Origin of the sequence: Aminobacter sp. LjRoot7 (genome assembly GCF_964252895.1) — a bacterium.
Taxonomy (GTDB): Bacteria; Pseudomonadota; Alphaproteobacteria; order Rhizobiales; family Rhizobiaceae; genus Aminobacter; species Aminobacter aminovorans_B.
Window position 1 is genome coordinate 55,914 of record NZ_CAXUPX020000001.1, and the last position, 55,344, is coordinate 111,257.

At 63.6% G+C, this 55,344-nt stretch carries 53 protein-coding genes (1 of these 53 cut by a window edge); 27 read left to right on the forward strand and 26 right to left on the reverse strand.

Annotated elements, in window-relative coordinates:
* The 3 genes in view from ACSQ3E_RS00285 to ACSQ3E_RS00295 are tightly spaced (at most 52 nt apart) and all read left to right on the forward strand, a layout consistent with a single transcriptional unit that may run on beyond the window.
* Window positions 1-255, forward strand: the final stretch of a protein-coding gene (locus ACSQ3E_RS00285; protein WP_436121157.1) for a beta-ketoacyl-ACP synthase. Its footprint begins 1,017 nt before the window's first position; the window shows 255 of its 1,272 coding nt (coding positions 1,018-1,272); its start codon lies beyond the left edge, outside the window; its stop codon occupies window positions 253-255.
* 42 nt (window positions 256-297) lie between these two features.
* Complete coding sequence (locus ACSQ3E_RS00290) at window positions 298-1,326, forward strand: zinc-binding dehydrogenase (protein ID WP_436121158.1); 1,029 nt, start codon at window positions 298-300, stop codon at window positions 1,324-1,326.
* A gap of 52 nt (window positions 1,327-1,378) precedes the next feature.
* The gene (locus ACSQ3E_RS00295) at window positions 1,379-2,338 is read left to right on the forward strand and encodes a lipid A biosynthesis lauroyl acyltransferase (RefSeq protein WP_436121946.1); all 960 of its coding nucleotides are present in this window, start codon (window positions 1,379-1,381) and stop codon (window positions 2,336-2,338) included.
* 4 nt (window positions 2,339-2,342) lie between these two features.
* Here the strand turns inward: ACSQ3E_RS00295 and ACSQ3E_RS00300 are convergent, their stop codons facing one another.
* From ACSQ3E_RS00300 to ACSQ3E_RS00320, 5 genes are all read right to left on the reverse strand, one after another.
* A complete protein-coding gene (locus ACSQ3E_RS00300; protein WP_436121159.1) occupies window positions 2,343-3,260 on the reverse strand; it encodes a dimethyl sulfoxide reductase anchor subunit family protein in 918 nt (305 codons plus the stop codon).
* Between the two features lie 3 nt (window positions 3,261-3,263).
* Complete coding sequence (locus ACSQ3E_RS00305) at window positions 3,264-4,031, reverse strand: 4Fe-4S dicluster domain-containing protein (protein WP_192315800.1); 768 nt, start codon at window positions 4,029-4,031, stop codon at window positions 3,264-3,266.
* On the reverse strand, window positions 4,028-6,877 hold the full coding sequence (locus ACSQ3E_RS00310; protein ID WP_436121160.1) for a molybdopterin oxidoreductase family protein: 2,850 nt from the start codon (window positions 6,875-6,877) through the stop codon (window positions 4,028-4,030). The genes ACSQ3E_RS00305 and ACSQ3E_RS00310 overlap by 4 nt, the downstream gene beginning before the upstream one ends.
* 199 nt (window positions 6,878-7,076) lie before the next feature.
* Window positions 7,077-7,907, reverse strand: coding sequence for a hypothetical protein (locus ACSQ3E_RS00315; RefSeq protein ID WP_436121161.1), 831 nt, complete (start codon window positions 7,905-7,907; stop codon window positions 7,077-7,079).
* Between the two features lie 215 nt (window positions 7,908-8,122).
* On the reverse strand, window positions 8,123-8,548 hold the full coding sequence (locus ACSQ3E_RS00320; RefSeq protein WP_310317800.1) for a L,D-transpeptidase: 426 nt from the start codon (window positions 8,546-8,548) through the stop codon (window positions 8,123-8,125).
* Between the two features lie 335 nt (window positions 8,549-8,883).
* Here ACSQ3E_RS00320 and ACSQ3E_RS00325 point away from each other — a divergent pair, with 335 nt between their 5' ends.
* The 8 genes from ACSQ3E_RS00325 (at window position 8,884) to ACSQ3E_RS00360 (ending at window position 18,203) form a co-directional block, all read left to right on the forward strand.
* Window positions 8,884-10,458 (forward strand): flavin monoamine oxidase family protein, encoded by a 1,575-nt coding sequence (locus ACSQ3E_RS00325; RefSeq protein WP_436121162.1) that lies wholly within the window; start codon window positions 8,884-8,886, stop codon window positions 10,456-10,458.
* Between the two features lie 49 nt (window positions 10,459-10,507).
* Entirely contained in the window at window positions 10,508-10,921 is a 414-nt protein-coding gene (locus tag ACSQ3E_RS00330) for a c-type cytochrome (protein WP_436121163.1), read from the forward strand.
* Window positions 10,922-11,046: 125 nt separating this feature from the next.
* On the forward strand, window positions 11,047-11,547 hold the full coding sequence (locus tag ACSQ3E_RS00335) for a RidA family protein (RefSeq protein ID WP_436121164.1): 501 nt from the start codon (window positions 11,047-11,049) through the stop codon (window positions 11,545-11,547).
* Between the two features lie 126 nt (window positions 11,548-11,673).
* Window positions 11,674-12,954, forward strand: coding sequence for an acetylornithine deacetylase/succinyl-diaminopimelate desuccinylase family protein (locus tag ACSQ3E_RS00340; RefSeq protein WP_436121947.1), 1,281 nt, complete (start codon window positions 11,674-11,676; stop codon window positions 12,952-12,954).
* Window positions 12,955-13,090: 136 nt separating this feature from the next.
* Window positions 13,091-14,572 carry an ABC transporter substrate-binding protein gene (locus ACSQ3E_RS00345; RefSeq protein ID WP_436121165.1) on the forward strand — a complete coding sequence of 494 codons (1,482 nt, stop codon included), beginning with the start codon at window positions 13,091-13,093 and terminating at the stop codon, window positions 14,570-14,572.
* A gap of 198 nt (window positions 14,573-14,770) precedes the next feature.
* Complete coding sequence (locus tag ACSQ3E_RS00350; RefSeq protein ID WP_436121166.1) at window positions 14,771-15,718, forward strand: ABC transporter permease; 948 nt, start codon at window positions 14,771-14,773, stop codon at window positions 15,716-15,718.
* Window positions 15,715-16,581, forward strand: a complete 867-nt coding sequence (locus ACSQ3E_RS00355; RefSeq protein ID WP_436121167.1) for an ABC transporter permease — start codon at window positions 15,715-15,717, stop codon at window positions 16,579-16,581. Before ACSQ3E_RS00350 ends, ACSQ3E_RS00355 begins: the two co-directional genes overlap by 4 nt.
* Window positions 16,578-18,203, forward strand: a complete 1,626-nt coding sequence (locus ACSQ3E_RS00360; protein WP_436121168.1) for an ABC transporter ATP-binding protein — start codon at window positions 16,578-16,580, stop codon at window positions 18,201-18,203. Before ACSQ3E_RS00355 ends, ACSQ3E_RS00360 begins: the two co-directional genes overlap by 4 nt.
* Window positions 18,204-18,223: 20 nt before the next feature.
* On the opposite strand, the gene ACSQ3E_RS00365 is transcribed toward ACSQ3E_RS00360, so the two are convergent.
* Window positions 18,224-18,655: a TerB family tellurite resistance protein gene (locus ACSQ3E_RS00365; RefSeq protein WP_436121169.1), complete on the reverse strand. Its 432-nt coding sequence runs from the start codon at window positions 18,653-18,655 to the stop codon at window positions 18,224-18,226.
* 162 nt (window positions 18,656-18,817) lie between these two features.
* Here ACSQ3E_RS00365 and ACSQ3E_RS00370 point away from each other — a divergent pair, with 162 nt between their 5' ends.
* From ACSQ3E_RS00370 to ACSQ3E_RS00380, 3 genes are all read left to right on the forward strand, one after another.
* On the forward strand, window positions 18,818-19,603 hold the full coding sequence (locus ACSQ3E_RS00370; protein ID WP_436121170.1) for a TSUP family transporter: 786 nt from the start codon (window positions 18,818-18,820) through the stop codon (window positions 19,601-19,603).
* Between the two features lie 61 nt (window positions 19,604-19,664).
* Entirely contained in the window at window positions 19,665-20,489 is an 825-nt protein-coding gene (locus tag ACSQ3E_RS00375) for a helix-turn-helix domain-containing protein (protein ID WP_436121171.1), read from the forward strand.
* 77 nt (window positions 20,490-20,566) lie between these two features.
* Window positions 20,567-20,986, forward strand: a complete 420-nt coding sequence (locus ACSQ3E_RS00380) for a VOC family protein (protein WP_436121172.1) — start codon at window positions 20,567-20,569, stop codon at window positions 20,984-20,986.
* Between the two features lie 6 nt (window positions 20,987-20,992).
* Here ACSQ3E_RS00380 and ACSQ3E_RS00385 read toward each other — a convergent pair whose 3' ends face one another.
* Window positions 20,993-22,462 carry a cobyric acid synthase gene (locus ACSQ3E_RS00385; protein WP_436121173.1) on the reverse strand — a complete coding sequence of 490 codons (1,470 nt, stop codon included), beginning with the start codon at window positions 22,460-22,462 and terminating at the stop codon, window positions 20,993-20,995.
* Between the two features lie 2 nt (window positions 22,463-22,464).
* The gene (locus ACSQ3E_RS00390; protein WP_436121174.1) at window positions 22,465-23,082 is read right to left on the reverse strand and encodes a dimethylsulfonioproprionate lyase family protein; all 618 of its coding nucleotides are present in this window, start codon (window positions 23,080-23,082) and stop codon (window positions 22,465-22,467) included.
* A 118-nt stretch (window positions 23,083-23,200) separates the two neighbouring features.
* Here ACSQ3E_RS00390 and ACSQ3E_RS00395 point away from each other — a divergent pair, with 118 nt between their 5' ends.
* Both ACSQ3E_RS00395 and mmsB read left to right on the forward strand, forming a co-directional pair.
* Entirely contained in the window at window positions 23,201-24,376 is a 1,176-nt protein-coding gene (locus tag ACSQ3E_RS00395) for an isobutyryl-CoA dehydrogenase (RefSeq protein ID WP_436121175.1), read from the forward strand.
* A 112-nt stretch (window positions 24,377-24,488) separates the two neighbouring features.
* A complete protein-coding gene (mmsB, locus tag ACSQ3E_RS00400; protein ID WP_436121176.1) occupies window positions 24,489-25,373 on the forward strand; it encodes a 3-hydroxyisobutyrate dehydrogenase in 885 nt (294 codons plus the stop codon).
* A gap of 235 nt (window positions 25,374-25,608) precedes the next feature.
* On the opposite strand, the gene ACSQ3E_RS00405 is transcribed toward mmsB, so the two are convergent.
* From ACSQ3E_RS00405 to ACSQ3E_RS00415, 3 genes are all read right to left on the reverse strand, one after another.
* A complete protein-coding gene (locus ACSQ3E_RS00405; RefSeq protein ID WP_310317760.1) occupies window positions 25,609-25,980 on the reverse strand; it encodes a hypothetical protein in 372 nt (123 codons plus the stop codon).
* Between the two features lie 97 nt (window positions 25,981-26,077).
* Window positions 26,078-26,488, reverse strand: a complete 411-nt coding sequence (locus ACSQ3E_RS00410) for a carboxymuconolactone decarboxylase family protein (RefSeq protein ID WP_436121177.1) — start codon at window positions 26,486-26,488, stop codon at window positions 26,078-26,080.
* A gap of 52 nt (window positions 26,489-26,540) precedes the next feature.
* Window positions 26,541-27,920: an aspartate aminotransferase family protein gene (locus tag ACSQ3E_RS00415; RefSeq protein WP_436121178.1), complete on the reverse strand. Its 1,380-nt coding sequence runs from the start codon at window positions 27,918-27,920 to the stop codon at window positions 26,541-26,543.
* Between the two features lie 320 nt (window positions 27,921-28,240).
* Between ACSQ3E_RS00415 and ACSQ3E_RS00420 the strand changes: the two genes are divergently transcribed.
* Window positions 28,241-28,618 carry a COG4315 family predicted lipoprotein gene (locus ACSQ3E_RS00420; protein WP_436121179.1) on the forward strand — a complete coding sequence of 126 codons (378 nt, stop codon included), beginning with the start codon at window positions 28,241-28,243 and terminating at the stop codon, window positions 28,616-28,618.
* A gap of 54 nt (window positions 28,619-28,672) precedes the next feature.
* On the opposite strand, the gene ACSQ3E_RS00425 is transcribed toward ACSQ3E_RS00420, so the two are convergent.
* The gene (locus ACSQ3E_RS00425) at window positions 28,673-29,851 is read right to left on the reverse strand and encodes an MFS transporter (protein ID WP_436121948.1); all 1,179 of its coding nucleotides are present in this window, start codon (window positions 29,849-29,851) and stop codon (window positions 28,673-28,675) included.
* Window positions 29,852-30,084: 233 nt separating this feature from the next.
* Here ACSQ3E_RS00425 and ACSQ3E_RS00430 point away from each other — a divergent pair, with 233 nt between their 5' ends.
* The 5 genes from ACSQ3E_RS00430 to ACSQ3E_RS00450 all read left to right on the forward strand — a co-directional run bounded on the left by ACSQ3E_RS00430 (window position 30,085) and on the right by ACSQ3E_RS00450 (window position 37,525).
* A complete protein-coding gene (locus ACSQ3E_RS00430) occupies window positions 30,085-31,662 on the forward strand; it encodes a trimethylamine methyltransferase family protein (RefSeq protein ID WP_310317749.1) in 1,578 nt (525 codons plus the stop codon).
* Between the two features lie 12 nt (window positions 31,663-31,674).
* Window positions 31,675-32,058 (forward strand): RidA family protein, encoded by a 384-nt coding sequence (locus ACSQ3E_RS00435; RefSeq protein ID WP_310317746.1) that lies wholly within the window; start codon window positions 31,675-31,677, stop codon window positions 32,056-32,058.
* Between the two features lie 46 nt (window positions 32,059-32,104).
* Entirely contained in the window at window positions 32,105-34,678 is a 2,574-nt protein-coding gene (locus ACSQ3E_RS00440) for a GcvT family protein (protein ID WP_436121180.1), read from the forward strand.
* A gap of 240 nt (window positions 34,679-34,918) precedes the next feature.
* Window positions 34,919-36,271 (forward strand): M24 family metallopeptidase, encoded by a 1,353-nt coding sequence (locus ACSQ3E_RS00445; protein ID WP_436121181.1) that lies wholly within the window; start codon window positions 34,919-34,921, stop codon window positions 36,269-36,271.
* A 225-nt stretch (window positions 36,272-36,496) separates the two neighbouring features.
* Entirely contained in the window at window positions 36,497-37,525 is a 1,029-nt protein-coding gene (locus ACSQ3E_RS00450; protein ID WP_436121182.1) for a purine-nucleoside phosphorylase, read from the forward strand.
* A 62-nt stretch (window positions 37,526-37,587) separates the two neighbouring features.
* On the opposite strand, the gene ACSQ3E_RS00455 is transcribed toward ACSQ3E_RS00450, so the two are convergent.
* Together ACSQ3E_RS00455 and ACSQ3E_RS00460 are read right to left on the reverse strand one after the other, a co-directional pair.
* Window positions 37,588-38,388, reverse strand: coding sequence for a phosphate/phosphite/phosphonate ABC transporter substrate-binding protein (locus ACSQ3E_RS00455; protein WP_436121183.1), 801 nt, complete (start codon window positions 38,386-38,388; stop codon window positions 37,588-37,590).
* A gap of 47 nt (window positions 38,389-38,435) precedes the next feature.
* A complete protein-coding gene (locus ACSQ3E_RS00460; RefSeq protein WP_436121184.1) occupies window positions 38,436-39,446 on the reverse strand; it encodes a fatty acid desaturase in 1,011 nt (336 codons plus the stop codon).
* A 219-nt stretch (window positions 39,447-39,665) separates the two neighbouring features.
* Between ACSQ3E_RS00460 and ACSQ3E_RS00465 the strand changes: the two genes are divergently transcribed.
* The 3 genes from ACSQ3E_RS00465 (at window position 39,666) to bmt (ending at window position 42,284) form a co-directional block, all read left to right on the forward strand.
* On the forward strand, window positions 39,666-40,523 hold the full coding sequence (locus ACSQ3E_RS00465; protein WP_192315756.1) for a helix-turn-helix domain-containing protein: 858 nt from the start codon (window positions 39,666-39,668) through the stop codon (window positions 40,521-40,523).
* Window positions 40,524-40,588: 65 nt separating this feature from the next.
* On the forward strand, window positions 40,589-41,209 hold the full coding sequence (locus ACSQ3E_RS00470) for a DUF1989 domain-containing protein (RefSeq protein WP_436121185.1): 621 nt from the start codon (window positions 40,589-40,591) through the stop codon (window positions 41,207-41,209).
* Window positions 41,210-41,267: 58 nt separating this feature from the next.
* Window positions 41,268-42,284, forward strand: coding sequence for a betaine--homocysteine S-methyltransferase (gene bmt / locus ACSQ3E_RS00475; protein WP_436121186.1), 1,017 nt, complete (start codon window positions 41,268-41,270; stop codon window positions 42,282-42,284).
* 13 nt (window positions 42,285-42,297) lie between these two features.
* On the opposite strand, the gene ACSQ3E_RS00480 is transcribed toward bmt, so the two are convergent.
* The 11 genes from ACSQ3E_RS00480 to ACSQ3E_RS00530 form a co-directional block, all read right to left on the reverse strand.
* A complete protein-coding gene (locus ACSQ3E_RS00480) occupies window positions 42,298-42,702 on the reverse strand; it encodes a hypothetical protein (protein WP_436121187.1) in 405 nt (134 codons plus the stop codon).
* Window positions 42,703-42,890: 188 nt separating this feature from the next.
* Window positions 42,891-43,433 carry a PadR family transcriptional regulator gene (locus tag ACSQ3E_RS00485; protein WP_436121188.1) on the reverse strand — a complete coding sequence of 181 codons (543 nt, stop codon included), beginning with the start codon at window positions 43,431-43,433 and terminating at the stop codon, window positions 42,891-42,893.
* A 291-nt stretch (window positions 43,434-43,724) separates the two neighbouring features.
* Window positions 43,725-44,171 (reverse strand): hypothetical protein, encoded by a 447-nt coding sequence (locus ACSQ3E_RS00490; protein WP_436121189.1) that lies wholly within the window; start codon window positions 44,169-44,171, stop codon window positions 43,725-43,727.
* 118 nt (window positions 44,172-44,289) lie between these two features.
* Window positions 44,290-46,323, reverse strand: coding sequence for a vWA domain-containing protein (locus ACSQ3E_RS00495; protein ID WP_436121190.1), 2,034 nt, complete (start codon window positions 46,321-46,323; stop codon window positions 44,290-44,292).
* A gap of 2 nt (window positions 46,324-46,325) precedes the next feature.
* On the reverse strand, window positions 46,326-46,886 hold the full coding sequence (locus tag ACSQ3E_RS00500; RefSeq protein ID WP_436121191.1) for an RNA polymerase sigma factor: 561 nt from the start codon (window positions 46,884-46,886) through the stop codon (window positions 46,326-46,328).
* A gap of 57 nt (window positions 46,887-46,943) precedes the next feature.
* Window positions 46,944-48,122: an NAD(P)/FAD-dependent oxidoreductase gene (locus ACSQ3E_RS00505; RefSeq protein ID WP_436121192.1), complete on the reverse strand. Its 1,179-nt coding sequence runs from the start codon at window positions 48,120-48,122 to the stop codon at window positions 46,944-46,946.
* A 113-nt stretch (window positions 48,123-48,235) separates the two neighbouring features.
* Window positions 48,236-48,967 (reverse strand): dienelactone hydrolase family protein, encoded by a 732-nt coding sequence (locus ACSQ3E_RS00510; protein WP_436121193.1) that lies wholly within the window; start codon window positions 48,965-48,967, stop codon window positions 48,236-48,238.
* Between the two features lie 60 nt (window positions 48,968-49,027).
* The gene (locus tag ACSQ3E_RS00515; protein ID WP_436121194.1) at window positions 49,028-50,338 is read right to left on the reverse strand and encodes a CynX/NimT family MFS transporter; all 1,311 of its coding nucleotides are present in this window, start codon (window positions 50,336-50,338) and stop codon (window positions 49,028-49,030) included.
* Window positions 50,335-51,012, reverse strand: a complete 678-nt coding sequence (locus tag ACSQ3E_RS00520; protein ID WP_436121195.1) for a FadR/GntR family transcriptional regulator — start codon at window positions 51,010-51,012, stop codon at window positions 50,335-50,337. The genes ACSQ3E_RS00515 and ACSQ3E_RS00520 overlap by 4 nt, the downstream gene beginning before the upstream one ends.
* 104 nt (window positions 51,013-51,116) lie before the next feature.
* Complete coding sequence (locus ACSQ3E_RS00525) at window positions 51,117-51,800, reverse strand: hypothetical protein (protein ID WP_436121196.1); 684 nt, start codon at window positions 51,798-51,800, stop codon at window positions 51,117-51,119.
* Between the two features lie 96 nt (window positions 51,801-51,896).
* The gene (locus ACSQ3E_RS00530; protein ID WP_310317698.1) at window positions 51,897-53,471 is read right to left on the reverse strand and encodes a trimethylamine methyltransferase family protein; all 1,575 of its coding nucleotides are present in this window, start codon (window positions 53,469-53,471) and stop codon (window positions 51,897-51,899) included.
* Between the two features lie 255 nt (window positions 53,472-53,726).
* On the opposite strand from ACSQ3E_RS00530, the gene ACSQ3E_RS00535 reads away from it, so the two are divergent.
* Window positions 53,727-54,425, forward strand: coding sequence for a corrinoid protein (locus ACSQ3E_RS00535; RefSeq protein WP_115731653.1), 699 nt, complete (start codon window positions 53,727-53,729; stop codon window positions 54,423-54,425).
* A gap of 71 nt (window positions 54,426-54,496) precedes the next feature.
* On the opposite strand, the gene ACSQ3E_RS00540 is transcribed toward ACSQ3E_RS00535, so the two are convergent.
* Entirely contained in the window at window positions 54,497-54,631 is a 135-nt protein-coding gene (locus ACSQ3E_RS00540; protein ID WP_067960946.1) for an entericidin A/B family lipoprotein, read from the reverse strand.
* A 65-nt stretch (window positions 54,632-54,696) separates the two neighbouring features.
* Between ACSQ3E_RS00540 and ACSQ3E_RS00545 the strand changes: the two genes are divergently transcribed.
* Window positions 54,697-55,344, forward strand: coding sequence for a DUF1638 domain-containing protein (locus ACSQ3E_RS00545; RefSeq protein ID WP_436121197.1), 648 nt, complete (start codon window positions 54,697-54,699; stop codon window positions 55,342-55,344).

Sequence of the window (55,344 nt, forward strand, 5' to 3'; positions counted from 1 at the left end):
CCAGTGTCGTCGAACAAGTCGATGATCGGCCACACGCTGTCGGCTGCGGGTGCCATTGAGGCCGCCTTCTCGCTGATGACCATGCGTGAAGGCGTCATTCCGCCGACCATCAACTACGACAATCCCGATCCTTCGATCGAGCTCGACGTGGTGCCGAATGTGAAGCGGAAGGCCGAGATTCGCACCGTGCTTTCCAACTCCTTCGGCTTCGGCGGCCAGAACACCTGCCTTGTCATGGCGCGGGAACCGGTCTAAGCGACCGCCTACACGTCCCAGAGACAAGGATTTAGCGACATCATGCGCGCATTGCAGCTCGTTGAGGACCGCCGGCTCGAGCAGGTGGACATTGCACCGCCTCCCCCTCCCGGCCTTGGCGAAGTCACCTTGCGCATCAAGGCCGTGGCGCTCAACCACATCGACGTCTGGGGCTGGCGCGGCATGGCGTTCGCCAAGCGCAAGATGCCGCTGGTCATCGGCGCGGAGGCCTCCGGCGAGATCGACGAAGTCGGCCCCGGCGTCACCGGACTTGCGCCCGGCCAGCTCGTGTCGATCTACGGCGCCCGCACCTGCGGCCTGTGCCGCCCATGCCGCGAAGGCCGCGACAATCTCTGCGAGCACGTCTCGGGCGTGCATGGCTTCCATCTCGACGGTTTCGCCCAGGAGAAGATCAACCTGCCGGCGCGTCTTCTTGTGCCGGCCCCTCCCGGCGTCGACGCCATCGGTGCTGCGGTCGCGCCCGTCACCTTCGGCACTGTCGAGCACATGCTGTTCGACAACGCCAAGCTTGAGCCGGGCGAGACGATCCTGATCCATGCTGGCGGCTCTGGCATCGGCTCGGCCGCGATCCAGCTCGCCAAGAAGATGGGCTGCACCGTCATCACCACGGTCGGCTCCAACGACAAGATCGAGAAGGCCAAGGCGCTCGGCGCCGACCACGTCATCAACTATCGCGAAGACCGCTTCGAAGGCGTCGTGCGCAAGCTCACGAAGAAGAAGGGCGTCGACGTGGTGTTCGAGCATGTCGGCAAGGACACATGGGCCGGCTCGATGTTCAGCCTGAAGCGCGGCGGCCGCCTCGTCACCTGCGGCTCGACCTCGGGCGTGTCGACCGAAATCAACCTGATGATGCTGTTCCAGCAGCAGCTCAAGCTGCTCGGCTCCTTTGGCTGCCGGATGGAAAACATGGCCGACGCCATGCAGAAGATGGCCGCCGGACTGGTCAAGCCGATCATCGACACCGAAGTCGACTTCACTTCCATCGACACCGCTTTGAAGCGGATGGAAGGTCGCGACGTGTTCGGCAAGATCATCCTGCGCATCCACTGAGGACGCCAGCGAATTGCCCCGCAGGAAGGCCAGCAAGATCCCCAGCCCCACGATGATGCGCATCATGGGGCGGCTGCGCATGCTCAACTACTGGCTGGTGGCGCAGGTCGCCCTGGTGGCGCTCAAGCTGCTGCGCCTGCTGCCGGTCGACAAGGGACTCAACTTCGCCGATCGCGCCGCCCGCACAGTTGGTCCGTGGTTTGGCCGTCACCGCGTGGCACTGTCAAACCTGCGCGCCGCCTATCCCGAGAAAAGCAAGGCCGAGATCGAAGCCATTGCCCTTGATATGTGGGGCAACATGGGCCGGCTTGGCGCGGAATACATCTTCCTCGAGCAGATTTTCGACTACGATCCGGAGGCCAAGACACCCGGTCGTATCGAAGTGACCGGCAATGACCATTTCCTCAAGATCGCCAGCGAGGACAAGCCGCACATCGTCTTCACCGGCCATCTCGGCAATTTCGAGCTGCTGCCGATCGCCGCCGCCACCTTCGGCATGAAGATCACGTCGCTGTTCCGCCCGCCGAACAACCCCTATCTGGCGGAATACATCTTCTCGACACGTGCTTCGAACATGGGCGACCTGCTGGCCTCGCAGCGCGGCGCGTCCTTCGCGCTCGCCGGCATTCTCGACCGCGGCGGCAATGTCGGCGTGCTCGTCGACCAGAAGTTCAAGCGCGGCCTCAGGACGACCTTCTTCGGCCGCGAATGCGAGACCAATCCGGTGCTCGCCATGCTCGCTCGTCACTATGACTGCGACGTCTATCCGGCGCATTGCATCCGCCTGCCCGGCGGGCGCTACAGGCTGACGATCGAGGACAAGCTGGCACTGCCGCGCCGCGACGACGGCGCCGTCGATGTCCAGGCCACCACACAGATGCTCAACGACACCGTCGAGCGCTGGATCCGTGAGGATCCGGGCCAGTGGATGTGGTTCCACAAGCGCTGGGGCTTGACCGAGGGCAAGCGCCGCAAGGTCAACAAGGCCGGCAAGCTCTCGGCCGGTAGCTGAAGCCCTATCCGCCGTAATAGTTCATGACCGCATGGCGGGCTTCCGCGAAAAACAGCCAGCGCTCGACGACAAGGCCGAGCGCGTAGCAGAACACGGCCAGCACTGCAGCCGGCACGGCGGCCGCTCCGCCGGCAAGGATCGCCACCAGCAGCAGCAGAACAGGCGCCAGCCCACCAGACAGGATCGCCAGCCTGGACAGCTTGAGCGCATGCTTGCGCGCGACCTTGAAGCCCATTTCACGGGTCAGGTAGTTCTCGTTGACATGCGGCCGCTCGAACAGCCTGACATGGCCGATATGGCCAAGCCCGGTTGCGCTCTCGGGCGTCGACAACGGCGCGAGTGTCCGCAGCCTTGTCCACCACTGCTGCTTGGAGATCCACGCTGCCACGACAAACAGGATGGCGATTGCGGCGCAAACCGTGCCGCCGCTGCCGGATGAATAGCCGGCGACGGATGCGAGCAGGAAGCCCCCGGCTGCCGCGAACAACAGGTAGCAAAGCGGCGTAAGCCCTGTATTCCAGGCCTGGATCGAGCGCAGCGAACCGTAGATCATCGCGGTGCAATAGACGGTGACGCCACACATGACCGTGCCTGCCAGGCCCGCAACCAGGAGGTAACGCCCCTCGACAATCGAAAACCATGCCGTAACAGTCAGCGGCACGAAGGTGGCGATCGCCATCACGCCTTCGCGCGACAGCCAGCTTGAGCGCCATTGCGACAGCGCCCGCCAAGCCCGTTGCGGATTGCCGAGATGCAGCGTAGACGACAGCAGACCGCCCGCGATCATTGCCAGCGCGCCGATGTGAGCAAGCTTGACCGACAGGGTCGAGGCGTCGAGCAGGCCAAGGCCGAGCACAGCCGCCAGGCCGTAGCCGAGCCCGGAAAGCGTTGTGAACACGATGATGGAGAATGCGGGATGCATGGTTCAGATCCGGTCCAGCATGCCGTCGAGCCAGGCAAAGAAACCTTTGGCGCCGTCGGTGTTTTCAGCCAGCACGGCAGAACCGGCACTCGCGGCCAGCGGCTTGCGCGGCCGTGGCGGCAGATACTTGTTGGTCGGGCGCGTGCCCTGCTCCGGCATCAGGTCGTAGCCGCCGCGCTCGGCCACCATGCGCGAGACCTCTGATGAGGCATCGCCAAGATCGCCGAAATGCCGGGCATTGGCCGGGCATGTCCGGACACAGGACGGCACCCGGTCGACCTCCTTGAGTGTCTCGTTGTAGATGCGGTCGACGCACAAGGTGCATTTCTTCATCACCCCGGCGGCCAGATCCATCTCGCGCGCGCCATAGGCGCAGGACCAGGCGCACAGGCCACAGCCAATGCATTTGCTTTCGTCGACAAGCACGATGCCGTCTTCGGCGCGCTTGTAGGAGGCGCCTGTCGGACAGACGGTGACGCAGGGCGCGTCCTCGCAATGCAGGCATGACTTGGGGAAATGCACGATGCGTGCCTCTCCCGCCTCGCCGATCACCTGCCCGCCCTCCGGCACGACCTCGAAGGTGTGGATGCGATTGAGGAAGGTACCGGACACATCAGCCCCATACGGGTCCTGGTCGGACAGCGCCGCGCCATAGCCGCCGGTATTCCACTCCTTGCAGCTAATGACGCAGGCATGGCAGCCGACGCAGACGTCGAGGTCGATGACCAGGCCAAGCTTCTTCGGTGTCGGCAGTGACGGCAGGCTGGTCATTTCGCCCACTCCTGGCCGTAGCGCAGCTCTTCGACCTGCGGACGCCCCCCGCCGGGTTGCGCGACGGCGGCAAGATGCGGCTCGCTGACCTCGGCCGGTTCGGCTTTCTCGATGCGGACGCGCAGGTCGTACCACGCCGCCTGGCCGGTAACCGGATCCGAGTTCGACCAGCGCATCCCATCGCCCTTCGGCGGTAGAAGTTCATGGATCAAGTGATTCATCAGGAAGCCTTTTTTGGCTTCGGGCGCATCCTTGTCGAGCGCCCAGGCACCCTCGCGCTTGCCGATCGCATTCCATGTCCAGATCGTGCTCGAATTGACCGCCTCCATCCGCGCGACCTCGACCTTGATGCGGCCGTGATGCGAAATCACCCAAACCCAGTCGCCATCGACGAGCCCGATCTCGTCGCAGATCGGACCGGGCACATAGAGCGGGTTCCGTGTATGGATCTGCCTGAGCCAAGCATTCATCGAGCCCCAGGAATGGTACATCGCCGCCGGTCGCTGGGTGATGGCGTGATAGGGATACTCCTCGCGACTGACCGCCGCCTCCTCGAACGGCCGGTACCACATCGGCAGCGGATCGAAGGTGGCGAGGATGCGCTCGCGATGCGTCTCAGGCGCCACCGGCTCGCGCAGGCCCTCGGCCGACAACCGGAATTTCTGCAGTGATTCCTGGTAGAGCTGGAAGGTCACCGGCTTCGGCTCGTCAAAGAAGCCCATGCGCACGGCAAAATCCTGATAGGCCTTGTTGGCGTGCTTGAAGAATTGCGCTTCGAGCGGAATATGCGCCGAAAAGAATGAGCCGTTTTCGATGTAGCGATCGAGCTGGTCGCGGTTGATGGCCCCTCGCCCGGTGCGGTCGCCATTGCTGCCACGAAAGCCGGCGAGCGGCCCGATGCCCGGCCGCCTTTCGTGGCGCACGATGTAGTCGGCATAATCCGCGTAGAGCGCCTTGCCGCGGCTATCGACGAAACCGGGCAGCTTGAGCCGCGCGCCAAGGTCGATCAGCACACTCTGGAAGCCGCGCACGTCCCGATCCGGCTCGACCACCGGCCAACGGATGGCGTCCTGGACCGCATCCGGCTCGGAGATCGGCCGGTCGAGCAGCGAAATGCAGTCGTGCCGCTCGAGATAGGTCGTGTCGGGCAGCACCAGATCGGCATAAGCGACCATTTCGGAGGAATAGGCGTCCGAATAGATGATCTTCGGGATGCGGTACTCGCCCGTCGCGGGATTCTTGTCCTCGAGCATCTTGATGACGCCTGCGGTGTTCATCGACGAGTTCCACGCCATGTTGGCCATGTAGAGGAACATCAGGTCGATCGGGTACGGATCGCCGGCATGGGCGTTGGCGATCACCATGTGCATCAGCCCGTGGGCCGAGATTGGGGCATCCCATGAAAACGCCTTGTCGATGCGCATCGGCTTGCCGTCGGCATCGATCAGCAGATCTTCCGGCCCACGGGGAAAACCGAGATGCGGGCCCGACAGCGGCTTGTTGGAGCCGAAATGCTCGGCCTTGCCGTGTGGCGTCGGATGCGCCTCGATCGGCTTGGGATAAGGCGGCTCGAAACGGAAGGCTCCGGGGCAGTCGACTGCGCCGATCAGCACCTGCAACATGTGCAAGGCGCGCGCCGTCTGGAATCCGTTCGAATGCGCCGAAAGCCCACGCATGGCATGGAACGACACCGGCCGCCCGACGAACGCCTCATGGCGCTCGCCATTCATGTCGGTCCAGGGCTGGTCGATCGTGATCGCCTCGTCGAAGGCGACGCGCGCGATCTCGGCAGCGAGGCCCCGGATGACGTCGGCGGCGACGCCGGTTTCCCCGGCGACCGCCTCCGGCGCATACTGCGGGTCGAGGTATTTTTCGGCGAGGAGCTGGAACGACGGCACGGCAAAGCGGCCGTCGGGCAGCTCGACACGCCCGGAAAGTGCGGCCCGCGCGCCTTTGCTGCCCAATGCCACGACCTGTTCGGTGACGGTTTCGAAGACCTGCGGCTTGCCCTCTGCATCGCGGACGAAAAGCCCGTGCTCGGCGGTTCCGGGCGCATCGACGACCAGCCAGGTCGCGTTGGAATAGCGCACGATGTAGTCGACATCGATTTTCCGCGCTTTCAGCAGTTCATGTATGACGGCGAGGATCAGCAGACCGTCGGTGCCGGGGCGGATGCCGATCCAGTTGTCGGCGACTGCGGAATAGCCGGTCCGCACCGGATTGACCGAGACGAAGCGCGCGCCGCGCTTCTTGAGCTTTGAAATGCCGATCTTGAGCGGGTTGGAATCGTGGTCCTCCGCCACGCCGAACATCACGAACAGCTTGGTGCGGTCCCAGTCGGGCGCGCCGAATTCCCAGAATGCGCCGCCGATGGTCATGATGCCGGCGGCCGCCATGTTGACCGAGCAGAAGCCGCCATGGGCTGCGTAGTTGGGTGTACCGAACTGCTGGGCCCAGAAGCCGGTCAGCGACTGCGACTGGTCGCGGCCGGTGAAGAAGGCCAGCTTCTTCGGATCGGCCTGGCGCACGCCGTCCAGCCAGCCGGTCGCAAGCTCCAGCGCCTCGTCCCAGGAAATCTCCTTGAACTCACCCGAGCCGCGCGGCCCGGTCCTGAGCAGCGGCGCGCGCAGCCGCGCCGGCGCGTAGTGCTGCATGATGCCCGCCGAACCCTTGGCGCACAGAACGCCGCGATTGACCGGATGGTCGCGGTTGCCCTCGATGTAGCGGACCTTGCCGTCCTTGAGATGGACGTCGATGCCACAGCGGCAGGCGCACATGTAGCAGGTGGTCTTGCGGACCTCGTCGGAGACGGGTTCCGAAAGCGCGACATGCGGTTCTGACGTCATCCGGTGGCCTCCCTGAGCATGAGTCCTAGCGAGGCAGCGCCTGAAAGGAAATGCCCGAAAACGGCTCTCTACGGCAAAATTTGTCTATACCGCGACAAGAACTTAGACCAGACGGCTAAAGTCACGGCAGAAATGAAAAGGCCGAGGAGCCCCCACTCCCCGGCCTTTTCGCAGGCACGTCGCCCCGAAACGCGAAAGTCTAGAAGAACAGATAGGTCGACCGCGCGGTATCCATTGTCGCGCCGTTGCGATCCTCGTCCAGCAATGTGTCGGCACCGAAGGTCGCGCGAATGCCCAGCACCAGCTTGTGGATGTTGACGCTCTCGCTGCTGACGCCGGACAGGTGATCGAACTGGTAGCGCCCGAAGACGGTCCATGGCGTGCCGTCGAAACGGTAGTTGCCCTGCAGTGCCGCCGACACCGTGTCGGCTCCATCGCTGATGTCCACCGAGCGGTAGCCAAGCTCGGCATCGAAGCGAAGGTTCGGCTGGGCGAAATAACGCGCCACGCCGCGCACGCCCCAGATGTCCAGATGCTCCGAGAAGCCCGATTGACGCAATTGGCCATAATAGGCCTGGGCATAGAGGGTCAGGTTGTCGAAATAGACCTGGCCTTCCGGGCCCACGGTGAAGCTGTAGATGTCTTCCGGGCCGCTGTCGCCGCCATAGCCGTTGATGGTGGCGAAGGCACCGAGCGCGAAGCTGCTTGGGTCACGCCAGTAGCCGTGCAGTGCCGCTCCATAGCTGTTGATGTCGCCTTCGTCGAACCAGACGCCGTCGGCGAAGACATCGCCCTGGATGTTCCAGCGCGCATCGATGGGATAGTTCAGCCGCGCCGCACCGCCCGCCACCCAGCCGTTTTCGTTGCCGCCTTCGGTATCGATCCACAACCCGCCGAGATAGGCCTCAACATGCCCCGACACCCACGGACCGGCAGCGACAGGTTCCTCGACGATGGGTTGAACTGTGTCAGCGGCAAACACTGATGTCGACGACAGCGCCAGAACGATGCCTGCAAGAACCCGCTTCATGAAATCCCTCGAATGAAATTCCAGCCTGAGTTGCAGGCACATTAGCAGGCGCTTGAAGGATTGAGTATGATTATGCCGCTCTGCATCAGGCATTTCGCGGCAGGCCTGCGGCATATCGGCAACAGAACTGCCGTTACGGCAGCTTACATAAGGGCAAAGAAGGAGGATGCGGGGTAAACATTGCCCACCAACCGGATTTGCCTGAGCTTCGTCAGCTAATTGGTGACGACAATTCGCGTGTTGCTCGCCCCGACTTCTCTGACCAGCGAATAGAATCTCGCGGCATTCGCCGTCTGCAGCCGGACGCAGCCATGCGATGCCGGGCGGCCCAGCTGCCTGACCGCACCTGTGCCATGGATGGCGTAACCGCCATTGTAGAACACCGAATATGGCATCGGCGAATTGTCGTACTTCTGCGAATACCACATCCGGTGTAGGCGCTTCGGCCGCCAGCTGCCGCGCGGCGTGACATATCCCCTGCGCGCCGTCGAAACCGGCCACTGGTGGATCACCCGCCCGTCGTAACTGACGGTCATCGTCTGGGTCGCGATGCTGACCCTCGCGACAAGTACATCTGCAAGTGCCTGAGTTGGAACGCCAGCAAAGCCCAGTGCGGCGGCCATGAAGAGAGCTTTGTACATTCTTCGCACACTCCCCAAACCGGCAGTATTTTCCCTGCCCACCGAAGATGGGAACATGAAAAGCTGTACGGTTCGTAAAACTGAACGCGGAAGATGAATACAACCGCAACCACCACCTGAGGTAGCAGTCGCGAATTTTCGCCGGCTTTCAGGTGGCCCAAGTCAGCGCCCCTCGCCGCCCCGTCTGGCCCAGTTGACTCGACCCTGCATGGGCATAGGCTGCCCGTCGCAGCTGGAGTCACGTTCCAAGATGCTCCAGCCGGATAACGTGCGGCCCACGGCGGACCGTCGCCCGGAGGATCTCAAAAATGCAACCATCCCAATATTTTAGCGGCATGAGCAGGCGAAACCTGCTGTCGTTGATCGGCCTCACGGCAGGCACTGCGGCGATGTATCAGGCGATGACCAGCCTCGGTCTCGCGGTTGAGTCAGGCTACAAGGGACCGGTGAAACTGGAGGGCGATCCGAAGGGCGCCAGCGTGCTTATCCTGGGTGCCGGCCTCGCCGGCATGACGGCCGCACTCGAGCTCCGGCAGGCCGGATACAAGGTCAAGATCCTCGAATACAACAACAGGTCGGGCGGGCGCAACTGGACGTTGCGCGGCGGCGACACCTACACCGAGCTCGGCGGCGCGACGCAGAAATGCGAATTCGACGAGGGCCTCTACATCAATCCGGGCCCATGGCGCATTCCGTATCACCACAACGGGCTTCTGGCCTATTGCCGGCGCCTCGGCGTCACGCTGGAGCCATTCCAGCAGCTCAACCACAACGCCTTCCTGCATTCGTCTAAGGCGTTCGGCGGCAGGCCGCAGCGCGTGCGAGACATCAAGATCGACTTCCAGGGCCATGTCTCCGAACTGCTCGCCAAGGTTGCCCACACCGGCAAGCTCGAAGGCAGTGTCACCAAGGAAGACCAGGAGATGCTGGTCGAGGCCCTGCGCTCGTGGGGCGCGCTCGACAAGGACTACGCCTATACCAAGAGCGTGGCGAACTCCGAATTCCGCGGCTTCGCCAAGGACCCGGGCGGCGGCCTTGGTGCTGCACCCGTGCCGAGCGATCCGATCGCGCTGACCGACATATTGAGCTCGGGCCTGTGGGGCAGCCTCGCCAATTTCGCCCTCTACGAGTTCCAGACGACGATGTTCCAGCCGGTCGGCGGCATCGACATGATCGGCAAGGCCTTCACCAAGGAGGTCGGCGACCTGATCACCTACAATGCCAAGGTCTCGAAGATCCATCAGGACGACAAGGGCGTCACCGTTACCTATGAGGACGTCCAGAAACCGGGCACGATGGCCGAAGAGAAGGCCGATTGGTGCATCTGCACCATTCCGCTGACCATTCTCAGCCAGATCGAGATCAATGTCGGCGCCCCGATGCAGGCGGCGATCGAGGCCGTGCCTTATGCCTCGTCGGTCAAGGTCGGCCTGCAGTTCAAGCGCCGCTTCTGGGAACAGGACGAACTGATTTTCGGCGGCGTCAGCTACACCGACCTGCCGATCACCCAGATTTCCTATCCGAGCACCAGCTTCAACACCAACGGCAAGGGCGTTCTGCTCGGCGCCTACACCTGGAACGGGCCGCACTCCTACGAGTTCACCTCGATGGCGCCGGAGGACCGCGTCAAACGCGCCGTCGAATACGGCACGATGATCCACCCGCAATACAAGGATGAGTTCGAGAACGGCATCTCGATGGCCTGGCACCGCTCGCCCTTCACGCTCGGCTGTGCCGGCGACTGGACCGAGGAAGCGCGCAAGGAGCACTACGACAACCTTTGCCAGATCGACGGCCGCATCGTGCTCGCCGGCGAACACGCCTCCTACATCCCGGCGTGGATGGAGGGTGCGATCCTGTCGTCGCTCGATGCGATCACCAGGCTGCACCAGCGCGTCGTGGCGGGATGACGGCAGCACCGCTCATCCTTCATCCTCATTTTTCGCAAGGCATGTCGACATGACCCAGCAATCGAAACTCTTAATCGGCCAAATCGCCGCCGCCGTTATGTTCACTGTATTTTCCGCTAGCGCCACCCTCGCCGACTCGGCCGGCGCCACCTTCAGTGACGGCGACAATTTCTCCGAAAAGACCGGCCAGGAGCTCTACGCAAACGTCTGCCAGGCCTGCCACATGGATCAGGGCCAGGGCGCGGTCGGTGCCGGCAAATACCCGGCGCTGGCCAAGAACGTGAACCTCGAAGCCGGCGGCTACCCTGTTTACGTCATCCTGCATGGCCTCAAGGGCATGCCGCCGGTTGGCAGCATGATGAGCGACGACCAGGTTGCCGCTGTGGTCAACTATGTCAGGACCAATTTCGGCAACGACTACAAGGATGCCGTGACGGCTGAAGACGTAGCTGGCTCTCGCTGACACCTCAGCGCCGGATTGGCACACGAGACTGCTAGATCCAACAGGTTTGGAGCGTTCGCTCCAGCGACCGAAGCAGCCGGTGATCCTGCTGGCTGCTTCATTTCATGCGGCAAAAGGAGAAAGGCATGACAACAATGCGGATCTGCGCCGCCACCCTCGTGGCTGGACTGTTCCTCTCGGGCAACGCGATGGCTGAGGATGTGGTGCGCCACAAGAACCCGAATTCGGACTTTCCGATCGCCCAGGCCGTCGAAGTCCCCGCCGGCAAGACGACGGTCTATGTCAGCGGCGCGGTGCCCTCGGTCGTCGACGAGAAAGCCGAGAAGGGCAGCTTTGCCGCCTATGGCGACACCAGAACGCAGACGGAATCGGTGCTGAAATCGATCGAAAAGACCCTCGAAGGCCTTGGCCTCAAGATGGGCGACGTGGTCAAGATGCAGGTCTTCCTCGTCGGTGATCCGGCACAGGGCGGCAAGATGGATTTTGCCGGCTTCATGGACGGCTACACCAAATTTTTCGGCACCAAGGAGCAGCCGAACCTGCCGGCCCGCTCGGTCATGCAGGTCGCCGGCCTCGTCGCGCCCGGCTGGCTGGTCGAGATCGAGGTCACCGCCGTCCGCCCGTGAGTGGAACGGTTTGCGCGGGTTGCCACGAAACAGGCAGCCTGCGCGCTCGACAGCAGCTGACGGATGCGCAAGACTGGCAACGATCCGGGCAAGGTGAAGCCAGACAAAGTGAACAATGTCGACCGCATGTATGACAAGCTTTTCAAGATCATAGACGACCGTCGTGAAGAACTGGCGGAACTGACTGCGGAGCTGATCCGTTTTCCCACCATCAACCCGCCCGGCGACGCCTATCGCCCTTGCGCGGAATACCTCGGCAATCGCCTGGCCAGGCGCGGCTTCGGCGTAGAATACATCAGAGCCGAAGGCACGCCAGGCGACACCGACCGCTATCCGCGCATCAATGTCGTTGCCCGTTTCGACGGCCGGGTGGCCGGACCCACCGTCCATTTCAATTCCCATATCGACGTCGTCGAGGCGGGTGAAGGCTGGTCGGTTGATCCATTTGCCGGCACGATCCGCGACGGCCGCGTCTATGGCCGTGGCGCCTGCGACATGAAGGGCGGGCTGGCAGCCTCGATCATCGCCGCCGAAGCCTTCATGGACGTCAATCCGGACTTCCCCGGCGCCATCGAGATATCCGGCACCGTCGACGAGGAGTCGGGCGGTTTCGGCGGCGTCGCCTATCTCGCCGGCAAGGGATATTTCTCCAGGCCCAGGGTCGACCACGTCATCATCCCCGAGCCCCTCAACAAGGACCGTATCTGCCTCGGTCATCGCGGCGTCTGGTGGGCGGAAATCGAGACCAAGGGCGAGATCGCACATGGCTCCATGCCGTTCCTCGGCGACTGCGCCGTCCGCCACATGGGGGCTGTGCTCGAAGCCTTCGAGCGGGAGCTGTTTCCCGCGCTCGACCGCAAGACGACGCGCATGCCGGTGGTGCCGGAAGGTGCGCGGCGCTCGACGATGAACATCAACTCGATCCATGGCGGACAGACCGACGATTTCCGCCCAGGCCTGCCCTCGCCCAACGTGCCCGATTCCTGTCGCCTGACCATCGACCGTCGCTTCCTGCTGGAAGAAAACATCGTCGACGTCAAAGGCGAAGTCACCAGCATCCTCGACCGCCTCAAGCGCGAACGCAGGAAGTTCGACTACGAGATCCGCGACATCATGGAGGTCCAGCCACTGATGACCGAGCGCGATGCGCCGGTAGCGTCGGCCATTGCCAGAGGCATACGCGAGATCTTCGACAGGGAGCCGGAATATGTCATCTCGCCCGGTACCTATGACCAGAAGCACGTCGCCCGCATCGGCCATTTGTACGATTGCATCGCCTATGGCCCGGGTATTCTCGACCTCGCCCATCGGCCGGACGAATGGGTCGGCATCGACGACATGGTCCAGTCGGCGAAGGTGATGGCAATAGGCCTCGACATCTTGCTGCGCGGCCAGTTCAACGGCTGATCGGCGAAGCAACGCCTGTTGCGGCGTGAGAAAATCATTTCCGCAGCACTGCTGCAATTGCAACAAACTTGATTTACTCGGCCGGGAAATCACGCTTCTATCCGGCCCGTTGAAGTCGAAGCGGGGAGATCTGAGCATGAAGCAATGGAAAACCATACTGGCGGCCGCGGCGCTGGCGCTGGCCTCCAGCACCGCAGCGATGGCCGCCCGCACCGACCTCGTGCTTGGCATGCCCTTGGAGCCGCCGCATCTCGATCCGACCGCAGGTGCAGCGGCTGCCATCGACGAAGTCTTCTACGCCAACGTCTTCGAAGGCCTGACCCGCATCGGTTCGCGCGGCGAGGTGCTGCCCGATCTGGCCGAGAGCTGGACGATTTCCGACGACGGCAAGACATACACCTTCAAGCTGCGCTCCGGCGTGAAATTTCATGACGGCAGCGACTTCGACGCCTCCGACGTCAAGTTTTCGCTCGACCGCGCCCGTGGCGAAAACTCGGTCAACGCCCAAAAAGGCCTGTTTGCGCCGATCGACACCGTCGAGGTCGTCGATCCGGCCACCGTCAAGGTGACGCTCAAGAACCCGCTCGGCTCGTTCCTCTACAATCTCGGCTGGGGCGACGCGGTGATCGTTGCGCCGGAGACCGCCGAGACCAACAAGGAAAAGCCTGTCGGCACCGGCCCGTTCAAGTTCCAGAACTGGGCCAAGGGTTCATCGATCACGCTGGTCAAGGCCGATGGCTACTGGGGCGATCCGGTGGCGCTCGACAAGGCCGAGTTCCGCATCATCCCCGACGCGGCCGCCGCCATCCCTGCCCTGCTTTCGGGCGACGTGCAGGCGCTGCCCAACTTCGCGCTCGGCGACGCGCTCGCCCAGGTCAAGGCCGACCCGCGCTTCAAGGTGGTCATCGGCACCACCGAGGGCGAAACGGTGCTGTCGACCAACAACAAGCGGCCGCCCTTCGACAATCTCAAGGTGCGCCAGGCAATCGCGCATGCCATCGACCGCAAGGCGCTGATCGATGGCGCGACCGGCGGCCTGGGCACGCCAATCGGCTCGCATTTCGCCCCGCACAACCCGGCCTATGTCGACCTGACCGGCACCTATCCGCACGACATCGCCAAGGCCAAGGAACTGCTCAAGGAAGCAGGCCTCGCAGAAGGCTTCAAGGCGACGCTCAAGCTGCCGCCGGTCGGTTATGCCCGCCAGGGCGGCGAGATCGTGGCTTCCCAGCTGCGCGAGATCGGCATCGACCTGCAGATCATCCCGGTCGAATGGGCCGACTGGCTCAAGCAGGTGTTCACCGACAAGGATTACGACCTGTCGATCGTCTCGCACACCGAGCCCAACGACATCGATATCTATGCCCGCAAGGACTATTACTTCAATTACGACAACCCGGCCTTCAACAAGGTCATCGACGAGCTCAACCTGACCTCCGACGAGGCCAAGCGCACCGAGCTCTACAAGCAGGCGCAGAAGATTCTCGCCGACGATGCCGTCAACGGCTTCCTGTTCGAACTGCCCAAGGTCGGCATCTGGGACGCCAAGGTCGAAGGCCTGTGGGAAAACTCGCCTATCCAGGCCAACGACCTCACCAAGGTGAAGTGGGTCGACTGACGATCAAGGTGGCGCGCCTTCGGGTTGCGCCACCTTCTGCCCCGCGAAAGCGCGGCATGTAGCCTTCCGATGTGAGGACACTCGCGGCGAGCTTCGTCGCCGTTATTTCTGGGAGCATCGCAAGAGTTCTGTGAACTGCGCTTCTCCGCAACCTTTGCGAGCTTTCGAAGCGGCATTTTCTCGGGCAGTTTGCGTTTGATGACGATCTATCTGCTCAAACGCCTGTTGATCGGAATTGCGACCCTCGTCGTCGCCTCGCTCGTCGTGTTCCTGATGCTCGAGGTTGTACCCGGAGATCCGGCCCGGCTGATGCTGGGCATGAACGCCAGTGACGCGCAGGTCGACCTGCTGCGCGAGCAGATGGGACTGAACCAGCCGCTGATCGTGCGTTATTTCGACTGGATCAGGGGCCTGCTCCAGCTGGATTTCGGCAAGTCCTACACCTATTCGGTGCCGGTGATCGACCTGATCAGGGAGCGGCTTGTCGTCTCCTTCCCGCTTGCGGTGATCTCCTTGACGCTCTCGACGCTCATTGCCATCCCCGTCGGCCTGTTCGCCGCCGCGCGCCGTGGCAAGGCCGGCGACACCGCTGCCATGGCCGTGGCACAGGTCGGCGTCGCCATGCCCAATTTCTGGTTCGCGCTGCTGCTTGTCTATGTCTTCGCCGTCTGGTTGCGGCTGGTGCCCGCCGGCGGCTTTCCCGGCTGGGGCAACGGCATCTGGCCGGCGCTCAAGGCGCTGATCCTGCCTGCGCTCGCCCTCGCCTTACCGCAGGCGGCGATCCTTGCCCGCGTCACCCGCGCCGCCTTGATCGAGGTGCTCAACGAGGACTACATCCGCACCGCACGCGCCAAGGGCATGCCGATGCGCGCGGTGCTGTGGCGGCACGCGCTGCGCAACGCCATGATCCCGGTGCTGACCATCATGGGCCTGCAATTCGCCTTCCTGCTCGCCGGCACCATCATCATCGAAAACGTCTTCTATCTGCCCGGCCTCGGCCGGCTGGTTTTCCAGGCGATCACCCAACGCGACCTGATCGTCGTCGAAAGCGTGGTGATGTTGCTGGTCGCCGCCGTGGTGCTGGTCAACCTGATCGTCGATCTCTCCTATGCGCTGGTCGACCCGCGCCTGAGGGCACGGCGATGAACGAAGCGACACCTCAAGGCGAAGGTTTCGGCGAATTCGTCGGCCGCGCGTTCGGCAACCGCTCCTTCGTCATCGGCCTCGTCATCACCCTGGTCGTCGCTGCCATGGCGGCCGTCTCGTTCTTCTGGACCCCCTTCGACGTCACCAGGCTCGTCGTCGCCGACCGCATGCAGCCGCCCTCCGCCGAGCACTGGTTCGGCACCGACCATTTCGGCCGCGACGTGCTGTCGATGATCATGATCGGCGCGCGCAACTCGATCGCCGTGGCACTTGTCGCGGTCGTCATCGGCATGGGCATCGGCGTGCCGCTCGGCTGCTGGGCGGCAGCGCGTGGCGGCTGGGTCGACGAGGCGCTGATGCGCTTCAACGATCTCGTCTTCGCCTTTCCCGCGCTGCTGTCGGCGATCATGATCACGGCCGTCTTCGGACCGAGCGCGATCAACGCCATCATCGCCATCGGCATCTTCAACATCCCGGTCTTCGCCCGCGTCGCGCGCGCCGGCGCGCTGTCGATCTGGCCGCGCGAATACATCCTTGCCGCCCGTGCCGCCGGCAAGAACAAGAGCCGCATCACCGTCGAACACATCCTGCCCAACATCGCCAATATGCTGCTTGTCCAAGGCACCATCCAGTTCGCGCTCGGCATCCTCGCCGAAGCCGCCCTGTCCTATGTCGGTCTCGGCACGCAGCCGCCAATGCCAAGCTGGGGCCGCATGCTTTTCGACGCGCAGACGCTGATGATGGTGTCGCCCTGGTTGGCGCTGTTCCCCGGCTGCGCGATCCTGATCACCGTGCTTGGGCTCAACCTGCTCGGCGACGGCATATCGGATATCTTCGATCCGCGATCGAGGCGCCGCCCATGAGCCTGCTCGAGATCGAAAAGCTGTCGCTCAGGATCGGCCGGACGCAGGTGCTGAAGGACGTCGACCTCGCCATCGAACCCGGCGAGGTGATGGGGCTCGTCGGCGAATCCGGGTCAGGAAAATCCATGACGGCACTTGCCGTCATGCGCCTCACGCCTGTGGCAACGCAGATGAAGGGGCGTGTCACCTTTGACAGCATCGACATTCTCTCTGCCACCGAGGCCCAGATGTGCGCGCTGCGCGGCGACGACATTGGCATGGTGTTCCAGGAGCCGATGACAGCGCTCAATCCGGTCAAGACGATTGGCGAGCAGGTCGCCGAAGGCATCAGGTGGCACACAAGGGCGAGCCGCGCCGAGGCTGAGGCGCAGGCGCGCAAGATCCTCGACCGGGTCGGCCTGCCGGAGCAGAAGTTCCCGCTGTCGCGCTATCCACACGAATTGTCCGGCGGCCAGCGCCAGCGCGTCGCCATCGCCATCGCCTGCGCGCTGAAGCCCAAACTGCTGATCGCCGACGAGCCGACGACCGCACTAGACGTCGTGCTGCAGGCGCAGATCCTCGACCTGCTCAAGGAACTGGTCCGCGAAAACCGGATGAGCCTGCTGTTCATCTCGCACGACCTGGCTGTCGTCACCGAAATGGCCGACCGGATCACCATCCTGCGCCAAGGCCTGGTGACGGAGTGTGGCGACACCGCACGCACGCTGTCGGAGGCAACCCATCCCTACACGCGCCAGCTGGCGCTGGCATCGATGCATGTCCCGGCGCGCGTCAGGCCTCACATCGAAGAATCCGCACCCGACACCCTGCTCGACGTCGCCAACCTGACCAGGGACTATCCCGGCAGGCGACGGTCGCTGTTTTCGAAGCCGGAACCTGTCCGCGCCGTCGACAACGTCTCGCTCAAGATGAAGCCGGGTGCCTCGGTGGCGCTTGTCGGCCGCTCCGGCTGCGGCAAGTCGACTCTTGCGCGGATGATTCTTGCGCTCGACACCCCCACCGATGGAACCATCAAGTTTCGCGGCATGGACATTACCCGCGCCGACGAGACCGCCATGCGCCGCGCCCGCCGCAACATGCAGGTGGTGTTCCAGGACCCTTACGGCTCGTTCGACCCGCGTCACACGGTGGAGCGGCTGGTCGGCGAGCCGCTGCATCTTCTCGAACGCAAGCCAGACCGCAAGGAGCGCCGCGACATGGTCGGTCGCGCCCTGCATGAAGTCGGGCTCAGCCGGTCCGACATGGAGAAATACCCGCACGAGTTTTCCGGCGGCCAGCGCCAGCGCCTGTCGATCGCCCGCGCCATCATCACCCGGCCCAAGCTGGTGGTGGCGGACGAGCCTGTGTCGGCGCTTGATGTCTCGATCCGCGCGCAGATCCTCGACCTGTTCGCCGAGCTCAACCAGAAGCTGGGCGTCGCCTATCTCTTCATCACCCACGACCTGACCGTTGCCCGCGCCATATCAGACGACGTTCTGGTCATGCATGAAGGGCGGATCGTCGAGCGCGGCAAGACTTCAGAGGTGCTGGACCATCCGCAGACCGAGGCCGCGCAGGCACTTGTCTCGGCAGCCCCCGACCTGCACCGGGCAATCGCCCGGCGGCTGCAGGAACAGGGATAAGCGGCGGCTCGCTAAAAAGCCTAGGTCGCCGGTTTCACCACATCGACATGGCTGATGCCCAGCAGATCGAGCGTGCGGCGCAGGAGCTTGACCTCATTTTCCGCGAGATGGGCGTCGGCCTTGGCTATCTCGGCCATATGGCGGGCCAGTTGCCGGCGTCGTTCGACGTCGAGATCACGGAACATGGCGATGGCCTGCGAACCGTTGGTCTCGTAGCCGAACTCGTTGAGATATTCGATGACGCCATCGATGCTGCTCTCGGCGATGCCGAAGGCTTCGGTGCAGATCCGGCGAAAGGCGATCATCTCGGCTTCACTGGCGACACCGTCGGCGAGGATCATCCGGAACAGCAGCAGCAGCTCGGCCGAGAGCACGGGATCGTCGGCGACCTTGCGGACCCCGGGGTCGCCCTCGAACATGTTCAGAATCTGGGTCAGCAATCCTGTCACCATGCGAATCCCTTCCGTCGAGGCAACTGCAGATCCGATATAGAGCAACGCACGGCGAAAAACACTTGGCCCAATGGCTGGGCCAGCATTGCCGCCGACGCGCTATTGCGCAAGCGGGTGTGCTGTGGTCGAAGGCCTCATCCTCCTGGACAGATCTCCGCACCGATGTTCGACATAGCCACCGAAACCCTGCTGATCCTGATCGCGGCTGCCTTCATCGCCGGCTTCATCGATTCCATAGCAGGCGGCGGCGGCCTGATCGCCATTCCGGCACTGCTGCTTGCCGGCCTGCCGCCGCTCGAGGCGCTCGGCACCAACAAGCTGCAGTCGCTGTTCGGCTCGGGCTCCGCCACCATCAGCTACGCCGCCAAGGGCCATGTCGACCTGCGCAAGCAATTGCCGTTCGCAGCCATTTCATTCGTCGGCGCGATGCTCGGCGCCATGCTGGCGACGGTCCTGCCCGGCGACATCCTGCGCATCTTTCTGCCGTTCCTGCTGATCACCATCGCGCTGTATTTCGCATTCAAGCCCAACATGGATGACGTCGATCGCGTTGAACGCCTGCCGCCCCTGTTGTTCGGACTGACCGTGGTGCCGCTGATCGGCTTTTATGACGGCGTGTTCGGTCCCGGCGCCGGCTCGTTCTTCATGCTCGCCTTCGTCACCTTGGCCGGCTACGGCGTGCTCAAGGCCACCGCCCACACCAAGCTGCTCAACTTCGCCTCCAATGTCGGCAGCTTCATCGCCTTCGCCTTCGTCGGCGTGGTCGCCTGGAAGATCGGGCTGTTGATGGGCATCGCCCAGTTCCTCGGCGCCCGGCTTGGCGCCCACATGGCAATGCGCAACGGCGCAAAGCTGATCAAGCCGCTGCTGGTCTGCACCTGCGTCGCACTGGCCATCCGCCTGCTCATCGACCCCACCAACCCGCTGCGCGTGATGGTCGGCCTGTGACGGCGTTTTGACCGTCTAACGCCCGGCTGATATCGTCCGTTTGCCCCAGCGGAGCCATGACATGGCAAGCGGCCAACTCTACGAGACACCGGTTGAGCCTGCCCCGGCACAGTTCGAGTTCGTGCGGCGCACGCCTTCGCCACAGCTCGCCGGCATCGTCACCGAACTCATCGGGTTTCGCGAACTTGTCCCTGTCTATGCCAGGCAGGCCGAGGTCGCTTCGCTTCATGTTCCGCTGATCATCAGTTTCGGCGAAGCCTTCGCTATCGGCCTGAGCCGGGCACCCCGAGACAATGATCGCTTCGCAAGCTTTGCCGCCGGCATCCACGCCGGACCGGTGATCATCGATTCCTATGGCAGGTCCTGCTGCATCCAGGTCAATTTCACCCCGCTTGGCGCCCGCCGCTTCTTCGGTTTGCCGATGAGCGAACTAGCCGACCGCATGGTGCCGCTGGACGAGCTGCTTGCTGCCCGGGGGCGCGAGTTGCGCGAACGGCTCGGCGAGGAAACCGACTGGCACCGGCGGTTGGACATTGCCGAGAGCTTCATCGCCCAACGGCTCACGAACGCTGCTTCGCCGCAGTCCGAGGTCGGCTGGGCCCTTGAACGAATCATGACGAGTGGCGGCCGTAGCCGCATTGCGGCCATCGCCACCGAGATCGGCTGGAGCCGAAAGCACCTCGCCATACGCTTCGCCGACCAGGTTGGCGTCGGGCCAAAGGCCATTGCGCGCATCGTCAGGTTCAATCGCGCCGCGAGCCTCGCGAAGCAGGCCAACCGCTCGGGCTGGGCCGACCTCGCGGCAGAGTGCGGTTATGCCGACCAGGCGCATCTGGTGCGCGAGTTCCGCGCGCTTGCCGGCGCAACACCGACCGGGCTCGGCTGAGCCGGTTACATTTGTTCAATACGGGCAGGCAGCATTCGGCCAAGGTGGTGACAGTTCAACGCCACAAGGAGGTCCCAATGCCCGCGCTCGACGTTCCACGCATATTCCCGACACTGCGATACAACGACGCCGCCAGCATGATCGACTGGCTGGGCGAGGCATTCGGCTTTGCCGTCCACGCCCGATACATGGATGGCGCTAAAGTCGGCCATGCCGAACTGGCCCTGGGCTCCTCGATGGTCATGATCGGGTCGTCTCGCGCCGATGCCTTCGGCGCCATCGTTGGCGAACCCGGCCACAACGGCGGAAAGGCCATCTATCTGGCGGTCGAAGATGTCGACGCCGTCCATGCCAGGGCCAAGGCGGCAGGCGCCGACATCGTCCAGCAACTCACCGATCGCGATTACGGCAGCCGCGAGTTCATCTGCCGCGACCCCGAGGGCAATGTCTGGAGCGTCGGCACCTACTGGCCGAAAGCAGGCGAACCGGCCGCCTGATCGGCGTCAGCGCGCGGCAGCAAAAATCGCGTCGCAGTCGAGATGCCGTTCAAGGTGGTCTGCAATTTCGTCGAGGGCGCGCTCGACTTCGGCGCGATAGTCGATACCGCCGCCCCTGATGCCAAGACTTTCGAGGAATTTTCCGCGAAAGCCGTCGGCACCGAACAGGCCGTGCATATAGGTGCCGAACACCTTGCCGTCGGCCGAGGTCGCACCATCGTCGACGCCGTTGATGACGGCTGTCGGCCTCACGCAATCGGCGCCCGTGGTCTTGCCGAGATGGATTTCGTAGCCGGACAGTGGCTCGCCATAGCGTACCGAGTGCGCCTCGACATTGCGCACGGTCTTTTCCGGCGCCATCACCGTCTCGACGTCGAGCAGGCCGAGACCCTCGGCCCGCGTAACGCTGCCTTCGATGCCCAACGGGTCGTGCACGACACGGCCGAGTATCTGGTAGCCGCCGCAGATGCCGACGACATGACCGCCGCGCCTGCGGTGTGCCTCGAGGTCGCGGTCCCAGCCGTTTTCACGGAACAGCAGCAGGTCGCCGATCGTCGATTTCGATCCCGGAATGACCACCAGCCCGGCATCCTCGGGCAGTCGCTGCCCTGGCGGCACGAACACCACTTCGACCTGCGGTTCGGCACGCAGCGGGTCGAGATCGTCGAAATTGGCGATGCGGCCGAGCATCGGCACGGCAACCTTGAGCGCCCGCTTTTCCCCGCCTGCAAGCCTTTCGAGGATCACCGAATCTTCCGAAGGCAGCAGTGCTGCCGCCTTGAGCCACGGCACGACGCCGAAGCAGGGCCAGCCGGTGAAATGCCCGATCGCCTTGATGCCGTCATCGAACAGGCTGGCATCGCCGCGGAACTTGTTGATCAGGTAGCCGACGATCATGCGCCGATCGTCTTCCGGCAGGATCAGATGCGTGCCGGCAACCGAGGCGATGACCCCTCCGCGATCGATGTCGCCGACGAGGATGACGGGCACGCCGGCGCGGGTGGCGAATCCCATATTGGCGATGTCGCGCGGACGAAGATTGATCTCGGCGGGCGAACCAGCGCCTTCGACGACGATAAGGTCGGCACCCTCGCCCAGCTTCTGCCAGGAGTCGAGCACGGCGCCCATCAGCTTGGGCTTCAGCTCCTGATAGTCGCGCGCCTTGGCATGGCCATAGACCTTGCCCTGCACCACAACCTGGCTGCCGATGTCGCTCTGCGGCTTGAGCAGCACCGGGTTCATGTGGATCGACGGCTTGACCCCGCAGGCTATCGCCTGAAGCCACTGCGCGCGGCCGATCTCGCCGCCGCCTGCCTCGCCGGGAATGTCGGCGACCGCGGCGTTGTTCGACATGTTCTGCGGCTTGAACGGCCGCACCTGCATTCCACGATTGCGCGCCGCGCGGCACAAGCCGGCCACCAGAACCGTCTTGCCGACATCCGAGCCCGTACCCTGGAGCATGATCGCCTTGGCCATGGTCAGCCCTTTCCGCCCGAGGCTGTACCTGAAACCGTCGATTTGGCCGCCAGCGGCCCGCCGCGCCAGAGATAGAGCGCAAGCAGCGGCTCGCTGCCGGTGCGCATGGCGTGGTTCACGTTGGAGGCGTGGTGGATCACTTCGCCTGCATCGCGCAGACCGAACGGCGCATCGCCCATTCGCCAAGCCGTGCCGCCGGTCAGCGGGATGTAGATCTCTTCAGCAAGGTGGTGGTGGTCGGGATACTCGACATCAGGGCCAAGCACGAGGAAGCCGCCCGCCACCTTGTCGTTGGCATAGTGGCCGCGCGTGCCGAACATCTCCACCCAGCCGTAATTGTCGAGGAAGCGCTGGCCGAAATCCGCTGCCGTGTAGGTCTGCCCCCAGTGCAGTTCGCCGCGATTCCGCGCCAGAAGCTCAGCCAAGGGACGACAGCCGGCCGGCGCCAATTCGACGGCGCGGTCGAGAAGGCGTGAGCACGCGACACCATGCGGCTTCAACGAACGCGGCGGCATTTCCCAGTCGATATCGCCGAGGAATTCGCCCACCGGCGCCACCGAACCGGTTGCCTCGATAAAGCTCCTGAGGGCCTGCAGCAGCCCATCAAAATTTGTCGCCACGTCCATTCTCGCCCATGCATTTGCGCACAGCCGCTCTGTTGAAGGTCGGGTTGCGCGGCCGCATCATTGGTCTAGATTGAGCCCCGCGCATAGCCAAAAAAACGACAGGGAGGCCGACATGGACGCCGCAATCGACGCGACCGCCGGTCAGTTTGAGCTCAACGAAGATCAGCTGGCCATCCGCGAAATGGCGGGCAGTTTCGCCGCCGAGAAGGTGGCGCCCTTTGCCCTTGAATGGGACAAGGCCAAGCACTTCCCAGAAGACGTCATCCGCGAAACCGGCCAGCTCGGCTTCGGCGGCCTCTACGTCAAGGAAGATGTCGGCGGCTCCGCCCTCACCCGCCTCGACGCAGTGCTGGTTTTCGAGCAGCTTGCACATGCCTGCCCGGGCTTTTCGTCCTTCATCTCGATCCACAACATGGCCGCGTCGATGATCGACCGCTTCGGTAACGAGGAGCAGCGCCAGCGCCTCCTGCCCAAGCTGACGTCGATGGAATGGCTCGCCAGCTATTGCCTGACCGAGCCAGGTTCCGGTTCGGACGCCGCAGCACTCAAGACCAAAGCGGTGCGCAGCGGCGGCAACGGCAGCGACTTCGTCGTCAACGGCACCAAGCAGTTCATCTCGGGTGCCGGCGACAGCGACGTCTATGTCGCCATGGTCCGCACCGGCGCCGACGGTCCGAAGGGCATTTCGACGCTGGTCATCCCCAAGGATGCGCCCGGCCTGTCCTTCGGCGCCAACGAGCACAAGATGGGCTGGCACATGCAGTCGACCCGCCAGGTCATCTTCGACGATTGCAAGGTGCCGGCCGAGAACCTGCTTTCCAACGAAGGCGCCGGCTTCGGCATCGCCATGGCTGGCCTCGACGGCGGCAGGCTCAACATTGCCGCCTGCTCTGTCGGCGGCGCCCAGTCGGCGCTCGACAAGGCGCTTGCCTACACCGCCGAGCGCAAGGCTTTCGGCCAGACCATCGACCGTTTCCAGGCGCTGCAGTTCCGCCTCGCCGACATGGAAACCGAGCTCCAGGCCGCCCGCCTGTTCCTCTATGCCGCCGCATCTAAGCTCGACCGCAAGGCGCACGACGCCTCGAAATGGTCGGCCATGGCCAAGCGTTTCGTCACCGACACCGGCTTCGACATCGCCAACGACGCCCTGCAGTTGCTCGGCGGCTATGGCTATCTGCACGACTACGGTATCGAGAAGTTGGTCCGCGACCTCAGGGTCCACCAGATCCTCGAAGGCACCAACGAGATCATGCGTGTCATCATCGCCAGGCATCTGATCGGAAAGTAGCAGGTCGAGGGCAGTAGGGGAGTAAGGCAATGAGGCAGTAAACTGCAGCCTTCGCGCCCTATTGCCCTACTCCCTTACTGCCCTATTCCCTTCCCACGGAGGAACCACCCCAATGACCACCATCGCCTTCATCGGACTGGGCAACATGGGCAACCCCATGGCCGCCAATCTCGTCAAGGCCGGCCACGCGGTCCTCGGCTTCGACCTGATGCCCGAGCATCTCGAGACGGCCCGCAACAACGGCGTCACCGTCATGGCCAACGCGGCCGCCGCCGCCAAGGACGCTGATGTGGTCATCACCATGCTGCCCGCCGGCAAGCATGTGCTTTCGGTCTATGAGGACATCGCGCCGAAGCTGAAGAAGGGCGCGCTGCTCATCGATTCCTCGACCATCGACGTCGATTCAGCCCGCAAGGCACATGCGATTGCAGCCAGGAATGGCCTGCTGTCGGTCGACGCGCCAGTCTCGGGCGGTACCGGCGGTGCTGCGGCCGGCACGTTGACCTTCATGGCCGGCGGCGCGCAGCCGGCGTTTGACGTGGCCGAGCCGGTGCTCAAGCCGATGGCCGGGCGCATCGTCCATTGCGGCGACGCCGGTGCTGGCCAGGCAGCCAAGATCTGCAACAACATGATCCTCGGCATCTCGATGATCGGCGTTGCCGAAGCCTTCGTGCTCGCTGAAAAGCTCGGCCTGTCGCACCAGGCACTGTTTGACGTCGCCTCGACCTCTTCGGGCCAGTGCTGGTCGCTGACGTCCTATTGCCCGGTCCCCGGCCCGGTGCCCAATTCGCCTGCCAACCGCGACTATCAGCCCGGCTTTGCCGCAGCGCTGATGCTGAAGGACCTGAAGCTGTCGCAGGAAGCGGCGCAGCAGGCCGGTGCCGTCACCCCGCTCGGCGCCGAGGCAACCCAGCTCTATGCCCTGTTCACGGCTCTCGGCAATGGCGGCACGGACTTCTCCGGCATCATCAGGTTCCTGCGTGGCGAGACGGCCTGATTAATCCAAAAAAGTTCAAAATTTAGGTTTGCTTAAGCTCTCGATAACCACGCGGTAACGATGTCCAGCTAAAACGGTTTGCAAGGGCGGGCTTCGCAGCCGCCTCTGGCTCCGGATCAGGTCTCGCGTACCGGAGCTGTAAACCTTCGCTGGTCAAGCGTCGCGAAGGGCCATGCGTAATAGTGGCAAAGCCGCGTTCCCGTCCGGGACGCGGTTTTTGCGTTGTGCCCCAACCTCACGTCCCGGATTTCGTCGCCAGCCGGCGAAAATTGGCGCGCACGCGTTTGCTGGCCGGCTTCAGCGCGGCTGCAACCGACTTTTGCGCGGCAACGCCGTTCAGCACCGAGGGTGTGCGGCCCGACAGCACTTCCGGCCAGAACTGCAGCGCCGACTGGAAGTAGGACATCTGCGCTGCCACCATGCCTTCGGCCATGGCCGTCGTTTTTTCAGTTACCGCCGCCAGGCTTTCGCCATGCAGCGGCCCACCCTTGCGCGCTTCGGTCGCCATCATCGGCAACCGCATCGCCATGACCATCGGCGCCAGCATCAAATTGCCGGCAATGGCGCCGGATTGGCGCGAGGCCCTTGCCAATCGTCTATTCTTCATCTCGCGCACTCCGGTTTGGCCCGGCCGATTATGCGCGCGAGCATATTGTGCAGTGCACAATATACGCCTCGGTACTGTCATGAACAAGCCGACCGCCTCAGTCCCTTGGTTCGAACTGCACATCGACCGGCGGCCGCAAGCCGTTGGCGAGGCGGTTTGTCTCGTTGGCCATGCCGACAACGGCGAGCAATTCCATCAGCTGGGCTTCAGTCATGCCCTTGCTGCGCGCCGCCGCCGTATGGGAGTAGGTGCAGTATTCACAGCCATTGGTCGCCGAAACGGCGATGTAGATCAGTTCCTTGGTCAGCGGATCGAGCGCGCCGGGCGCCATCACCTCGCGCACCGACTCCCAGGTGCGCTTGAGCAGCGCCGGGTCATGCGCCAGCACCTTCCAGAAATTGTTGATCCAGTCGACCTTCCTGAAAGCCATGATGTCGTCATAGACGGCGCGGACCGCCTCGTTTGCATCCTCATACTGGATCAAAGGCACGATCGGCTTGCCGCTCATCTGTCGCTCCCGGGGTAGGCCGGGCAGAAATCCCCTGCCCGGCAATCTGGCATCAGGCTTTCCGCAGATCGGCTTCGGCGAGGTCGAGCGCCTTCAGGATACGGTCGCCGGCCATGTCGATGGTGGCGCGGGTCCAGATCAGCGGCGGCGACAGGATCATCGAGTCGCCGGTCGCGCGCATCATCATGCCGTTGGCAATCGCATGGTCGCGCACCACGACCGCGGCACTGCCGCCGGGTGAGAACCGCTCCTTGGTCGCCTTGTCCCTGACGATCTCGATGGCGCCCATCAGGCCGACCGAACGGACTTCGCCGACGAGGCCGTGGCGAGCGATGCGCTCCTTGAGCATCTGGGCGAAATACGGGCCGGTGTCGGTCTTCACCCGCTCGACCAGCCCTTCACGCTCGATGATCTCGAGGTTCTTGAGCGCCACCGCACAGGCCACCGGGTGACCGGAATAGGTGTAGCCGTGATAGAACTCACCGCCCTTCTCGACCAGCGTCGAGGCGATACGATCGCCGACAAGCAGCGCCGACAGCGGCTGGTAGCCCGAGGTCAGCGCCTTGGCGGTGGTGATCGTGTCGGCCTCGATGCCAAAAGTCTGGGCCGCGAACCACTCGCCTGTGCGGCCGTAGCCGGTGATGACCTCGTCGAGCATCAGCAGCACATCGTATTTGCGGCAGATGCGCTGGATCTCCGGCCAGTAGCTCGCCGGCGGGATCTTGACGCCGCCCGCCCCCATGATCGGCTCGCCGATGAAGGCAGCGACGTTTTCGGCACCTGCTTCCAGGATCGCGTCTTCGACCGACTTGGCGGCGCGCAGGCCGAAATCGTGGTCGCTCTCGCCTGGCAGCGCCAATTCATAGGCATAAGGCATCATCACATGGACGATGTTGGGCACCGCACCGCCGAGCTGGTGGTGCATGCCGTCCATGCCACCGAGCGATGTGCCGGCGACAGTTGAGCCGTGATAGGCCATCTTGCGCGAGATGATGCGGTTCTTCTCGGGCTTGCCTTCCAGCGCCCAATAGTGGCGAACAAGCCGCAGCGCCGTGTCGTTCGATTCCGATCCCGACGAGCCGTAGAACACCTGGTTGATGTTCTTTGGCGCCAGTTCCGCGAGTTTCTTGGACAACAGCACCGGCGTCGGCGTCGAGCATTTGAAGAAGGAATTGTAGTAGGGCATTTCCTTCATCTGGGCGTAGGCCGCTTCGGCCAGCTCGTCGCGGCCATAGCCGACATTGACGCACCACAGGCCGGCCATGCCGTCGAGCAATTCCGTGCCTTCCGAATCGTAGATGAACGGCCCTTCGGCGCGGGTGATCATGCGCGAGCCTGCGTCGCGCAGTTCCTTGTGATCGGTGAACGGGTGGAGATGATGCGCGGCATCGATCTGCTGAAGCTGCTTCAGCGAATAATTCTGATAAGTCATTGGCTTGTGCCTTTCGCTTGAATCAATCCGGCAAGTGCCGGGGCGGATTCGAGGTCAGGCGAGCGGCGGCGAGTAGCCAATGCGCGCGCAAAGCCGCAGAAGCTCGGTGTGCCGCGTCCGCGGCGACGGCTTCGATGCAGCGTCCCCTGTCGGGGTATGGGCGTGAAATGCGCGCATGCCACACTCTAACCCGGCGTTTCGCCACTCCACAAGCGCCGGAAAAATCCTCTCTTGCGCCTCAGGACGGGAATAGATCGGCCACGGCGAGCGTTGACTGCCTGTGTGGCCGGCATATTGCGGCCAACCCAAGGAGAACCATCATGAAGACCGTACTGTCCGCATTCGCCCTCCTGCTTGCGAGCTCAGCCCTCTCCTTCGCCGCCGAACCGGCCAAGATCGCCGAAGGCGCCGGCGGCAAGATGTACACCGACGCCAACGGCATGACGCTCTACACCTACGACAAGGACAGCGCCGGCAAGTCGGCGTGCAATGGCGACTGCGCCGTCAACTGGCCGCCGCTGATGGCTGCGGCCGACGCCAAGGACGAAGGCGAATGGACGGTCGTCACCCGCGACGACGGCGCCAAGATGTGGGCCTATGAAGGCAAACCGCTCTACACCTTCGTCCAGGACAAGAAGGCCGGCGACGTCACCGGCGAGGGCAAGGGCGGCGTCTGGCACATCGCCAAGGCCGACTGACCTTTTGCTGCGCGACGGTTCCGATCGGCCCGTCGCGCAGCTTTCGCATGATTTCTAGCCAGCACTCCGCCGCCGTGACGCCGCGCGATAGAGGGCGAAGGCGAGCAGCATGATATTGAGGCTCGCCAGCACCACCGGCAGCCCGATCGGCCCGAAAGTCTGCATCACCAGCCCCGAACTTGGCGGCCCGACAATGCCGCCCATGCCCCACATCAGCGCAAACGCCGCGTTGCCGGCGACGAGCACACTGCCGTTGAAGCGGTTGCCGAGCTCGACCAGCGCCATGGTGTAGACGCCGTAGCCCACGGCCCCCATCACCACGAGCACGGGCCAGATCAGCCTCGTCCCGATCAACAGCGGCAAAAGCACGGCGCAGATGGCCGTCGCCGCGGCGCAAAACAGGATCATGGCACGGCCGCCGACCCGTTCCGCCATCAGGCCAAGCGGAATTTGCAGCAGGATGTTGCCCATCGACAGTGCCGTCAGCATCGCGGCAAGCATTGCTTCGGGCAGCCCGTGGCCTGCGCCGAATACCGGCAGCAGCGAATAGGTGCTTTGCTGGTTGGCCGCCGAAACCAGCACGGCAAACAGCAGCGCCGGCGCAAGCGCCGCAAAGCCCAGCACGCCCCCCTTGGACTGGCCGTCATCCTCGAAGCCCGACAGGTCCGACAAGATGCGCAGGACGGTGGCACAAGCGAGGAAGCCGACGATTGCAATGACGAAAGGCGTCCAGCCTGCGGTGCCGACGAAGGTCAGCACCAGCGGCCCGCTGGCATAACCGACCCCCATCAGCGTGTTGAATACGCCCATGACGCGTCCGCGCCGCGAAGGTGGCGCCATCGACAGCGCCCACACCTCGCCGAGGATGTAGAGCGGGTTGATGACCACACCGATCATGAAGCGCAGGACGAACCAGGCGAACCAGTCCTGGAGATAGCCGATGAGCAGGAAGCAGATTGCAGCCGCGATCGAGCAGCCTACCGCCAGGTTTCTCGCCCCGACGAGGCGCACGGCCGCAGGCACGAAGGCGGCGGAGGCGATCAGGCCCAGCGGCATCATCGCCGCCGACAGGCCGATCATCGCCGGCGGCATGCCCTGTTTCTGCATCAGCAGCGAAAACAGCGGATAGCTCAGCCCTTGCGCTGCGCCAAACATCGCAAGTGCTGCGGTGACGCCGACAAGCGGCGCCCACCTGAGAGGCGGTTCAGCGGCGGTGGAAGCGGGAGAGGTCAAAGCAGTCACCAGGAGAATCGAATGACGGCGATCCTATAGATGATGCGCCCTGTGCCGGATGCCTCACCACGACGGAGAACGTCGGTCCAGTCCCAATCGGTCGCAGTCCCCACGGTTCACCCCACCCGTCGACGATGTCGTTTCCCTCGCGCTACTTGTCGCCACCTCCGCAATGAGCAGCACTGCCCCGGTCCATTATGCCTCCCGACACTGAAGCTTGCCGTGAGGATTCCATGACCGTGGCCCTGCAAACAGCCGAACAGGCTCCTGCCTCCGATCGCGCTCGACGCGGCGGTCGTGCCGGCAAGCGCGCCGGCGGCGCCCAGGCATTCGAGCAGCCGCCTTTTCGCCAGCTCAAGATCCCGTTTGCACCGACCAGGCTGATCTCCGACGACGAACTGGAGTCCATCCACCTCGCCTCATTGCGGGTGCTCAAGGAAATCGGCGTCGACGTGCTGCACGACGAGGCACGCCGCATCATGAAGGCGCATGGCGCCGACGTGCGCGACGGCTCCGAGCGTGTCCGCTTCGATTCCGACATGATCCTTGAGTTGATCTCGCATGCACCGGCCGAGTTCACCCTGCATGCCCGCAATCCGGCCCACAATGTGCGCTTCGGCGGCAACAATCTCGTCATTTCGCAGATGGCGTCGGCGCCCAACTGTTCCGATCTCGATCGTGGCCGTCGCCCGGGCAACCAGGCCGACTACCGCAACTTCCTCAAGCTCGCCCAGATGCACAACATCCTGCAGACGACGGGCGGCTATCCTGTCGAACCGGTGGACATCCACCCCTCGATCCGCCATCTCGAATGCATCCGCGATCTGGCGACTTTGACCGACAAGGTGTTTCACATCTATTCGCTCGGCAAGGAGCGCAACGTCGACGGCATCGAGATCACCCGCATCGCCCGCGGCATTTCCCGCGAGCAGATGATGGCGGAGCCCTCGGTCTACACCATCATCAACACCAACTCGCCGCTGAAGCTCGACGTGCCGATGATGGAAGGCATCATCCAGATGTCGTCGATGGGCCAGGTGGTGATCGTCACCCCCTTCACCTTGTCAGGTGCGATGGCGCCCGTCACCATCGCCGGCGCCCTGGTGCAGCAGAATGCCGAGGCGCTCTCGGGCCTCGCCTTCACCCAGATGGTCAGGAAGGGCGCGCCGGTCGGCTATGGCGGTTTCACCTCCAATGTCGACATGAAGTCGGGCGCCCCGGCCTTCGGCACGCCCGAATACATGAAGGCCCAGCTTGTCGGCGGCCAGCTCGCCCGCCGCTACAACATCCCCTACCGCACCTCCAATGTCTGCGCCGCCAACGCCGTTGACGCCCAGGCAGCCTATGAGAGCGTCTTCTCCTTGTGGGGCGCGATCCAGGGCGGCGCCAACTTCATGCTCCACGGTGCCGGATGGCTCGAGGGCGGCCTTCGCTGCTCCTATGAGAAGATGATCCTCGACATCGACATGCTGCAGATGGTGGCCGAGTTCCTGACCCCGCTGGATCTGTCGGAAGACGCGCTCGCCGTCGACGCGATCCGCGACGTCGGCCCCGGCGGCCACTTCTTCGGCACCGCGCACACCCAGTCGCGGTACAAGAATGCCTTCTATTCGCCCATCATCTCCGACTGGCGCAATTTCGAGACCTGGGCCGAGGCCGGCAGCCCAACGGCGGTAGAAAAGGCAAATCGCGTCTGGAAGGAGCGCCTTGCCTCCTACGAGGAGCCCTGGATGGACCCCGCCATCCGCGAGGAGCTCAACGCCTTCGTCGACAAGCGCAAGGCCGAAGGCGGCGCGCCCACCGACTTCTGAGGACGGTTTCCCATGCAACGACGAGAAATCAACGCGCAAGACGCTCCGTTACCCGCTGGCGGTTACGCCCAGGCGATCGAAGTGACGAACAATTCGCGCACGCTTTACATCAGCGGCCAGATTCCGGTCGCCAAGGATGGTTCAGTCCCCGACGATTTCGACAGCCAGTGCTGGCTCGCTTGGCGGAATGTCGAGGCACAGCTGCATGCCGCCGGCATGACCTTCGACAATCTGGTCAAGGTCACGATCTTCCTTTCCAGCCGCGCATATGCCCTCGACAACCGCCGCATCCGCGCGGAAGTGCTCGGCAGCAGAAAGATCGCGATGTCAGTGATCATCGCCGGCATTTTCGACGAAGCCTGGCTACTGGAAATCGAAGGCGTGGCTTCTGCCTGAGCCATCGACTCCCTGATTCACTTTACGCACAACTGGACATAACCTGATGAAATCCCATGTGAAAGCAGTTGTCATCGGCGGCGGCGTTGTGGGCTGCTCGGTGCTCTATCACCTCGCCCGCGCCGGCTGGACCGACATCATGCTGATCGAGCGCTCGGAGCTCACCTCCGGCTCGTCCTGGCACGCCGCCGGCGGCTTCCACACGCTCAACGGCGACCCCAACGTCGCCAAGCTGCAGGCCTACACCGTCCAGCTCTACAAGGAGCTGGAGGAGATTTCCGGCCAGTCCTGCTCGCTGCACCTGACCGGCGGCGTGATGCTCGCCGACAGCCCCGAGCGCATGGATTTCCTGCGCCTGGCCCATGCCAAGGGCCGCTATCTCGGCATGGATACCGAACTCATCACGCCGTCCGAAGCCAAGAAGATGTTCCCGCTGATGGACGAAAAGCATTTCGTCGGTGCGATGTGGGATCCCGTCGAAGGCCATCTCGACCCGTCAGGCACGACCCATGCCTACGCCAAAGCAGCGAAGAAGCTCGGCGCCGAGATCGTGCTGCGCAACCCGGTGAAGGAGCTGACGCAGGATCCCGACGGCACCTGGAACGTCGTCACCGAGCAGGGCACCGTCAGGGCAGAGCACGTGGTCAACTGCGGCGGCCTGTGGGCGCGCGAGGTCGGCCGCATGGTCGGCGTCGAGCTGCCGGTGCTGGCCATGGAGCACATGTACCTGCTCACCGAGCCGATGCCGGAGGTCGAGGCCTTCAACAAGGAAACCGGCCGCGAAATGATCGGCGTGCTCGATTTCAAGGGCGAGATCTACACGCGCCAGGAGCGCAACGGCATCCTGCTCGGCACCTATGAGAAGGCCTGCAAGCCCTGGTCGCCTGTCAACACGCCGTGGGATTTCGGCCACGAATTGCTCGCGCCCGACCTCGACCGCATCGCGCCGTCGCTGGAGATCGGCTTCCAGCATTTCCCCGGCATCGCCAATGCCGGCATCAAGCAGGTCATCAACGGCCCCTTCACCTTTGCGCCCGACGGCAACCCACTGGTCGGCCCGGTACAGGGTCTCACCAATTATTGGGTCGCCTGTGGCGTCATGGCCGGCTTCAGCCAGGGCGGCGGTGTCGGCCTCGCTCTGTCGAACTGGATGGTCAACGGCGACCCGGGCTTCGACGTCTGGGGCATGGATGTCGCGCGCTGGGGCGAATGGGCCAGCCTGCGCTACACCAACGCCAAGGTGCGCGAAAACTACTCGCGCCGCTTCTCGATCCGTTTTCCGAATGAAGAACTGCCCGCCGCCAGGCCGGCCCAGACCACCCCGCTCTACGACACCATGGTCGCCAACAACGCCGTCATGGGCGACAGCTGGGGCCTGGAAACACCGCTGTGGTTCGCGCCTGAGGGAACCGAGCCCAAGGACATCGTCTCCTTCCACCGCTCCAACGATTTCGAGCATATCGGCAATGAGGTTCGTGTGACCCGCGACCGCGTCGGCGTGACCGAGATCGCCAATTTCGCCAAGTACGAAGTGTCGGGCCCGGCATCAGAGGATTTCCTCAACCGGCTGATGACCAACCGCATGCCGAAGAAGGGCCGCATCGTGCTGACGCCGATGCTGAACGAGTTCGGCCGGCTCATCGGCGACTTCACCATTGCCAAATCAGGCGACGACAAGTTCATGATCTGGGGCTCGTCGGCGGCGCAGAAGTATCACATGCGCTGGTTCGAACAGCACCTGCCCAAGGACGGATCGGTGCGCATCCACCGCTTCGACCAGACGCTCGTCGGCCTGTCGATTGCAGGCCCGAAGTCGCAGGCGCTGCTGGCCAAGCTGGTCGACGAGGACGTCTCCAGCAAGGCCTTCCGCTTCATGGATTTTCGCGAGATGGCCGTCGGCGGTGCGCCCTGCATGGTCAACCGCATCACCTATACCGGCGACCTCGGCTACGAGATCTGGATGGCACCGGCCTACCAGCGCCTCGTCTACAAGGCGATCAAGGACGCCGGCGAAGAGTTCGGCATCGTCGATTTCGGCATGCGGGCGCTTTTGTCCATGCGCCTCGAAAAGAACTTCCCGACCTGGTTTCGCGAGCTTCGCCCGATCTATGGGCCGTTCGAGGGTTCGATGGAGCGCTTCATCAAGCTTGAAAAGAACGACTTCATCGGCCGCGAGGCAGCCGCCAAGGAGCACGCCGAGGGGCCAAAGTTGCGCCGTGTCTCGTTCTATGTCGACGCGCAGGACGCCGACGTGATGGGCGATGAGCCGATCTGGGCCAAGGTCGGCGCCAAGGATTTCGGCACGATCGAAAAGCCGCACGGCTATGGCGCGCCGCGCTTCGATGAGACAGGCAAGGAAGTGCGCGGTTCGGACGCTGCCACCGGCGCATCCGCCGTGCGCGGCATCGTCGACGGCGACTGGCGTGTGGTCGGCTGGGTGACGTCGGGCGGCTATGCCCATTATGTCCAGAAGTCGATGGCCCAGGGCTACGTGCCCGCAGCGCTTGCCGAAAACGAGGCGGAAGGTCTGTTCGAGATCGAGATCCTCGGCCACCGCCGCCCCGCCCGCATCAATGTCGAGCCGCCTTTCGATCCGAGCGGCGACAAGATGCGGGGTTAGTTCCGCTCCAAGCAAGAGACTGGGAACGCACATGCTCTACGTTGCCCCCTCTGTCCTGCCGGACATCTCCCCCACAAAGGGGGGAGATTGGCTGTCCGGCCTGCCTCGCACAACCGTCACCGGTCCAGAAGCAGGGCCAAGCCCTCAGCTGCTGATCTCCCCCCTTGTGGGGGAGATGTCCGGCAGGACAGAGAGGGGCGCGCAAGAACGCCAAGTTCGGATATTGGCGAGGCATTGCTGATGGATACCCCTGCAAAAGGCAACTTCGGCCGCCACCGCAAGATCATGCCGTTCGAGCCGGGCTCCGTGGACGATTTGCGCGAGCAGGCACGCACCAAGGCGGCTGGGCTCAACCAGCACGTTCTGGGTTATGGAGCGCAGGCCGAGGCCGAATGGGCGGCAGCCGGCATCGCAGTGCCCGACATGCCGGCCCTGCGAAAATACCGGCTGGAGCGCATCCGCACCGAGCTCGCGCGGCATGGTTATGCCGGCGCCCTGCTCTACGATCCCGTCAACATCCGCTATGCCACCGACTCGACCAACATGCAGCTGTGGGTGGCGCACAACCCGACCCGTCACTGTTTCGTCGCCACCGACGGCCCGGTGGTGCTGTTCGACTATTTTTCCTGCGAGCACCTGTCCGATCATTCCGGCGTCGTCGACGAGGTTCGCCCGGCAGTGTCGTGGATGTATCTCTACAGCGGCGAACTGACTGACATGAAAGTCGAGCGCTGGGCGCAAGGCATCGCCGATGTCGTTCGCCAGCACGGCGGTGGCATCAGGCGCATTGCCGTCGACCATCTCGACCATGAGGGCGTCGACGCGCTGGCACGGCTTGGCATTTCGGTCGGCAATGGCGAGGCGGTGATGGAGAACGCCCGGCTGATCAAGTCGCCTGACGAAATCCTCTGCATGCGCCGTTCGATCGTCGCCTGCGAGGCGGCGATGGGCGAGATGGAAGCGGCGCTCCGGCCGGGCATCTCCGAGAACGAACTCTGGGCCGAACTGCATCGCGGCAACATCGCCCGCGGCGGCGAATGGATCGAAACACGGCTCCTGGCATCGGGACCGCGCACCAATCCGTGGTTCCAGGAGTGCTCGTCGCGCGTGGTCGAGGCAGGCGATCTCGTCGCCTTCGACACCGACCTCATCGGGCCCTACGGCTTCTGCGCCGACCTGTCGCGCACCTGGCTGTGCGGCGACGGCGAGCCCACCGACGAACAGCGTGACCTCTATAGGATCGCCGCCGAACAGATCGCCCACAATACGGCGCTGCTCAGGCCCGGCCTCGGCTTCCGCGAACTGGTGGAACGCGCTGCCGTGCCGCCGCCCGACTGCTTCCCGGCGCGTTACGGCGTGCTGTTTCACGGCGTGGGCCTGGCCGACGAATATCCCACCCTGCCCCACGCCTCCGACTGGACGGCCGATACGCCGGACGGCGTGCTCGAGCCCGGCATGGTGGTCTGCGTCGAGAGCTATATCGGCCGCCTCGGCGGGCATGAGGGTGTCAAGATCGAAGAGCAGATCCTGATTACGGAAAGCGGATACGAGCAACTGTCGAGTTACCCGCTCGACAAGCGCCTGCTCGGCTAGGCACCCAAGGCCCCGGCTTCCTGTTCAAGATCTTCCATCGGCGAAGAACAGTTGATCGACAGCCGAAATGGCTCGCCGGCGACTTTACTGCGAGGGCGCAAGATCACTGGCCTGCCGGATTTGATGTGGACAGGAGCGTTGGCGAGTGGCTTCCGCGGCAAGCTGCACCGATAGTGAAAACGGGCCTGAAACGGCGCCGTTTTTCTTTATCAGATCGGATCGCATATGACGCACTTCTATCGGATTGGCCTTTCGGCCCTCGCCCTGGCCGGCGGTCTCGCCTCGAACGCATCAATGGCGTCGGCACAGCCGCTGGCCCCCAAAGTGCTGGTCATAACGATGTTCGGAGGCGAGGCAAAACCATGGCTCGAGGGCCGCAAGCTGGAGACCAGACTGACAATTCCGGGCTTCGCCAAGGAATATCCGGAACTTGCCTGCGACGCTGCCGGCCTGTGCGTCATGACGACGGCGATGGGTTATGCCAACGCGGCGAGCTCGGTTTCAGCGCTCGTCTACAGCGGCCTTGTCGACCTCAAGCAGAGCTACATCGTGATCGCCGGCATTGCCGGCGTCGATCCCAGCGATGGCACGCTTGGTTCGGCACATTGGGCACGTTATGCCATCGATGCCGGCCTGCGCCACGAAATCGATCCGCGCCAGATTCCCGCCGACTGGCCTGATGGCGTGGTCGGGCTGGGCGCCAAGCGCCCCGGCGAAAAGCCAAGCTGGGGATCGGCAACCGAGGTTTACCAGCTCAACGAACAGCTTCTGCAGAAGGCATTTGCCCTGACAAAGAGCGTCGAACTTGCCGACAGCCCCGAAGCGAAGGCCTATCGCGTGGCCTACGCGACAGCGCCCGGCAACGCCGCCCCTGAGGTCAGCATCTGTGACACGCTGTCCACCGACACCTACTGGCACGGCTCAATGACGGCCAAAAGCATGGGCGATTGGGTATCGTTGCTGACCGAGGGCAAGGGCAACTATTGCACGACCCAGATGGAAGACAACGCCTCGCTGACCGCGCTGCGGCGCGGCGCCGATGCCGGCCTGCTCGATTTCGACCGTATCGCCTTGCTGCGCACGGCATCAAACTTCGATCGCGAACCCGCCGGCATGAGCCCCATCGATTCGCTGAGTGCCAAGTCGGGCGGCTTTGGCCCGGCAGCCACCAACGCCTATCGTGTCGGCGCCGCCTTTGCAGATGCGGTCACCAGCGATTGGACGAAATGGGAAAAGGGCGTTCCGTCCGAATAGGCCCAAACAAGCGAGGCAGAGCGGGCGGTTCAGGCCGCCCGCTTTGTTCAATGCGCGGCGGCCTAGCTCAGCGCCAGGTTCAGCAACGTCACCGAAACGGGCGGCGTGTTTGGCCCGGTGATGTAAGGCAAGCCCTTGCGTTTTGCTGTCCAGCCGATGACCACGACGTCCCGGGCAGCTGGCTCGAAGCGCTGCGCCAGCGCCCAGCTCTGGCAATCGATGGCCGCCACGTCGGCCCGACCTTCGGCAATCGCAATGATCGATGCGCGATGGCCGCCGCTTTCGATGCGTTCGGAAAAAATCCGCAACCCCTCGCCCATAGCGGCAAGATCACGCGAGATACCGATGAAACCCGACATCGAATCGTGGCTGTTGAAGGCAAGGCGCTTGTCACGGATCAGATCGAGCGGAATGAGCGGCGCGTCGCCATCAGGCGCATGCGCATGGTCGGCGGTCACGGATCCGCGCCGCACGACGATGGCGCTGGAATAGAGTTCGCCACGACCGCCTTCGATGCCCTCATAGTTCGGCTGGCCGATCACCTTGACCTGAGCCGCAAGGCCCGTGCTTTCCATCGGCCCCCAGCAGGTCTGGCCGAACAGCAATTGGGGATGCCGCCACAGCGTCGGCAGGTCGAATTCTTCGGGCGGCAGCGTAGCCGGGTCCGGCGCGATCACCGCACCCGATGCGTCGCGAATACCACCTGGAACCGCCGGCAGATCGGTGTTGCGCCTGACAAGGCGTTCCGGCGCGTCCAGACCAAGCTGACGGAACGCCGTTCGCAGCCTTGCCCATTGCGCATCGACCTCGTCGTGCATCTCGGGCCAGTCATACATGGGCAGTGCGGCGATGAAGTCGCTCATTGCATCATTTCAGGCTCGAGCGCGGGATTTGGCAAGCTCTGGAAGGATCATTCCTTCGGCGGCTCAGCAGGCACAGGCGCTGTGCCCAGCCCATTGACGTTGCGCGCCCTGACGCGCGGCACGAACGCCCTGCCCGGCTCGGGCGCGCGGCGCAGCGCCGGGTGACACACCGGTTCCTTGGCGCGGAAGGCATAGGCTTTGACCAGCGCGAAATAGTTCGGGTAGGCATAGCCCTTGTTCATCCGAAGCCATTCTTCACGGCGCGCGCGAAACAGTTCCGGCAGCTTGTACCAGGCGACGCTCGGGCTCTTGTGGTGAACGAAATGCAGGTTGTTGTTGAGGAACAGGATCGAAAGCGGCGAGCGTTCGACGATGACGGTGCGCCCTTCCGGATGCTCCGACCATTGATGCTCGGCAAAGGTGCGGATCGAGATCAGCGAATGGCCGAACCAGACCGGCACCAGAATGTAGAGCCAGAGCGGCAGGCCGAATCCGAACTGGATAACCGGCAGGACGATGGCCAGCCCCGCCGCGTGCAGCAGCCAGGCGGTGCGGACTGCCTTGTCGCCTGCTGCAATCGCCTTGGCGTCGTCGATGAAAAAGCCGATGCAGGACAGCAGCGGTCCGAGCACGAAACGACCGGCCATGGTGTTGTTGATCCTGAGCACCAGCTTCATCGCCTCGGGCAGGTCGTCATGCTGCCAAAGCGCACGGTAGTAGCTCTCGGGGTCGTCGAATGGGTCGGTCAGCTTCTCGTCGGCGTGGTGGCGCAGGTGGATGGTCTTGAAGCGGCGATAGGGCCAAAGCAGACCGATGGGGAGAGAAACCAGCGCTTCGTTGATGCGCGCGTTGCGGGTCGGGTGGCCGTGCAGCACCTCATGCATCAGCGACGACTGTAGTGCCACCACCAGCACCATCAGCAACAGCGCTGCAATCGGATAGCTCGGCCAGACCAGCAAGCCCGCCACCAGCCAGGCGCCGTAGCAGGCGGCGATCAGAAACACCGTCGGCCATTCGACCCCGGTGGTCGTGCCACGTTTGTTTCCTCGCTTTGCCATGCTGCTGCCTGCTGTCCTTACGTGCCTGGAACTCAATGATTCCTGACATAATGCTGTCAGTAGGCTTGCGTTTCTGCAACGAGACAATGCGCACAGATTGTTTACATTGCGCTGCTTAAGCCGCAAGTGTTACACTTAGTAAACAAACCGGAAGATGAATCTATTTTCCGCGGGCGACTTGCGTGCGTTCCGCAAAACCATTCCACCTTTGGGCAGGCCATGGACAAACGCGATCTATCCGAAGTTTTCCGGGAGCGCCTCAAGGCGTTGGTACAACGCTCCGGCCTCAATCAGTCGGCCTTTGCCACATCTGTCGGCATCGACCGCTCGGCGCTGTCGCAGTTGCTTTCGGGGGCAACGATAAGGCTGCCGCGCGCCGAAACCCTGCTGACAATCGCATCCGCTCACAAGGTTTCGCTCGACTGGCTGCTTGGCCTCAGTCAGGACGAAGGCGTGACGGGCGAGATCCGCGAAAGCCTCGAGATCGAGGAGGCATCGGGCGGTTTCGAACGCACGCTGATCGCCAAATGGCATGCCGAGGCCGCCGGCACCAAGATCCGCTACGTGCCCGCCGGTATCCCCGATCTGCTGCGCACCGAAACGCTCATCGACTACGAGGCCGGCATCTCCAACAAGAGCCGCGAGAGCCAGGCCGGCGAGACGCAATATCGTATCGATTACAACCGTAGGCCCGAAACCGACATGGAAGTCTGCATGCCGCGCCACACGCTCGAGATTTTCGCGCGTGGCCTTGGCGTCTGGTCGGGTTTTCCAGACAAGGACCGCAAGCAGCAGCTCCGCCACATGGCCGACCTGCTCGACGATCTCTACCCGACATTCCGGCTGTTCCTGTATGACGGCCGCATGCGCTATTCCGTGCCCTACACGATCTTCGGCCATTCCCGCGCGGCGATCTATGTCGGCGACATGTACCTTGTGCTCTATGCCACCGACCCGATCAGGACGCTGACCCGCCATTTCGACAATCTGATCCGTGCCGCCGACATCAACGCCCACGAGACCGCGGCCTTCGCGCGGCGGCTGGCGGTGGCGTCGTTCCCCGCCAGTTGGGGCTGACTAGCGCTCAGGTTGAATTTGCCGCTGCGATACGGCAGCGTGCGTCGCGATCCCTGAGGAAACCCATGCCAGATCAGAAGCGTGTCGTCATACCTGCCCAGTCGGGCCGTTCCATCCGCGTTTCCAGCGGCGACCTGGTCCGCATCATCGACATCAAGGGCCAGCAAGTGGCCGACCTCTGGGCGTTCACGCCTGACATGAAGGACTGGCTGAGCACTTCCAACACCCGTGATATCGGCGAGCGGCTGTTTCCCAAGACAGGCGAATATTTCTACGGCACGACGGGAAACAAATTGCTGACCCTGGTCGAGGACGCCTCGCCCGGCCCGCACGACATGCTCTACCCCGCCTGCAACCACGCGCTTTATGTCCGCGCCGGCTTCGACGAGCATCCCAGTTGCCAGGACAATCTGCACAAGGCACTTGCCTCGGAAGGGCTCGCCTTGCCCTTCACACCGGACCCGGTCGACCTTTTCCAGAACTCGCTGCCGCAGCCCGATGGCAGCATTGACGTCTTCGCCTCGATCAATCCGCCGGGCGGCTACGTCACTTTGCGCGCCGAATGCGACCTGCTGCTCGTCGTCACGGCATGTTCGGTCGAACACTATCCGACCAATGGCGGCGTCTGCACCGAGATCGCGGTCGAGGTGACGCCGGCAGCATGGCCGGCCCTGCAAACGCGTTGACTAGACATAAAGACTTCTTTATATCCTTATCCAATCTCCTGATATGAAAGTCGCTGCGATGACGACCAATCCGATCGATGCCCTGCTGGCCGAAAAGGGCGTGCTGCTCGCCGATGGCGCGACCGGCACCAACCTGTTTGCCATGGGCCTCGAGGCCGGCGAAGCACCCGAGCTGTGGAATGAAAGCGCACCCGAGAAGATTTCGACGCTGCACCAGAAGTTCGTCGAGGCTGGCGCCGACATCATCCTCACCAACTCGTTTGGCGGCACGCGTCACCGGCTCAAGCTGCATCACGCCCAGGATCGCGTGCACGAACTCAACAAGCGTGCTGCCGAAATCGCCCGTGCCGTCGCCGACAAGGCCGGCCGCAAGGTTGTGGTCGCCGGCTCCGTCGGCCCGACCGGCGAGCTTCTGGTTCCGCTCGGCGCCATGACCTATGACGAGGCGGTCGATGCCTTCGCCGAACAGATCGAAGGCCTCAAGGCCGGCGGCGCCGAGGTCGCATGGATCGAAACGATGTCCGCGCCGGACGAAATCCGTGCGGCGGCGGAAGCTGCGATCCGCGTCGGCCTGCCCTACACCTATACCGGCTCGTTCGACACCGCCGGCCGCACCATGATGGGCCTGCTGCCCAAGGACATCCACGGCGTCGTCGACGGCCTTGCCGAGACGCCGCTCGGCGTCGGTGCCAATTGCGGTGTCGGCGCTTCCGACATTCTGGCCTCGCTGCTCGACATGAGCGACGCCAAGCCGGATGCGACCATCATCATCAAGGGCAATTGCGGCATCCCGGAATTCCGCGGCACCGAGATCCACTACTCGGGTACGCCGGAACTGATGTCCGACTATGTCCGCCTCGCTGTCGATGGCGGCGCCAGGATCATCGGCGGCTGCTGCGGCACCTCGTTCGAGCATCTGGCCGCCATGCGCAAGGCGCTCGACGCCCACAAGAAGGACGTGCGTCCGACCGTCGAGGCGATCGTCGAACGCATCGGCCCGATGCGCAACAAGCTTGCAGCGCCGAACACTGCCGAAACCAGCGAAGGCCGCCGCGAACGCCGTCGCCGCGGCTAAGGCTGCTGCCCCGTCAGCTGTTTTCTTCGTAGCGCGCGAGTGCCGACCTGATGTCGGTGCCCGCGCCTTCGACCGGACGCATCATCATCACGGCGTCCGATGTGCGCACATCGCCCAACTTTTCCATCGCCAGCCGGAAGCGCTCGTTGTTGAGCGCCGACCATGCCGTGCGGTGGGCGTCGTCGACATCGCTCATGCGTGAACGCGAGGAACCCTGGGCGGTGATGTGCTGTGCCTGATGGACAGGCTTGGCGGGCACGTAGATGTGGCTGCTGATGGCGGGCGCTGGAGCCTGTGCCGCAGCATCTGCCACGGATTCACTATTGCGGTTGGCAGCTTCTGGCCGGGTCGGCATCGCCAAGGCATCGGCGGTGCGAGCAATCGAAACCGCACCCGCCATCACACGTCCAACCAGCATTCTCAAACCATCCCTTGTTCACCCGTGGCTGTATTAGCCGGGGATCGTTGCGATCGGGTTCCGGGGCGGTTTGGCCTTTGATTCAAATTGTCGGAAGCGGCCCGCAAATCTGGCCATTTGTTAGGTTTTACACAGAAAAAGCTCCCGCCTTGCGGCGGGAGCTCCGGACGTTTCAAGGCCTCGGGGAATCAGAGGTCTTCGAGGTCGCGACGTGCCTTCTTCAGGATTTCGCGTGCCTTCTCGGCCTGTGCGGCCGTCAGCGAGCCGCTGCGCAGCCGGCTGAACACGGCGAAGTTCAGCGCCTTGACCTCGTCGCCGAGGGCAACGCCACTGACCTGCGTCGAGTTTTCATCGATCTGACCGTTGATCTTAGCCAGTTCGGCGGCGTTTTCGTCGAGATAGGCCTGGCCCGCTTCGGTGATCGAATAGAGCTTCTTGTTGCCATTGGCGACGGAGACGACGAGGTCCGCCTCTTCCAGCATCTGCAGCATCGGATAGATCGCGCCCGGGCTCGGGCTGTAGGCGCCCTGGAACTTGGCCTCCAGCGCCTTGATGATGTCGTAGCCGTGGCGCGGCTCTTCGGCAATCAGGCCGAGCACGACCAGGCGCAGCGCGCCGGGATCGAACATGCGCGGGCCGCGGCCGCCGAAAGGACCGCCACGATGACGGCCGAAGGGGCCACCACGGCCATGCCGGCCGCCGCCCCTGCCGCCTTCATTCTGGCCCGACATGGACCATTCTCCACGGCAACGATCGTTGAAACTTGGGTGGTTGAACATGTGAGTACCTCTCCAGGATGTTTGCTTCATGTCGCTATATCTATTCAAAGATATATCTTTTGCAAGATAGAACGTAAGGAATTTTCGCGCCGCGCCGCGAACGCGTGCGGAAACAGCCCGGAAGGGAGCACCCTCGCCAGTCCGATTGAAATTCGATTTCAGCTTGTTTCAGCCACTTACGGCTGGATCGAAATGCTCTTGCAGGACGACGGCGCCGGAACGGAATTTCGCTCCGTCCGGCGCCTAAGCGCCGACAACCATGTCGCTCAGAACATGACTGAAGTGCTTTTCCTGCCGTTCCAGCCACTCGTAAGCCTGCAGCCAGTTGGCCGGATCGATCATCGCGACCGGATGGTTGGACAAGTAGCAGAGCGCGTATTCGCCGCGCAGGCTGACGCCCAGCGCCTTGCCCAATGCGGGCTCGAAGGCAGACAGCCGGTTGACGGTGGTGGCATAACCCTCGCCGCGTTGCCCCCTGACGAACAGCCCGACGCTGCGATTGGTCAGATAGAGCGAAACAACCAGATCGTCGGCGACATGCCGCCAGCGCGAATAGAGGCTGCCATGGCGTATCCTGGGATCGTTGCGGCGGGCGAGATAACCGTCCCAGAAAACCTTGATCTCGCGCGACGACAGCGAGCGCAGCCCGCCATGCGCAATATCCCATTCGTCCAGTTGCCGGTCGGCCATCACTAGTCTCCGAAACACCACCCCAGCGTTTTTCGGGTGGACGCCTAGAGATCACAAAAGAACGGCTGGCGGAAAGCCCCCTTTCCGCCAGCCGGCCCACCTGCCCTTGCCTGTTGCCCTACTGCTTGTTGCCCTGGAGCGACGATGCCAGCCGCACCAGCGACAGGAATTCGGCGCGATAGCCATAGGGGTCGGCACCTCGCGCCGCCGAGGCGATCTCGGCGATCCGATCGAAGCCGAACTTGGCGGTCGCGTCCTCGTCGCGCAGTTTCTGGCCGAAGGCCGCAACCGCCACCGAGAAACGCTGGTCAGTGCCGGCGCCGTCGAAGCTCGCGACTTCGTTCGTCTTCGTCACCGGCGTGGTGATCAGCTTGCTCACGTCGCCGTCCGGCGCCTTGTAGCGGATCTTCACGAAAGCATACTCGTCGGCGTTGGCGACGCCGCCATTGCCTGTCGAAGCCTGGCCGTAGCGCAGCGGGTCCATCGCCAGCGAAGGGCTATCCTTGGGCGTGATCTCGTAGATCGCCGTCACCGAATGGCCGGAGCCGATCTCGCCGGCATCGACGCGATCGTTGTTGAAATCCTCGCGATTGAGCGCGCGGGTCTCGTAGCCGATGAGTCGATATTCGGCGACGGCAGCCGGATTGAACTCGACCTGTATCTTCACGTCCTTGGCAATCGGGAACAGCGTCGAGGAGGCATCCTGCACCAGCACCTTCTCGGCTTCGGCCAGCGTGTCGATATAAGCCGCCGTGCCGTTGCCGTTCTGGGCGATGGTCTGCATCATCTGGTCGTTGAGATTGCCGCGGCCGAAGCCGAACACCGACAGGAACACGCCCGACTTGCGCTTGCCCTCGATCAGCCGCTTGAGTTCGTCGTCATCGGTCTGGCCGACATTGAAGTCGCCGTCGGTCGCCAGCATCACACGGTTGATGCCATCCTTGACGAAGGATTTTTGGGCGAGCCGGTAGGCCTCGCGGATGCCCGCCTCGCCGGCGGTCGAGCCACCAGGCGCCAGCGTGTCGATGGCCGACAGGATCTTTTCCCGGTCCGACGCCTTGGTCGGTTCGAGCACGGTGCCCGCGTTGCCGGCATAGGTGACGATCGAAACCGTGTCGTCGGCATTGAGCTTGTTGACCAGGAGGCGGAAGGCCGAGCGCAGCAACGGCAGCTTGTCCGGCTCGTCCATCGAGCCCGACACGTCGATCAGGAACACCAGATTGGCCTTCGGCTGCTCGATCGGCTTGACGTCATAGCCCTTGATCGCAACGTGCATCAGCTTGGTGTGCTCGTTCCACGGCGTCGGCATGACGCTGACGGTGGTGTTGAATGGCGTGGTGATCGCCTCGGGTCCCTTCCAGTCATAGGGGAAGTAGTTGATCATCTCCTCGACACGCACCGTGTCGGCCTGCGGCAGAACCCCTTCCTTCAACAAACGGCGGGCGAAGGAATAGGAGGCCGTGTCGACATCGATGGAGAAGGTCGAGACCGGATCCTCGAGCGCCGAACGCACCGGGTTGGTCTTGAAATCCTCGACGCGATCGCGGTTTTCTGGCGGGGCCATCGGCATGTCGGATGGCGCGATCACGCCCTGAAGCTGGGTTGTCAGCGTCGGCGCGGACATGCGGCTCATTTCAGATGCGGCATCCGTCAGCGCCTCCGGCGCCGGCATGGCGGGCGCCGCCTCGTTCATGACATCGGCTGCCGCCTTTGCCTCGGCCTTGGCCGCCTGCGAGGCAGCAGCCAACGGCTTGGCCGGCGCGGTCTGCGCCGCACCTGAATCGGTCTTCCTCAGCTCGGCAACAGGCGCTTCCTTCAAGCGCCCGGAAGGTGCCTCTGCGATCTCCTGATCCGCGCCAAAATTGAATGGCGAGCCCTCCATCAGGTAGAATGTGGCATAGCCGGCGATCGGCAGGGCAACGAGACCGGCAAGGGCCGGCGCTGCAATCAGCTTCTTTTGCATGATGTCTCTCCAGAGCTTTCGTGCTCGTTCGGTGAGACGATCGACCTTTTCAGTTCCTTGGGCGGCTGCGGGATTTTTTTCGAGATCGTAGGCAGCCATCGCCGCCGCAAGCGCGCGCGCCTTGGCGTCCGCGCTCGGCGCGGGCGTCGGAATGTTGCGCAACATGTCGAGTTCGTTGTCGTCGACCATGGTCACTCTTCCCCGGCCGAGCGCATCAGCAGCTTCAGCCGTTTCTTCGCTTCATGGATGTGCCAGGACACGGTGGCCTCGGCGATCGCCATGGCATCAGCCGCCGCCGCATGGCTTAGCCCTTCGCCGTAGACGAGAAGGATTGCGTCGCGCTGCTTGTCCGGCAACTGCCTGACCGCCGCCCACATTCGTTCGGCTGGATCTTCCGCTTCCGGCCCGCTATCGCCCGCAACGAGCGCATGGACGCCATAAGCGGTGGTCTTCGCCGTCTCGCGTGCCGATTTGCGCTGCATGTCGCGCGCGGCATTTAGCGTCATCGCATAGAGCCATGTCGTGAAGGCGGAACCGCCGCGATAGTCCCGAATGGCCCGACCCAGCCGCGCACAGACCTCCTGCGCTATGTCTTCGGCATCCGATCTGTTGCCGCACCAGCGCCAGGCGACACGATGGACGAATCCGTAATGCCTTTCGACGAGTTCGCCAAAAGCTGCCCTGTCGCCATCGCGCGCTCGTCCGATCAGATCGCCATCGGAGGCTTCGCTTTCGTCCAGCATCATCGCCATCATTTGTCCGTTGGACGAAAGCTTTGAGGCAATCCTTGGGGTGGCGGAAAGAAAATTTCAGGCTGCCTGCCCAGCGGCCCAGCCCGACGACCATGCCCACTGGAAATTGTAGCCGCCGAGCCAGCCGGTGACATCGACAACCTCTCCGATGAAGAACAGGCCCGGCACCGATTTCACCTGCATCGTCTTCTGGTCGAGCGACTTGGTGTCGACGCCGCCAAGCGTCACTTCCGCCGTACGATAACCCTCGGACCCGGCAGGCTTGATACGCCACTGATTCACCGCGGCATCGACAGCTTTCAGATGCGTATCGTTCAGATCGGCGAGATTGCCGTTGAGGCCGAGCCGCTCGGCAATCGCCTGGGCCAGCTTCTTGGGCAAATAGGCGGCGAGAACGGTCTGCACCGCCTGGCGCCCGTTGGCGCGCTTGGCCTCGCGCAGGATCGCCGCGACATCGGAGCCCGGCAGCATCGAGATCGCGATTTCGTCGCCCTCGCGCCAGTAGGACGAGATCTGCAGGATCGACGGCCCGCTGATGCCGCGGTGGGTGAACAGCATGGCTTCGGAGAAGCTGGTCTTGCCGCAGGCAACGTCGGCATCGACGGCGATGCCGGCAAGCGGCGTCAATTTCTGCAAGGTGTTGGCGTCGAAGGTCAGCGGCACCAGCGCTGGCCGCGTCTCGACGACAGGCAGCCCGAACTGCGCAGCAATCTCGTAGCCGAAGCCGGTCGCTCCCATCTTGGGGATCGACTTGCCGCCACAGGCGACCACCAGCGACTTGCACGCCATCCGGCTGCCGGAGACAAACAGCTCGAACCCGTCGACGGTCCTGCTGATGTCCTCGACCGTGGTCGACAGCCTCAGCTCGGCGCTGTTTTGCTGCATTTCCTCGACCATCATATCGATGATCTGGCGTGCCGAGCCGTCGCAGAACAGCTGGCCAAGCGTCTTCTCGTGATAGGCGATGCCGTAGCGCTCGACGAGGCCGATGAAATTGCGCTGGGTGTAGCGGCTCAGCGCCGAGATGCAGAAATGCGGGTTCTGCGACAGAAAATTCTTCGGGCTGGCGTGGATGTTGGTGAAGTTGCAGCGCCCGCCGCCGGAAATCCGGATCTTTTCGCCGGGCGCCGAAGCGTGATCGACGACCAGCACCGAGCGGCCGCGCTTGCCGGCTTCCACGGCGCACATCATGCCGGCCGCGCCGGCGCCGATCACCACGACATCAAAGGACTGCATTCCGGAGTGTTCCCGCTGGCCCGTCAGCGCCTTGGCGGCGCGCGAACCCTGTTTGTCGGATCAAGCTGTTCGGTGCCTGATAGCCGAAGCTGTCGGGAAGGCAAAGTTGGAAGTTACGCCAGCGTTTCCTCAAATAACGCCGTCAGCCGCTTCCAGTGGCGTTCGGCGCCGGCGGCATCGTAGACGCCGTGGTCGGATACGCACCAGCCATGGCCCATGCCGACATAGTTTTCGAGAATGTGGTCGACGCCGGCAGTGCGCAGGCTCTCGGCCAGGATTGCCGACTGTTCCGGCGGGAAGCTGCCGTCGACACCGGCAGAGCCGACATAGACGCGCGCCTTGATCTTTGCCGCGCTGCGGTGCGGGCTATCGGGCGCATCGCTGGCCAGATTGCCGCCATGGAAGCTTGCCGCGGCCACGATGCGACCCGGATGGGCAGCGGCGGCGTTCAGCGCACGCGAGCCGCCCATGCAATAGCCGACAGTGCCAATCGGGCCTGTCGTGCCGGCCTTTGCCAACGCGTCGATGAAGGAGCCCGTGTCGCGTGCGGTCATCTCCTGTGTCGTGCCGCCGATCAGGGCACGCAACTCGGTCCGCGTCTTCTCCTCGACGAAGGCCGTCTTGGCGTCGAACGGACCATAGGCGCCTGCACGATAGAACAGGTCGGGCACCAGCACCGCGTAACCGTGGCTGCCCAGCCGTTCGGCCATCTCGTCCAGCGCTGGGCGCGGACCGAAGGCATCCATATAGAGGATCACACCGGCTTTCGCCGTGGCAGCTCCGAACAGCCCGGCCCTGCAGACGCCATCCGCCGTCCTGATCTCGATCTCGCGCTTGGTCGGCATGGCAAGGCTCCTTCTGTCTGTCCCGTCGCGAACATAGGGACTTCGGCCCGCCAGACAAGCTCAGGCAGCGTCGACCCGCTCCGTGCGCGCGCCGACATGCAGCGCCCTGCCCGCACCCAGTCCCGTGATCGCGACGCCAAGGCCAAGGGCCACGAACAGCACCGAAGAGGCGGCGAAGCTGCCGGTCCAGTTGCGGATCAGCCCGACCAGCAGCGGACCGACGGCCGCCAGCGTGTAGCCCACGCCCTGCGCCATGCCCGAGAGATGGGCCGCGACATGGGCATCCGGCGAGCGCAGTACGATCAGCGTCATGGCAGCCGCAATCAGCCCGCCCTGGCCGATGCCTTGCAACACAGACCAAAACAGGATCGTCGAGGTCGGAGCAAACAGGATGCCGAGCAATGCAACCACCGCTGCCACGACGAGCGCCACATTGACGCCGCGCTGGTCCTTGCGGCGGATGGCGATCGAGGGCACGGCAAGGCAGGTCACCACCTGCGCCATGACCGAAAGCGACACGATCGCGCCCGCGGTCGTTGCATCGAAGCCGCGCTCGCGCAGGATCGGCGCCAGCCAGCCGAAGACGCAATAGGCGAGCGCCGACTGCAGCCCCATGAACAAAGTGACCTGCCAGGCCAGCCGGTCGCGCCACAGGCCAACGACGCGGAAGCCGCTTTGGCTTGCCTGCCTGCGGCTGCCGAGCGCCTGCGGTGTCCAGATCAGCAGCACGATGAAGGCAGGAACCGCCCAGGCGGCGAGCGCGCCGGACCAGGAGCCGGTAATCTTGTGCTCGATGGGCAGTGTCAGCCCCGAGGCCGAAGCTGCACCAGCGCAAAGCGCCATCGTATAGAGCCCGGTCATCATCGCCGCCTTGTCGGGGAAGTCGCGCTTGACCAGCCCGGGCAAGAGCACGTTACCGATGGCGATTGCGGCGCCGGCCATGAAGCTCGCGATGAACAGCAGCGGCACGGTGCCGAGGCCACGAAGGAGAGTGCCAAGGGCTAGCAGCGCCAGCGCAAACAGCAGCGTGCGCTCGGCGCCGAAGCGCTGCGCCAGCTTTGGTGCCAGCGGCGCAAACAGGCCGAGGCAGAGCACCGGCAGCGTCGTCAACAGGCTGGCGCCGGCGGCCGACAAGCCAGTTGCCTGCATCACCTCCGGCAACAGCACGGAGAGGCTGGAAAAGATCGGCCTGAGATTGAAGGCGATCAGCACCAGGCTCGCGCCGAGCACGAAACGCGCCATGCCACTGCGCAGGACGGGCGCCTGCGGTGCCGGCAGGCTGTCGATCTCGGCATCGACGAGCTGGTCGTCGAGACCATCGATGGCGACGGCCTTGGCAGGCCGGCCGGCCGGAACAAAGTTCTGGTTCATTGTGCAAGCAACCTGTCGAGTTCGAGAAGCACCGGCGCCATGAAGGCGCGGACTGCCGCGGCAGCCCTGTCAGGGTCGCCTGAGGCGACGGCATCGACGATGGCCGCATGGGCCGGCGCGTCGGGCTCGGGCAGTTCGCCAGCCAGCGTCGCCTTGATCGTCTCGGCGATGGCGCCAGTGAAGAAGTCGTAGAGTTCGATCATTGCCCGGTTGCCGGAGGCCTCGACGACCGACTTGTGGAAGGCGATGTCGCGGCGAATGAAGGCCTCGTGCCCGCCATCGGCAACCGTGCCGCGCGCCTCCAGCAAGCGGCGCATTTTCGCCAGATCCGCTGGTGTGTGGCGCTGCGCTGCCAGCCGCGCCGCCTCGGCGTCCAGGGCGGCGCGTGTTTCCCACTGGTCGCGCAGGCCGGCGCGCTTGACGCGATCCAGCGCCGCCGACGGATCGACCGCCGAGCGGACATATGTGCCCGACCCTTGCCGCGTATCGAGCAGGCCTTGCGAGACCAGCGCGCGAACAGCTTCGCGCACTGTGCCGCGGCTTACCGAAAGCAGGTCGGTGAGCGCCGCTTCATTGGGAATACGCTCGCCCACGGCCCAGCGGCCGCTGACGATTTCGGCGCGCAGGCTATCGGCGGCGCTGTCGGTGAGATTGGTTCGCGTGGCTGGCTGCATGGCAATATTCATCAAGTCATCTGATGAATTTGAATATGCCGATCAACCGAGAAAGGCAACGAGCGAAGCCAGGAAAGCGATTGGGCCAGCACGAATGGGCGGGTTCAGAGGCTAGCGTAGCTCTTCATGTGAAAGGCCTGAACATCCGCTGGATAACGATAGGCCAGCCCATAGGGACAGGCATTGCGATCCAGGCATCCTTGCGTTCGGCAGGCACCTCCCGAGACGCCGCGCACATGTCCCAGGCATGTTTCATAAGCAAAACCGGCCTCCGAATAGGCATCGACCGGGCAGGATTTCAAGCAAGGTTTTCCAGGGCATAGGTCGCAAAGGTGACTCTGTTCGCGAAGTTCCGCGAACTCCAGTTCGACCTCGAACAGCAGCGCTCCGCGATAGGCATGCCAGAGCCCGTATGCGGGGTGCATCAGGATGCCGAGTGGCGACGGCCTGAGCCCTTCCGCCCGCATCGCCCATTGCTGGAACGGCAGATAGGGCTTGTCGGATGGCGACACAGCGCGCGCCCCGAACTTGCGCGCGACATCGCCAATCACTTCACGAGACCAGCGGTCGAGCGGATTTTCGAGATCAGCCGGTTGCGCCGCGCGCCAGCGCAGGAAGTACGGCCAGGGCGCCGACCCCGCCTGCCCCACCAGCAGCACCGACCGTGCCGGCCTGCCTGCGGGACCATCCGGTGCAGCGTCGCTGTTGTTAACGACGAAACCGCCGCGCTGGATGAGGCCATGACCGGCCAGCGCGGCGGAAATTTTCCCAAGGTCGGGGGACGACAAGCGTCACCCCTTCCGGTCCGGGTCGGAGAATGCGCTCCGCCAGACTTCCTTGTGAATGATGCTGGCGACTTTAGCCCCGCCTGCAACGGGCTCCTTTCACGTGAAGGCGTCGGGCATCGACGCCTTCTTCGCGGCGATGAAGTCCTTGAGGCCGTCGTCGATGCTGGGATCGAGATATGGCGCCTCGTAGCTTTCGAGCCAGCGGCGGGCGAGCTCGTTGGCGCGCTGCGGTGCAGTCTTCTGCCCCTCGGCCAGCCACTGCTCGTAGGAATTGTTGTCGGCGATGCTGGAGCGGTAGAACGCGGTCTGGAAGTTCGCCTGGGTATGGTCGCAGCCGAGATAGTGGCTGCCAGGGCCCACCTGGCGGATGGCGTCCATCGCTTGGCCGTTTTCGGAGAGATCGACACCTTCGGCAAACTTCTGCTGCATGCCGAGCTGGTCGATATCCATCATGAACTTCTCGTAGCACGAGGCGAGACCGCCCTCGAGCCAGCCGGCCGAATGCAGCACGAAGTTGGTGCCGGCAAGCAGCGTCGAATTCAGCGTGTTGGCGCTTTCATAGGCCGCCTGCGCGTCCGGAACCTTCGAAGCGCAGAGCGAGCCACCGGTGCGGAACGGCAGGCCGAGACGGCGTGCCAGCTGGGCGGCGCCATAGGACACTAGCGACGGCTCCGGCGTGCCGAAGGTCGGCGCGCCCGATTGCATCGAGATCGACGAGGCGAAGGTGCCGAACAGCACCGGTGCGCCTTTACGGATCAGCTGGGTGAACGAGGCGCCGGCCAGAACCTCGGCCAGAACCTGGGTCAACGTGCCGGCAACCGTCACCGGGCTCATCGCGCCGGCGAGGATGAACGGCGTGACGATGCAGGCCTGGTTGTGGCGCGCATAGACCTTGGCTGCACCCAGCATGGTCTCGTCAAAGACCATCGGCGAGTTGGCGTTGATCAGGCTGGTCAGCACGGTGTTGTTTTCGACGAAGTCGTCGCCGAACACGATCTTGGCCATGGCCACCGTGTCCTCGGCGCGCTCGGGCGCGGTCACCGAGCCCATGAACGGCTTGTCCGAATATTTGATGTGGCTGTAGATCATGTCGAGGTGGCGCTTGTTGACCGGCACGTCGACAGGCTCGCACACGGTACCGCCCGAATGGTGGATCGACGGCGCCATGTAGGCCAGCTTCACGAAATTGCGGAAGTCCTCGATCGTCGCATAGCGGCGGTTGCCGTCGAGGTCGCGCACGAAGGGCGGACCGTAGACCGGCGCGAAGACGGTCGCATTGCCACCGATCTGCACCGAGCGCTCGGGATTGCGCGCATGCTGGGTGTAGACGGAAGGCGCGGTCTTCAGCAGTTCGCGGCACAGCCCCTTGGGAAAGTGCACCCGTTCGCCCTTGACGTCGGCGCCGGCTTCCTTCCACAGCGCCAATGCCTCGGCATCGTCGCGGAACTCGATGCCGATCTCCTCGAGCACCGTATCGGCGTTCTTCTCGATAAGGGCGAGGCCCTCCTCGTTGAGCACCTCATAAAGGTTGATCTGGCGCTTGATGTAGGTGAGCTGGGTGCCCGGACCGCCGCCGCTGCGTGCTGCGCGCCGCGCAGCTGCGCCACCGCTTGCGCCACGTCCGCGCCTGCCGCCCGCTTGTTCCTGCTCGACTGCCGCGTCTTCGCCCATGGCTCTGCCTTCCGTAAGAATCCGTTTTTTGCCGCCCATGCGGCTCTACGAAGGATCGTAATCATGCACCCATATCGAAACGGCTCGCCAGCGCCAACGCCTGTCGCAAAATCGACAAGCCGGTCGTCAGGCTACCAGTCGCTTTCGTTTTGCAGGAGGTCGCAAATCAGCTATGGATTTGCGGCACTTGCAAGCTAGGTATAGCGCAACATCAGCAAGCCGCACTTTAGCGCTGCCTCGAGGGAGCCTCCGAAGATGTCCGACGACGAAATCATCCTGTCCGAGCTTTCCGACGACGAACTCGTGCAGCAGATGCACGACGACCTGTATGACGGGCTCAAGGAAGAAATCGAGGAAGGAACGAACATCCTGCTCGAGCGCGGCTGGGTGCCCTACAAGGTGCTGACCGAAGCGCTGGTCGAAGGCATGCGCATCGTCGGCGAGGATTTCCGCGACGGCATCCTGTTCGTGCCGGAAGTACTGCTCTCGGCAAACGCCATGAAGGCCGGCATGTTCATCCTGCGCCCGCTGCTCGCCGCCACCGGTGCGCCCAAGCAGGGCAAGATGGTCATCGGCACGGTCAAGGGCGACATCCACGACATCGGCAAGAACCTTGTCGGCATGATGATGGAAGGCGCTGGCTTCGACGTCATCGACCTCGGCATCAACAATCCGGTCGAGAACTATCTCAACGCCATCGAAGAGCATCAGCCCGACATCATCGGCATGTCCGCACTTCTGACCACGACAATGCCTTACATGAAGGTCGTCATCGACACGATGAAGGAAAAGGGCATCCGCGACGACTACGTCGTACTCGTCGGCGGCGCGCCGCTCAACGAGGAATTCGGCAAGGCCGTCGGTGCCGATGCCTACTGCCGTGACGCGGCTGTCGCCGTCGAAACCGCCAAGGACTACATGAAGCGCAAGCACAATCTGCGCGCTGCCGGCTAACGACAAAGGGCCGCCCCTTGCGGCGCGGCCCTTTCATTCCGATCTGATGAGAAGTGTGACGGCGTAGTGCCTTATTGGACTGTGTCCTCGATGGCGTTCGCCGTACCTTTGACATCCTTGCCGACGCCGCGAATGGTGTTGGCGCAGGAGGCCAGCGCGAGCGCGCAGGCAATGACGGCGATCGGTGCCAGACGTGACAGTTTCATGGACGGTGTCTCCCTCTCTCGATAAACTTCGTCCTAGAGCAACGAAGGCCGGTTCGACTGGTTCCATGGCCGCAAAGCAAACAACGAAACCCGACGTCGAAAACAGGCTGCTGGTCATAGGCTGCGGCATGATTGCGCGCGAGGTTTTGGCGGTCAAGCAGCAGCTCGCGCTCGAGCACCTCGAACTGACATGCCTGCCGGCCGATTTCCATTTCCACCCCAACCGCATCGCGCCGGCCATGGACCAAGCCATCACCGAAGCGAAGGCGGAAGGCTACCAGCACATCTATGTCGGCTATGCCGATTGCGGCACCGGCGGCCTGCTCGACCGTGTCTGCGAAAAGCATGGCGTCGAGCGCATCGCCGGCCCCCATTGCTTTGCCTTCTACCAGGGCGCGGCTGCCTATGCGCAAGTCGGCGAGGCCGACATGATGTCGTTTTACATGACTGACTTCCTGTGCCGGCAGTTCGAAGCCTTCTTCATCAAGCCACTCGGCCTCGACCGGCACCCCGAGCTGGTGCAGGACTATTTCGGCAACTACGAGAAGCTGATCTACCTCGCCCAGACCGACGATCCAGCGCTCGACAAGGTCGCCGAGGATGCCGCCAAAATGCTCGGCCTCGGTTATGAGCGCCGCGCCACCGGCTATGGCGACCTGCCCGAGGCTCTTGCCAACGCATCGGACGCTGCGGCACATCATCAAAGAGCCTGA

What these genes read in the sequence shown, in the direction of transcription:
- ACSQ3E_RS00445 (WP_436121181.1), top strand. Translation starts at nt 34,919, where the DNA reads ATGGATACCCCTGCAAAAGGCAACTTCGGCCGCCACCGCAAGATCATG.
- ACSQ3E_RS00515 (WP_436121194.1), bottom strand. Translation starts at nt 50,338, where the DNA reads ATGAACCAGAACTTTGTTCCGGCCGGCCGGCCTGCCAAGGCCGTCGCC.
- ACSQ3E_RS00500 (WP_436121191.1), bottom strand. Translation starts at nt 46,886, where the DNA reads ATGGCGATGATGCTGGACGAAAGCGAAGCCTCCGATGGCGATCTGATC.
- ACSQ3E_RS00545 (WP_436121197.1), top strand. Translation starts at nt 54,697, where the DNA reads ATGGCCGCAAAGCAAACAACGAAACCCGACGTCGAAAACAGGCTGCTG.
- ACSQ3E_RS00535 (WP_115731653.1), top strand. Translation starts at nt 53,727, where the DNA reads ATGTCCGACGACGAAATCATCCTGTCCGAGCTTTCCGACGACGAACTC.
- ACSQ3E_RS00305 (WP_192315800.1), bottom strand. Translation starts at nt 4,031, where the DNA reads ATGACCAGCCTGCCGTCACTGCCGACACCGAAGAAGCTTGGCCTGGTC.
- ACSQ3E_RS00355 (WP_436121167.1), top strand. Translation starts at nt 15,715, where the DNA reads ATGAACGAAGCGACACCTCAAGGCGAAGGTTTCGGCGAATTCGTCGGC.
- ACSQ3E_RS00540 (WP_067960946.1), bottom strand. Translation starts at nt 54,631, where the DNA reads ATGAAACTGTCACGTCTGGCACCGATCGCCGTCATTGCCTGCGCGCTC.
- ACSQ3E_RS00490 (WP_436121189.1), bottom strand. Translation starts at nt 44,171, where the DNA reads ATGGCCGACCGGCAACTGGACGAATGGGATATTGCGCATGGCGGGCTG.
- ACSQ3E_RS00380 (WP_436121172.1), top strand. Translation starts at nt 20,567, where the DNA reads ATGCCCGCGCTCGACGTTCCACGCATATTCCCGACACTGCGATACAAC.
- ACSQ3E_RS00440 (WP_436121180.1), top strand. Translation starts at nt 32,105, where the DNA reads ATGAAATCCCATGTGAAAGCAGTTGTCATCGGCGGCGGCGTTGTGGGC.
- ACSQ3E_RS00330 (WP_436121163.1), top strand. Translation starts at nt 10,508, where the DNA reads ATGACCCAGCAATCGAAACTCTTAATCGGCCAAATCGCCGCCGCCGTT.
- ACSQ3E_RS00340 (WP_436121947.1), top strand. Translation starts at nt 11,674, where the DNA reads ATGTATGACAAGCTTTTCAAGATCATAGACGACCGTCGTGAAGAACTG.
- ACSQ3E_RS00405 (WP_310317760.1), bottom strand. Translation starts at nt 25,980, where the DNA reads ATGAAGAATAGACGATTGGCAAGGGCCTCGCGCCAATCCGGCGCCATT.
- ACSQ3E_RS00495 (WP_436121190.1), bottom strand. Translation starts at nt 46,323, where the DNA reads ATGGTCGACGACAACGAACTCGACATGTTGCGCAACATTCCGACGCCC.
- ACSQ3E_RS00505 (WP_436121192.1), bottom strand. Translation starts at nt 48,122, where the DNA reads ATGCAGTCCTTTGATGTCGTGGTGATCGGCGCCGGCGCGGCCGGCATG.
- ACSQ3E_RS00385 (WP_436121173.1), bottom strand. Translation starts at nt 22,462, where the DNA reads ATGGCCAAGGCGATCATGCTCCAGGGTACGGGCTCGGATGTCGGCAAG.
- ACSQ3E_RS00520 (WP_436121195.1), bottom strand. Translation starts at nt 51,012, where the DNA reads ATGCAGCCAGCCACGCGAACCAATCTCACCGACAGCGCCGCCGATAGC.
- ACSQ3E_RS00395 (WP_436121175.1), top strand. Translation starts at nt 23,201, where the DNA reads ATGGACGCCGCAATCGACGCGACCGCCGGTCAGTTTGAGCTCAACGAA.
- ACSQ3E_RS00365 (WP_436121169.1), bottom strand. Translation starts at nt 18,655, where the DNA reads ATGGTGACAGGATTGCTGACCCAGATTCTGAACATGTTCGAGGGCGAC.
- mmsB (WP_436121176.1), top strand. Translation starts at nt 24,489, where the DNA reads ATGACCACCATCGCCTTCATCGGACTGGGCAACATGGGCAACCCCATG.
- ACSQ3E_RS00315 (WP_436121161.1), bottom strand. Translation starts at nt 7,907, where the DNA reads ATGAAGCGGGTTCTTGCAGGCATCGTTCTGGCGCTGTCGTCGACATCA.
- ACSQ3E_RS00415 (WP_436121178.1), bottom strand. Translation starts at nt 27,920, where the DNA reads ATGACTTATCAGAATTATTCGCTGAAGCAGCTTCAGCAGATCGATGCC.
- ACSQ3E_RS00465 (WP_192315756.1), top strand. Translation starts at nt 39,666, where the DNA reads ATGGACAAACGCGATCTATCCGAAGTTTTCCGGGAGCGCCTCAAGGCG.
- ACSQ3E_RS00510 (WP_436121193.1), bottom strand. Translation starts at nt 48,967, where the DNA reads ATGCCGACCAAGCGCGAGATCGAGATCAGGACGGCGGATGGCGTCTGC.
- ACSQ3E_RS00460 (WP_436121184.1), bottom strand. Translation starts at nt 39,446, where the DNA reads ATGGCAAAGCGAGGAAACAAACGTGGCACGACCACCGGGGTCGAATGG.
- ACSQ3E_RS00300 (WP_436121159.1), bottom strand. Translation starts at nt 3,260, where the DNA reads ATGCATCCCGCATTCTCCATCATCGTGTTCACAACGCTTTCCGGGCTC.
- ACSQ3E_RS00530 (WP_310317698.1), bottom strand. Translation starts at nt 53,471, where the DNA reads ATGGGCGAAGACGCGGCAGTCGAGCAGGAACAAGCGGGCGGCAGGCGC.
- ACSQ3E_RS00430 (WP_310317749.1), top strand. Translation starts at nt 30,085, where the DNA reads ATGACCGTGGCCCTGCAAACAGCCGAACAGGCTCCTGCCTCCGATCGC.
- ACSQ3E_RS00435 (WP_310317746.1), top strand. Translation starts at nt 31,675, where the DNA reads ATGCAACGACGAGAAATCAACGCGCAAGACGCTCCGTTACCCGCTGGC.
- ACSQ3E_RS00320 (WP_310317800.1), bottom strand. Translation starts at nt 8,548, where the DNA reads ATGTACAAAGCTCTCTTCATGGCCGCCGCACTGGGCTTTGCTGGCGTT.
- ACSQ3E_RS00450 (WP_436121182.1), top strand. Translation starts at nt 36,497, where the DNA reads ATGACGCACTTCTATCGGATTGGCCTTTCGGCCCTCGCCCTGGCCGGC.
- ACSQ3E_RS00295 (WP_436121946.1), top strand. Translation starts at nt 1,379, where the DNA reads ATGATGCGCATCATGGGGCGGCTGCGCATGCTCAACTACTGGCTGGTG.
- bmt (WP_436121186.1), top strand. Translation starts at nt 41,268, where the DNA reads ATGACGACCAATCCGATCGATGCCCTGCTGGCCGAAAAGGGCGTGCTG.
- ACSQ3E_RS00455 (WP_436121183.1), bottom strand. Translation starts at nt 38,388, where the DNA reads ATGAGCGACTTCATCGCCGCACTGCCCATGTATGACTGGCCCGAGATG.
- ACSQ3E_RS00360 (WP_436121168.1), top strand. Translation starts at nt 16,578, where the DNA reads ATGAGCCTGCTCGAGATCGAAAAGCTGTCGCTCAGGATCGGCCGGACG.
- ACSQ3E_RS00350 (WP_436121166.1), top strand. Translation starts at nt 14,771, where the DNA reads ATGACGATCTATCTGCTCAAACGCCTGTTGATCGGAATTGCGACCCTC.
- ACSQ3E_RS00345 (WP_436121165.1), top strand. Translation starts at nt 13,091, where the DNA reads ATGAAGCAATGGAAAACCATACTGGCGGCCGCGGCGCTGGCGCTGGCC.
- ACSQ3E_RS00470 (WP_436121185.1), top strand. Translation starts at nt 40,589, where the DNA reads ATGCCAGATCAGAAGCGTGTCGTCATACCTGCCCAGTCGGGCCGTTCC.
- ACSQ3E_RS00375 (WP_436121171.1), top strand. Translation starts at nt 19,665, where the DNA reads ATGGCAAGCGGCCAACTCTACGAGACACCGGTTGAGCCTGCCCCGGCA.
- ACSQ3E_RS00335 (WP_436121164.1), top strand. Translation starts at nt 11,047, where the DNA reads ATGACAACAATGCGGATCTGCGCCGCCACCCTCGTGGCTGGACTGTTC.
- ACSQ3E_RS00480 (WP_436121187.1), bottom strand. Translation starts at nt 42,702, where the DNA reads ATGCTGGTTGGACGTGTGATGGCGGGTGCGGTTTCGATTGCTCGCACC.
- ACSQ3E_RS00310 (WP_436121160.1), bottom strand. Translation starts at nt 6,877, where the DNA reads ATGACGTCAGAACCGCATGTCGCGCTTTCGGAACCCGTCTCCGACGAG.
- ACSQ3E_RS00485 (WP_436121188.1), bottom strand. Translation starts at nt 43,433, where the DNA reads ATGTCGGGCCAGAATGAAGGCGGCAGGGGCGGCGGCCGGCATGGCCGT.
- ACSQ3E_RS00420 (WP_436121179.1), top strand. Translation starts at nt 28,241, where the DNA reads ATGAAGACCGTACTGTCCGCATTCGCCCTCCTGCTTGCGAGCTCAGCC.
- ACSQ3E_RS00325 (WP_436121162.1), top strand. Translation starts at nt 8,884, where the DNA reads ATGAGCAGGCGAAACCTGCTGTCGTTGATCGGCCTCACGGCAGGCACT.
- ACSQ3E_RS00370 (WP_436121170.1), top strand. Translation starts at nt 18,818, where the DNA reads ATGTTCGACATAGCCACCGAAACCCTGCTGATCCTGATCGCGGCTGCC.
- ACSQ3E_RS00410 (WP_436121177.1), bottom strand. Translation starts at nt 26,488, where the DNA reads ATGAGCGGCAAGCCGATCGTGCCTTTGATCCAGTATGAGGATGCAAAC.
- ACSQ3E_RS00290 (WP_436121158.1), top strand. Translation starts at nt 298, where the DNA reads ATGCGCGCATTGCAGCTCGTTGAGGACCGCCGGCTCGAGCAGGTGGAC.